The following is a 57671-nucleotide window of genomic DNA, read 5'->3' on the forward strand; positions in this document are numbered from 1 at the left end:
TTGCATGTATTAGGCACGCCGCCAGCGTTCGTCCTGAGCCAGGATCAAACTCTCCATAAAAGAATTTGATAAAGCTCAAATTTGCTGGCATCAAAATTGATGTCAAAATGTTTCTCAAATTAATGAGAAATTATATTCATTAACGTTTTGTTGTTCAGTTTTCAAAGTTCATTTATCATCGCATTTAGGCGACTTTTCTCAGTATAAAGATAACCTTTTGAAATGTCAACATAAAATTATTTTTATAAACTTTATTATATAACATTCCTTTTGGCAACTTTTATAATATACCACCAACTCCAAAAATAGTCAACTGTTTATTAAAATCACTCTTATGCTCTTTGATTAAAAGGGAAGTACTGTATTAGCTACTCCCCTTAAGTTTAACCTAATTGTACCTTTATCCATTTTCTAACACTATTAATAAACCATATATTCGAACATTGATTTAAATCTTCAAGTTTTAATGTTCTTTCACAAATACGACCTTCTTTAAGTAACCTATCTCTATAAGTTCCTGCTAATAGTCCACTTTTAACAGGAGGAGTCCAGAATCCACCATCTATTTCTAAAACTACATTACCATTCGTAAATTCTGTTATCTCCTCCTCTTCATTCCAAAGGAGTACATCAAAAAAATCTCGGAATTTCGTTTGATATTGCGAGTAAACTTCTCGATTTGTTGTTTTATGATATAAAAATAGATTGTTTTTATTCACTGGGAGGTCAGCTAATGTAACAAGTTGGCCAGAGTTTTGTTTTTTTAATAGTTGGCATTCTAATGTTGTTTCACCAGTTTGATCTACTAGCAAACGAATTTTATAATCTCCGTGTTTATTTCGTTCAGCACAATTTATTAATGCCAATCTAATAGCATCTAGATTAAATTTATAGCCAAAGTATTTTGCGGAACTTAATATACGAGTAAGATGTTCTTCAAGTAAGAAATATTCCCCGTCTTGTAAAAGCAAACTTTCTAGCAATTGAAATTCAGGGCGCTTTTCTGTTAATAAGCTTGCTTTTGCTAATACTTCGTGATACTCATCTTCAGTTGTAGAATCCCACGTAATACCACCACCAACACCGTATGTAGCTTCACCTGTTTTTTGGTTGATTATCACCGTTCTAATAGGAACATTAAAAATGGCTTCTCTGTTTGGCGTAATATAACCAATTGCACCACAGTATACTTCTCGGGGTGTTGTTTCTAACTTTTCGATAGCTTCCATTGTACTGATTTTTGGAGCACCAGTTATTGAACCACATGGAAATAGTGCCTTGAAAATGTCAACAAACTGCTTATTTTCCCAAATTGTAGCTGTAATAGTTGAAGTCATTTGATGAACAGTTGGATAGTCTTCAATTTCAAAGAGTTTTTCCACTTTTACTGTTCCAGGTTTGGCAACAACACTTAAATCGTTCCTTAAAAGATCTACAATCATCACATTCTCTGCACGGTTTTTCTCTGAATGATATAGCACCATTCTATTTTTCTCATCATCTTTTAAAGTTTTCCCCCGTTTTAATGTCCCCTTCATTGGTCGGGTAGTTAGTTGATCGTGATGTAATTTGAAAAACAACTCCGGTGATGCTGATAAAACTTGAAAATCACCGGTATTTACATACGCACAGTAATTTGAGACTTGAGCTCTTTTTAATTTTTCGTATAGTGCAATATCATCTCCATGAAACTGAGAATGAAGTCGAATCGTATAATTGGTTTGATATGTTACACCATCTTCAATTAATTGCTTAATAGAGGTAATCGCCTTATGGTAATCTTTCTTATCAACAGACGGAACCCACTCTGATAGGCTGTATTCACCGGTACTATGTAATGCTATTGTTTCAGGCTCATGAAAAACGCCAAACCAGAGTAATGGCATTTGGCTTTCGTTTTTTACCTTGTATGCAGCATCAAAGGCAGGTGCACTTTCATAGGACAAGTATCCAGCAACATAAAACCCGTTCTGTAAAGCTTCCTCTATTAATTGAAAACAAGGTAATACTTCCTCAATGTTATTGGCAATGATTAATTTAATTGGATTTTGAAATGTTAACGGTTCCACTACCCCTGATTTCGAGGGGAAGTCAAAAGATAAGATGGGTGATTGCTGTTTCATTGTTAAATTTCGATTCCCCTTGCTGATTTTATAAAGAAATTCTCAATCATCTCTAGGCCTCTTTCCGTTAAAATTGCTTCGGGATGGAATTGAACACCTTCAACACGATACTCCTTATGTCGAATAGCCATAATTTCACCATCAACAGTTTTTGCGCTAATTTCAAGACAATCAGGTAAAGTTTGTTCATCTACTATTAATGAATGATATCTGGCTACTTGTATTGGCGATGGGATATTCTGAAAAATTGAACGTTGATCGTGAACAATGAGTGACGTTTTCCCATGCATCGGTTGTTGCGCTTTTTTTACAACCCCTCCGAATGCTTGGGCAATAATTTGTTGACCTAAACATACCCCTAAAATTGGAATACTTCTATAAAAGTGTTTTACAACATCTATGCAAATTCCTGCTGTATCTGGATTTCCTGGACCTGGGGAAATTAAAATAGAATCAGGTTTCATTATTGAAATGTCCGTTAATGATAAATGGTTATTCCGAATAACAACAACTTCTTCCCCAACTTGCTGTATATATTGAACTAAATTAAATGTGAAGGAATCATAATTATCTATAACTAATATCACGCTAATAATCTCCCTTGTTTGATTAAGCATTATTATAACGAAAAATCCCATCAAAAAGCAGGATATTTCTACTTTTCGATGGGACTATTTTAATTCATTTTTTTGTTCACGTATTTTCCGTAATCAGGAAGTGCAATTTGCTCAAATTCATTAACAAGCTTTCGTAAATTTTCTGTTAAATATTGGCCTGTTAAAGGTAGTCCATGCCCAGTAACGGCAACAGTAGGATTTAATCTTTCTAGTTTCACTACTGATTCCTTGGCAGCATTCCAATCTGTTGTTAAATATCTTGGAGGTCCGCTTATTTCTTGTTCCTGTGTTAAGACTTTATAAAGATATTCTTGTTTAACATTAACAAACGCATCTCCCACTATTAATGCTCGGTCATTTTCTCTAAGCAGTGAAATATGACCCGGTGAATGTCCCGGAGTATGGAGCCATCTAAAATCCGGCATATGTGGTACTGTTCCATCAGAAGGAAGTGCTTGTACATTACCACCCAAATTAATCGGTTCAATTGGGAACATTGGTGACATCTTTGCCACCATTCCTCCTTCAACAGTTGAATCCGGCTCTGGGTAACTTTTTTGTCCTGTTAAATAGGGCATTTCAAGTTCATGGGCATATACAGAGACATTCCAATGTTTTATCAGCTCAATAATAGCTCCCACATGGTCAAAGTGTCCGTGTGTTAAAATAATGGCTTTTGGGCGACTATTTGCACCAAAGCGTTCCTCAACCACAGATATGATTTCATTTGCTGATTCAGGCATTCCGGCATCAACCAACACAAAATCCTTCGTTGACGGATCTCCAACTAAAGAAATGTTCACAATTTGGATTGTATGACAATACAAATCAGGCAATACTTCCATTCCAACACCATTTCCTATTGAGGTTGCTGGAATTGCTCTATAGTCGCTTCCGTAACTCATGTTCATGTCCATTTTCACTTCACCTCGAGTAAAAATATTTAAAATCTACTCGTAATATGTCCTTTGCATGATAAAACATACAAGAAAAGTTGCTAGTCCCCATGTTGTATGTGCAAGATCATATAATCTGTAAAGTAAGATTTTATTTGTTCTAACTCAAGTGAACTGTACAGGATAATCGATTGTGCATCATGATCGAAAGTTAAAACAATGTCTTCATCTGATTTAAAAATGCGGTTACGTCCCGTTTGAATGTTAAGCTTCCTCTGGGATACGATAAATGTGTCATTTTGATATGCTAAGTAGATTAATTCTTCAAATACCGTCTTCAATTCTTCTGCGTTTTTAACGGTTAAAAAGAACCCCGGAACTTCCGCATAATACATTCCTTTTGAAGAGAGCGTAAAAACACGTTGCCCAGAGTCTATATACTCCACATCATAGTTAGCCCATTCTTTTTGCATTTGTTCCTGTTCTTCATCATGTGTTTCAACATAAATCGATAATGGATAGGAATAAATTTTTTCAATCGTCTCAAATGCAAGTCGCTCAATATGGTCATAGTCCGTACTAATAAAATATGATTTAGCTTGTCCTTCTAAATGAACATCGCGATCGTTATCATGATTCAAAATATAAAAATCAACTTGTATTGGTTTATCATTCACTTGTAATACTTTACATGGAAGACCCACCTCTTCATAAAAGGTCACATGGGTATTAAATTCTGCAATGATTCTGTTCTTATCATCATATAAAATACTTGTACACCCACTTATATGGTTTAATGATAAAATCAAATTTTTCGCCATATCATCCAAAGAAAATTTGTAACTTTTACCATGATGTTCAGTCTTTAGCTGCTTATTTTTAATTTGTTTTCTCATTAGCTTTATAAGATTGATTTCATCTTTATTTTGAAAAACTACTATCTCTAGCGTAGAGGCTTTCATTATAAAATGATTAAAAAGCATTTTTCGTTCATTTCTTATTTCTGCATCTCGAATATCAAACTCAGGTAAATCAACATCCCATTCATTTGTTTGATCTAAAATATACATAGCTCATAACAGCCTCCTTTCTAATTTTGTTCCTTAATGTATCCTATTTCATCAGCCACGCGCTAATCCAATATTAGGTCTATATGTTAAAATTAACCTTAAAATGTAAGTTGTGGGGTGATGAGATTTGAATTTTACGGAAGAACAGCTACAGATGATGATTTCAGAAGAACCAATTGGCGGTTTATATCCATATAACACAAAGGACAAACAACAGATTGAAATCTATATTCAAGACCTTTTCTATACAATCAACCGCTCAAAATCAATTAAATGTGAAGCAATATTTGATCATTATGGAAGTGGGTATGCTTCCTATGTTGACTTCTTTTGTTATAAGAAAGATGGAAGTAGTGTAATAAATGAAAGTTATATTGAAAAGGATTCTCTTATTTCTATCCAAATAGAAGGGTTTGTTATCTACATAAGTCGATTAGCACCTGTAGCAATTTTTGGTACGGATATAAGACATAAGGCGATTTTAGATAATGGGAAGGATGAATTTTTCAGTGGGATGGGTATGATTAGTCACCCTAATGGAATCATCAATGAACCACCTAGACATATGGTCAATGAGTTTCAAGAAATTAAAGAGAAGTTGATTAGTGCAGGCTATTACATTCTAAATAAAGACTATTTGTCACAACCGCTCCCTTTTGAGACCAAAATTCAAACTTTTACACGACCAAATCAATATACAATATTCGATGCATTTTTCTACTGGAAAGATTAATTTCATATAAGAATTGCAAATAGGCGCCCAACCCATTACTAAAGGTTAAGCGCCCTTTCTTGTCTATAATTTATTGAAACACCGTTAATACCCCAATACAAATCACTCCAGGAAGTCCAAGAATGGTAATAGTTAGGGCGGAAAATATATTTACAGGCACTATAATATCATAACCATCTACAACTATATGGGCTATGTATAACAATGCAAAAGAGCAGGCGAACTTAAACCAAAGAAGGGCTAACTTTTCAAAAATTACACCAAAACCAACTTTTTTGCCTATTAGGAAGCCAAAAAAAAGTAGCACGCAACTAAGTCCGATTACAACATAGGTCATCAATCCATATCGCCCCCATTTATTGTTTCATAGGAGCATATGCTTTTGCGGCTACTCTTATTATGTTTATTTAATTAATATTTTGCGAATTCTTGCTTCCTTAAATAAATAAAAGTGGATACTTTCTGCTATTTGACGACGTGCAATTACATCTAAATCATAATCGTCTAATAGCCCTTCAATGACCTTTGCATTGTTCCAGTCATCCTTTGTTTCCTTAATCAGATGTACTAACTTTTCATCAAATTCTTTTTTTAACTTCCCTTTACGACGAAAAAACATACAACGACACTCACTTTACCCGATTTAAAAATCGTAATTTCCTTTAAAACAGAATTCAGATGAAAAGAACTTACAATTCACGTCTTCCTTCTAATGCTTTCGATAAAGTTACTTCATCGGCATACTCTAAGTCCCCACCCACAGGTAAACCATGAGCAATACGTGTTGTTCGAATTCCTGATGGCTTCACTAGGCGAGATATGTACATCGCTGTTGCTTCACCTTCAATAGTAGGGTTTGTTGCTAAAATTAACTCTTGTACTCGTTCATCTTGTAATCGAGTGATTAAGGACGCAACATTAATATCTTCCGGTCCAACGCCATCCATCGGCGAAATTGCTCCGTGTAAGACATGATATAGGCCATGATAATCACGCATTTTTTCCATTGCGATGACATCTTTTGGATCTTGTACAACACAAATAGTCGATGGGTCTCGTTGTTGATCTGAACAGATTTGACAAGGGTCCACATCTGTAATATGCCCACAAGTTGAGCAATACATTAAATTTCGTTTTGCATCTACTAAAGCCTTTGCAAAAGATAAAACAGTATCTTCTTTCATAGTTAAAACGAAAAATGCCAGTCGAGCGGCGGTTTTCGGGCCGATTCCTGGCAATTTCATAAAGCTATCAATAAGCTTTGATATTGGTTCAGGGTAGTACATTGTTTATCCTCCTAGAATGGAAGGTTTAATCCTTGAGTGAATTTACCCATTGTTGAATTTGTCGTTTCTTCTACTTTCTTTAAAGCATCGTTTGTTGCAACAACAAGTAAGTCTTCTAACATTTCAACATCATCTGGATCAACAACTGATGGGTCTAAATTTACTTTTAGTACTTCACGTTGGCCGTTTAAAGTGATTTTCACCATACCGCCACCAGCAGTACCTTCAAATTCTTTTGCATTCAATTCTTCTTGTGCTTGCATCATTTCTTTTTGCATTTTTTGCATTTTTTTCATCATGCCTTGCATATTGCCCATTCCACGCATAAATATATTTCCTCCTTAAAAAATCTAAATTTATGGTTTAAAGCGGTTACTCATCCACAACTTCAACAAAATCTTTACCAAACATTTTCTCAGCTTCTGCAATTAAAGGATCTTCAGAAGCAATTTCATGCGTATCATCAATAAATGGTTGTTCATGGACCGTTTCCTGAACCAATGACCCATCTTGTGACTCTTTTTTCTGATTCAAACCATTTTCTTTTATGAAGTTTTGACGCAACGTAACCCATTGTTCTTCTGGAATACATAGTAGTTCATACAGCGTTCCAGTTGTTTGAGCTACAATTTGAGAAAAAAGATTTGTAAATTCTCTGTTGTCAGCAACCATTCGACAATGAATATCATACTTGAATTTTACCACAAATGCACTATCAGAGGCGGCAACAGGTTCGGCTTCTGCTAACAATGCTGCCTGTGATTTTTGAAGTTGGCTTAAACTTCCCGCCCACGCACTTTTAATTTTATGAATGTCTTGCTTTGTAGCACTTTTTAACACTTCACGAATTCGTCCAGTAGGTGCTTGATAACCATTTTGGGATTTTGCCCGTGGTCGAGGCGCTTCCTTCACCTGCGAGCCAACATTACCAGCTTGAACACCAGATGCCAGTTGTTGTGAAAGTTGCTGTACCATTCTTTCAAGGTTCGCCACTTTATCGTTTAATGCAGGATCCATATGCCCCACTGCTTGAGTTGCCACGGCACCACTATTTGGCGTTTGCACCATTTTTAATAAGGCTGTTTCTAAATAAATTTTTGTATGATGGGAAAAGCGCATTTCTTGTTGAGTTTTCGCAAGAATATCGATATAAGCATAAAGTGAATCCGCGCTAAACTCATGAGCTAAAGCTACAAACTTTTCTTCCGGAGTAACAAGTTCTAATAACTCTTCTAATTCGCTGCTTGTTTGAAGAAGTAATAAATCACGGAAAAATGTAATTAAATCTTCGGCAAGACGAAGCGGATCTTTTCCATCAGCGATTAATTCCTCAATTAACGTTAATATATGTGCAATTTCTTTTTGTTTTAAGGCTTGTACCACATCATAAAAGATGTCTTGGCTAATGGATCCACTAACAAGCAATGCATTTTCAAGCGTTAAAGTGTCGCCGCTAAATGATACGACTTGATCTAATAGACTTAGTGCATCCCGCATTCCACCAGCAGCTGCCTGAGCAATTACCTTTAATGCTTGTTCTTCATAAGGTAATTGAATATCTTCTAAAATAACCTTCATACGTTCTAAAATATCGTTAGAAGATAGGCGTTTAAAGTCAAATCGCTGGCATCGCGAAATAATTGTAGCCGGCAGTTTATGTGGTTCGGTTGTAGCTAAAATAAATACTGCATGGGGTGGCGGTTCCTCTAACGTCTTTAGTAAGGCATTAAATGCACTTGTTGAAAGCATATGCACTTCGTCGATGATATACACCTTAAAGCGTGCATTTGCTGGAGCGAATCGAACTTTTTCGATAATATCGCGCATTTCTTCCACACGGGAGTTAGATGCTGCGTCAAATTCAATAACATCTGGATGAGACCCTTCTGTAATACTTAAGCATGTTGCACATTCATTACAAGGTTCATTGGTTGGAGCGTTCTCACAATTTAATGCTTTAGCAAAAATCTTCGCAGTACTCGTTTTCCCCGTACCCCGTGGACCAGAAAACAGATAAGCATGCGTTGTTTTATTTGCTAGGAGGGCATTTTGAAGCGTTCTTTTTACGTGAGTTTGTCCCGACATCTCTCGGAAATTTCGAGGTCGATACACACGATAAAATGCTTGATACGTCAACTTTTTCCTCCCCTTCTAAATACACGAATTTATTTTTTATTATAACATATATCAAGGATTCACTTCTATTTCTTCATTGAAACTAATTCTGTATTACATCCCTAAAAAAGAGTTACCTCATAAGAGATAACCCTTTTTTCGTAAAGTTATTTTTTCTTCATATCTTTTAAAAGTTTTGACACGTTCGTTTCTTCCTCTATAACCGTTTTTTCCGTAGCAAGTTTTTTTGGTTTCCCCACAGCTTGTAGGAAGCCCCAGCCGAATCTTCTTAATGTGATATCAATAAAGAATAACAGCATACTAGCAACTACGAGCCAAATAGTAATACTTTGACGTTCTGCACCTTTTACAGTAAATTCTCGGAATATTTGTTCAGGCTCCTCTAAAATCGTTCCACCTGTTTTTTCTACAATTTCAGTGAGTAACGCTTCATTTGGTGGGCGCAATTCATATTCCGCGCTATATGGAATCGTTAACCCTGCTTGGTAAATCGATTCGTCTTCTTTTGAAATTCTAAAGAACACAAGCCCGGGGTCCGCATCCACTACTACTCGTAATTTGCTAGCAGAGATTGGTTCAATTTGTGCTTTTAACTCTTCTCCCAATTCGTCAACAATGGCAACGTCTAGGAATGCGGCTTGGTTTGTTGGGTCCGTGATAATAAAAGTATTATTGGATTCTTGTCTTATGTCATACGCAATATCATTATAGGTTGGTAGCATTTTTGATATTGCGGTTTGCCAAAAGTTTGACCATTCACTCCATTTGGCCCAATCCCCTGTCCATGCCCCTGTTGAGTCGGATGTAAAGGCAATAGTTCTGCCTAAACCGTACTGCCACTCAGCTAATACAGGGTCTTCTTTTTCACTTTCTGCAACAACGAGAGCCGTTTGTTTTGCAGTTGTCCCGATGTACGCATTCATTTGAGGCACGCCTTCTTTAAACAAAGCATTCCAACCTTCAGCATTGTAGATTGTTGGATAGAATGGATTGTCCTCAATATACGTACGTGAAATCATCGCCGTTTCCCGGGAAAGAATCGAAGGAATTGTTGTTTCATCAACAACACTATAAAAACGTCCACTACCTAATTCACTTAATTCCTCAAGCAAAACAGCATCTGCGTCATTTCCAATTGCTACTGTAGATAATGTGATATTACTATCTTTTCCTTCTTCTAAAAGATCTTCATAGCTTCCTCCAGCAGAAGATTGCCCGTCTGTTAGCAAAATAATATGTTTCCTTTGTAGCTTTAACTCTGCTAAGTTTTCGACAGCCATTGATAGAGAGGAGAAAATTTCAGTTCCCCCACCAGGAGCAATGGATAAAATCGTATTCACTGCTTTTTCCTTATCCGTTAAAGGGGCTGTTTCGATGATTTCCCATGGACGATCATCAAAGGCGATGAAACCAAGTGTGTCTCCATCACGAAGTAATTCTACTGAACGAGCAGCTGCTTCTTTGGCAAGTTCAATTTTTGGCCCCATCATACTTCCAGAACGGTCAAGTACAATGACTAATCCAAGAGAAGGTAATTGCTGTTTTCCTTTAACCTCCATTTCAACTGGAAGCAATTTTTCAATAGGGGTTTTAAAATAGCCCCCAAGTCCATAGCTATTATCTCCACCTACCATCATAAAGCCTACACCAAAATTTTTTACAGCTTGTTCGATAATGCCCATCTTCTCTTCACCGACTAAGTGCCCCGGGATATTATCAAAAATAATTGCGTTATAGTGTAGGTAGCTTGATAGTGAGTTTGGCAATTCACTTGAAGGTTTTACGTCAAAGGAAATTGAATTTGGTCCAAGAGCAGCTGCAATGGGCGATCCTTCTTCTCGATCACTTACAATCAACAATCGTGGGGAACTTTGGACCATCGTGACACTTGTTAATTTATTGTTTTCTATTATTGCATCTTCATCTACTTGCACTAATGCTTCATACTTCACTAAACCTTCTACCTGACCAATATGACGATAAGTAAAGGCATTGGTACCTTCTTCCAAACTAACAGCTTCTTTATGAATAAGCTGGTCATTTTCATAAAGATACAGTTCTCCTTTTGTCGCAGATGTTGCATTGATTTCTGTAACAAGTTGTTGCTGTTCACCTGCATATGCCACTTTTGGGGTTACGAAACTTTGAATAGAAGTATCTGCTTTTACTTCTTTACTTAATGGCACAACATCAACGGATACATTGGTGCCGGACATTTTCGTTAGCTGTTCAGAAACTTCACCCTTTGTTTCTAATCCATCTGTAAACAATACAATTCGTGTCGCTTTTTCACGGTCGACAATACCTGTTATCAGTTGTAGTGCTTGAGCAATATTTGTTTCACTTTCACCTGTCATTTCACTTAATTGTGGGGCATGCTCTAACGTATTACTTAAAATAGACTCTGTTTGAAGGTTAGATGCAAAAGAATAGATGCCAACATGGTGTGTATTCTTTTTCGATTGTAAACTTTCTTCAATAAACGCTAATGTTTGTTCTTCGTTCCCTTCTACAGATGCCGAACGGTCGATTAAAAATGCGACTTGTTCTTCTTTAACAGGCAATAAAAGGAACGGAGATGCAATTGCGAAAATAAGCAGTACAACGGCTACGATGCGTATGCCAAACACAATCAACTGACTCTTTTTCAATTGATGCCGATGATGCCACCAAGTCCAAATAAAGTACCCTACAACTGGGATTAATAACAATAAAGCTAGTGGGAAACTAATTCGTAAATCCACGTCTTCTTTGCACCTCCCACTCAATGACTAATAACAGCAATATCGGTATTAATAGCCAGATAATGATTGATTTTTTTGATGATTCCTCTTCACCATTACTTTGAAGAGTGCCAAGTTCAAAACTTGTTCCTTCTTTAATTTCTCGTTCATTATCTGAAAGTTGAACAATTAACAGTTTCTCATCCTCATTGGAACGGGCCGTATATAAACCCGGCTTAGTTGGTGCTTTAAAATGACTTGCATCTTCAAACGAGGAAATATACTCATCATCTTTTGAGTAGATTGACCAATCCCTAGCTGCTAAGGAAACTCCTCGACTTTCATTTGGAGAAAACGTTCCTAGAGACGTCGAGCCTTCTAGCATTTCACTTTGCAGACTCCATAAAAATAGAGGAAAAGATGGGTGAAGCGGCCAGTCTGTTGATTGTATATCTGCAAGTATGACAATATCTCCTTTTGAGGAACGTTGGATAAAAGGCTTTTCCCCAATGGTTGCAATGGTTTCAAATCCATCAAAGCCCGGGTAAATGGCATTAACATAGACATCTTCTAAATTACTAAAAGCAAATAATGCATCTTCTGAAACATCAACCAAACTATTTACTTCTTCTGACAATTCATCATCGCGTCCGATTAAAACAAGGGGGGATTTGGTCTTACCTAAAAGTTCACTCTGATTCGTAACAATCATTGCTTCTTTTATCGCTGCTAATTGGTCTGAGGGAACCAACTTCACATCTGCATTTAATGCCTGGAACCCTTTTTGGACAAGCTGGTGCATTTGTTGATCAACAACGATTTGGGACAAGCCACTTCCAATTATAGTAACCATTGAATTATCTACTACATAGTCATCTTCAACTTGAATTGTAGCAAATAAACTTTGGGATATAGGGAGCTTCTCAAAGGTTTTCGTCATTTCCTCTTCACCTTTTAAAGTAACCCCTTCTTCAACTAGGACATTCCCTTGGCTATCTTGAAGAGTAAGTTCAACTCGTTTCTCTTCATCTGCTTCATTTTTCAATTGAATAAGTGCTAACGCTTCTTCTCCGATTGAAGTAGCTGCAAAACGTTTAATTGAAACATTTTGTAAATCTTTACTTGAACCTTTGACAATCCATTTAATATGTTCACTTGAAATCGGTAGTTCTCCGCGCTCGATTGAATCCGTAAATAGATAGATGGAAGTAGCTGTTTCACCAATATAAGCTTGAGCAACATCAATCGCTTTAATTAATTGCTCTTCTTCAAAAGTTACTTCCAAACTATCTATTGCTTTATGTATGGCGGATACATCCGATTCTTGCCGAACAATTGTTTTAGGTTCATCTCCGGTTGTAATTATTGTTAGTGGTTGGCCAGTAAGTTCTGATGCAAGGGATTTCATTTCTTCCTTATGGTGATCAAATGTTTCCCCTGCTAACATAGTCGCTGAAGTATCCACAATCCATATTGATTGTTCCCCTGCAATTTCACTTGTTTTAATGAAGGGGTTCATTAAAGCTAAAACAAATAATATGAGAGCCAACAATTGCAAATATAGTAGTGCATTTTTTTGTAAATGTTTTAAATATGGTGAGGCCTTTGTTTCTTGCATCACTTCTTCCCAGAAAATCGTTGAAGAAATCGGTTGGTCTTTATATTTTTTACGGAAAAAATAATAAAGTAGAACGATTAATGGAAGAATGCTAGCCCATAAAAAGAGCACATTACTAAATCCCAACTAGCTTCACCTCACTGTACCCAATGTGACTTCAATAATTTATGGAAGATAGCATTTTGGAAACCATCTTCTACAGAAAGTTGTATTTTCCGAATACCAAAACGGTTTGCTAATGCATCAAATTGACCTTCATGCTCAGCACGGCTTTTTTCATAGTTAGCAAGAACTCGATTTGAGACAGATACATTTACTTCACGGGACGTCTCTGCATCAATCAATCGAACATCGCCACTATAGCTAGGATTTAACTCATCTTCTGTTAAAATCTGAATACAACGAACGTCTCCTGCAAATCGAGGCAATTTTTTAAAGAACTGCTCCCACTGTGAAATTGGCTCTAACCCGTCTGTAACAATTAAAAGTACGGTACTATCCTTTGGCAATCTTTTTAGTCCTTCTTCTGCAAAACTTCCTACACCGCGCGCTTCTTCAATATTTGAAATCAGTTGTAAAAAAGGTTTTCGGTTGGTAGCCCCCTTTTTTCTAAACGGAATCAAATGTTGTTCTCCTACATAAGAGAAAGACAAGCGATCATCACGATTTAACACCATTAGACCGAGCGCTGCAGTTATTTGACGAGCAAATAGCCATTTCTTTTCTTCCCCCATCGAGCGGCTTGCATCAAGTAAAATATGAACCCGCATTTCCTGCTCATCTAAAAAGCGTTTAATGAAAAACTTTTCCGTACGTGCATAGACATTCCAATCAACTTGCCGGACATCATCGCCTAGAGTGTATTCACGGAAATCCGAGAAATCGAGGGAAGCACCAAAACGCTGGGAACGATGAGACCCTTTATGTTGGCCACGTAATTTCGATGAAGTAGCAATGGATAACCGACTAATTTTTGAGATCCATTCATCAGGTAAAATTAACGGTTTCATAGTTTAGCGCCCTGTTGAATGGAAGATAGTATTGATTCGATTAAATCGTCAACAGTTTTACCAGATGCCTCACCTTCATAATTCAACATCATACGGTGACGCAGTGCAGGTTTTGCAACGGATTTAATGTCTGCAATTGACACGTGGAAACGACCATTCGTAACTGCCCGAGCCTTTGCTAGTTTAATAATACTTTGCAATCCACGTGGACCACTTCCATACATCACATATTGTTTCACTTCAGACATTGCATCTTCACTATCAGGATGAGTTGCAACGACTAAATTAACTGCATACTCCATCATTTCTTCAGCAACTAACACTTCCCGAACCATTCCTTGTGCTAACACTAATTGATCGGTATTCATTACTTTCTCCAAAGCAATATCAACTGCACCTGTTGTCCGTTTCATAATTTCCATCAGTTCATGTTTTGATGGATAAGGGACTAATATTTTGCATAAGAAACGGTCCATTTGTGCTTCTGGTAATGGGTAAGTCCCTTCCATTTCGATAGGGTTTTGTGTTGCCAAAACAAAGAAGGGTCTTGCCATCTTCTTCGTATCCCCTAAAATCGTTACCGTTTTCTCCCCCATCGCCTCTAATAGAGCACTTTGGGTTTTCGGTGTAGCACGGTTAATTTCGTCGGCTAAAACCATTTGACTAAAGATTGGTCCTGGTTGGAATACAAATTGCTGTTTTCCACTTTCTGTTCGTTCAATAATATTTGTTCCTGTTATATCAGTAGGCATTAAATCTGGTGTGAATTGGATCCTTGAAAAGGACAAATCTAACACTTCAGAGATTGTACGAATTAACATCGTTTTCCCTAGACCAGGTAGCCCCTCTAGTAGTGCGTGCCCATCTGCCAAAACAGAATATAACGTGTACTCAATCGCTTCTTCTTGACCTACAATAAATTTACTAATTTCATGTTTTACTTGTTGGAGCTGTTCACTAATTTCACTATATTGCTGCTCACTAAAAGCCATTTTTCCACATCCCTTTACTTATTTGATTCAATTGAAGAAAAGTATGATTGCACAATATCTTGTAAATCTTTCGGTAATTGCATGCGCTCCGAACTTTCTAAATAACTATCTTTGTATTCGCCAATCACTTCTTCATAAGGGCGTATCGTTCCTTTTGTAACTGGAACTGACCCCTGTTGTTCCCCTGCAGCAGTTCCTTCTCCTAGCTTTCCACCATCAGCAGTTGTCTCAGAAGATCCTCCAATTCGTTCTGGAACAGCTAACAAATCGCGACTTCCTTGACCTTTTCCTGCGCCACTTCCACCACTTTTTCCAGAACCAATACCGCTACCACTTCCTTGGCCATTTCCTTGAGAACCACTTCCCTGACCTTGCCCGCTTCCATTAGAACCATTTCCACTGCCTTTCCCGTTATTCCCTTGCCCATTTGAATTCTGGCTGTTTCCTTGCTGGTTTGAGCTATTTTGATTCTCACTAGATGAAGCTTCACCTTCTGCAGATGCATCAGCTGATTCAGACGCTAATTCACTAGCAATTGCATTTTGCAAATCAAAACTAATTGGTTTTCCGAGTTTACTTAAGGCGGATTGAGTACTATTTGCTGCACTTGCTAGATCGCTTTGCATTTCCATTAGTTCCTTTAACTGCTCTTGCTCTTCCGCCGTTAAGCCATCCGAACCTTCTGCACCGTCCTTGTTAGCTAATTCTTTCTTTTCCTTTAGTTTTTGTTCCTGTAGCTTTAATTCTTTCTGCTTTTTTACAACCTCACGTAATGCTTCCTCCGATAGATCGATATCCTTTAATTTTGTTTGGAGCTCTTGAAGTTCCTTTTTCACTTCTTTGGACTTTGTCTTTTTCTCTAATTGGGCCACTTCTTTTTTAATATCTTTAATGACTTCCTGTTCTTTTTCTACAACGAGTGCTTCTGTTTGTGTGGCAGATGGGAAAACAGACAGGATGCCAATGACAATTCCAATCAATAGAATGCCAATTAAAGCTTTTGGTTTCCATAACTCTTTTTGGCGTTTTTTAAACTGGTTATAAACTTGCGGCGTTTCTTTTTGAGCTTTTTGTAATATGGATTGCACTAAAGGATTGTCATCTTCATGCAATGACAGTGCTGTAACCAATTCATTATGCGGGTAAAAATCATCAAGACGATGTAATGCTTCTTTTTTTCGTACGCGTTTTAACCAAATGTAGATAACTACTACAACAATTGTTCCTACACCAGCAATCACGGTTACATTACGGTAATATGGAAGAACAAATAAACGAGAAACAAGCAGGATCGCCGTGCTTAAAGCTAACCCTAGGAGTATTCCGTATTGTATTCTTGGTACCATTTGTTCTATATTCAAGCTTCTTTGCGCTTTACGAACAAATTGCTTTAACATATTCCGTCGATCCATTGCTATTCCTCCTTATCGGTTGGTTTTCATGTTTGCTCTTAGCTTACGTGTTGCAATAAATAGGCAAATTGCAGTTATTAAAATATAGAATATTAAATACACAATCCAAATTGGTAAAGAAATCCCTACTACTGATTCAAGGGCACTTGCCATTTCTGGATACAGCGTTGTAATGATCAATGCTCCTGGATTAATACTTACCCAAAAATAAGTTATTGGAGAAAAAGGCGTTACATTTTGCATATTTCCTGGTTGTGCTGACATCTGCTCCATTGAAACTCCGATGAAGAAGAAAAATGCTGTAATGCCCGCAAGAAAAATCATCGCCCCATACGTTGCAATCATTGATACAATCGTTTTCTTTGTAATAGTTGAAAACATAATCCCAATACTTCCAATGGCAATAAGTGTTACTAAATAGAAAAGGAAAATCGTAATAAATTGAGAAGGTGATACACCACCAAATAAAAATACAAGACTATATAACGGTAGCCCTGCCACCAACATCAAGATTAGAAACACAACAGAAGATAACAATTTTCCAATTATAATTTGTGTTGAGCTTTGCGTTGTTGTGAGTAAAATATTTAACGTTTGTTTCTCACGTTCTGTACTAATCGCTCCCGCTGTTAACCCTGGTGTAATGAACATAACAAGACCCATTTGCAAAACACTTAATATGGAAAACATCATAAAACTGTCACTTGGTTTGAAAAATCCTGTTCCTGAAAACTGCGTATAAATTAACAAGAACCCAGCAACGAAAATACATAATACCGCTAAGTAAAACATTAAGCCCGAAAAACTTTTAAAGGCGCGGAATCGTAATTTTAATTCTTTCATCAATACAGGGTTTGAAAAACGTTCCATCATACAATGTCCGCCCCTTTCGTAATGGCCATGAAGACATCTTCTAAATCTTTCTCTTCTTCTCGTAATGCATATACAGGTATGTCTGCAAGTAATGCTTTGCGCAACAGCTGCACCTGATCTTCTGTTGAGCCACGATAGTTAAAGGCAAGACTATTTGAATCCTCTAATAGCTCAATGGAAGAAATGAGTGGATCTTCCTCAAAGAATCGACGAGCCTTCTCAATCTGATCGATTACTTTTACAATAATTCGTTTGTCTCCTTGCAGTTGTTGCTGGATTGTTGCAACGTTTCCGTGGGCAATTAACTTCCCATTATCAATAACCCCAATTTCATCACACATTTCTGCTAGTTCAGGTAAAATATGCGATGAAATTAAAATCGTTTTTCCCATTGATTTTAAATGCTTTAAAATATCTCGCATTTCTACTCGAGCTCGAGGGTCTAAACCTGAAGCTGGTTCATCTAGAATCAATACTTTTGGGTCATGGATAAGTGAACGAGCAAGACAAAGACGTTGCTTCATCCCTCGAGAAAGTAAATCTACGTATTCATAACGCTTATGTGATAAATTGACTAGTTCTAATAATTGTGGAATTAACACTTGTCGTTCTGCATGGGATAGCCCATAACTTGCACCGTAAAAATCTAAATATTCATCGGCTTTTAGTTGGTCATAAACTCCAAAAAAGTCAGGCATATACCCAATAAGCTTGCGAACTTCTTTTGGTTCCTTTACAACACTTTTGCCATTTATAAAGGCATCCCCTGATGTTGGAGAAAGTAGAGTGGCTAAAATTGAAAATGTTGTTGATTTCCCAGCACCATTCGCTCCTACAAAGCCAAATACAACCCCTTCATCCAACGTTAAATTCAAATTGTCTAAAGCAGTAAATGATCCGTATTTTTTTGTTAATCCTTGTATATCAACCATCATTATTTTGCCACCCCCTTAATTTTCACATCAGGTAATTTTATAGGTCCACCATTGCTGTTGTCGTTTACCGTAATTTGAAGTTTCACTTGCCCATCTTCTGAAATATAGTGTTCTAGATTAGTCGTGATGGATGCACTTTTTTCACTAATTGCTTCAAATTGTTGTGTTTTCATATTCCAAATTGCTAATTCAATCGGGATTGCTGCTTTGTTAGATACACTAATTTCTGTCCATGTTGATTTTTCTAAAAGCTCTTCTGGAATCCACGAAATATACCCATAGTCCCCTTTATCTAAAAACCATTCATTAGTAGCTTCATTCATTAATTCTGTATAGCCTGAATTAGATGTTGGCTCGATTGTTTCATTTAAAGCATCCTTATCTAAAGTGAACTCGCCTGATAGCTCTAAATCTGGTTCAAAGGTTTGGATTATATAGGAGATAGGTGAATTTTCCGCACTGCCATCTAATTCAATCCCAACAAGCGCCTCTTCTGTCCAAGCAGTAATTGCTGGTAAACGTTCTCCTTGTACTAAGCTTCCTGCACCATATTTTAACTTTTCAATACGAAATGGCATTAAATCCGCTTTTGTCATTGGCTGTGAATAATTATAATTACCCATAGACGGTGATAAAAGAACAGCACCTTTAATATCTTTAGAAACTTCTAATGTACCATTCGGCTCGATTTCTCCTAATTCGATTTCACGAGAACCAGACCAAATTGACACGTCATTCAACTTAAATGGGAAGTTATTTTTAATCGTTCCCGTTACTTTTCCATTTGTTACTTTTAACTGAATATCCATATTTCCTGCATTATCGATTTTCGTTTGCCCTACAATTGATTGAACTGACCAATAATTTAAATTTTTCAAAGTAATCGTTGAGCTATTCGCATGTTCTTTTACGTAAGACTTTTCATGAATTGCTTCTTGCGATGGACTACCCATATAGTAATTTCGATTACGCGTTGCAACGGCTGTCGTATTTTCATCGATTGCAAAAGAGAAATCTCCATTTCGATTTGTAAGAATGGTTTCAACATAATGTCCGCTTAGACGATTATCTTCCACTTTGTAAAAAGCAGATTGTTGAATTTGTGATTGCGTTAGGCGATCTTTTGCCCCAAAAATAAACATTGCTACAGATAACCCAATGGAAACAACCGGGATAATCCACCAAGCATGCTCCCTTTTATCCGCTCGTTTTAAAATGAAATATAAAAGTGGACCAATGAATAAAATGTAAATAACAATAATTACGACAAGCATCGTTGTTGAAACTTCAAAGGATGGGAACAATTCATTTACGCCACCAACTTCATAAGGTAGGTAGTCGTTGTAATTGCCATAATACATACCACCGTAATTATTTTGCATTGGTGTTTGTAATTTCAAAATACTCGAAAGTAACTTTGCGTAACCGTCCATCGTTGCTAACGGCTCGTCACCTAGTGAGAAGGTTGTTTGAATAATTTGACCCTGATCAAGTTTTGTTGCTGAGGCTAATACTGTATCCCCTTCAGCAAGCAATCGAATACTACCTTCCTTTTCACTCGCTTTATACACTTCAATGCCTTGTGTGAATTTACCGTTATTCGATAACTTTTCTAAGCTACTTTGGGATACACTTACTCGTTCTTGCGATAAGGCTAATGGCAAATACTCTTTAAAAATGCCAACAGATGATTCTACTTGATCTGAAGCGCCAATTAATAACTTTCCTCCTTGACGCACCCACTCTAAAATTGCTTGTTGTTGCTTCTCAGAGAAATCCGTTATATTTGTTTCGTCAATTGCCAAGACATTAGCAACTTCAAGACCTTTCTTATTATCTGGAAACTCAAAATCTTTAATTTGATTTAAATAAAAGGCTTCAACGTTCATATTAGAGAATGGTCTCATACGTTGTAACACTGTTAACCGGTCTCTGTTTTCCGTTAATGCATAGATAAAAGTTGCTTCTGGTTCGTGGAATTGAGGACGTACTATTTTATCTCCAGAGAACTTAATTAACTCCCCTTCCTCAATTCCTCCTTCATAAAAGTAAAACAAGTTTTTTTGTTGATTACCTGAATACATATAATCATCAGATAGTCCATTTAAATAAAGTTGTACAGTTTTTGTTTCTCCTTCTGCAATATCTAAGGAATAAACTAGGCCCGAACCTACTGCATAAGACTCTGCAGCATCGATAACTAAATCACCGGAAAACGCAGACCCATTATTGGTAATGGTTAATTTTAACGGAAGCGGTGTAAAGTACTTTACTTTATTGGATATGCCGGCTTCCGCTTTTACTTCTAACTTTGGTGCAGCACTTGCTGTATTCGTATGAATCAAACAGCCGATCAAAGCTATGAAAAAAACGATGAATACATTTCTCTTTATCAAAATCCCATCTCCTTTAACTTTCCCGCTTTTTAAATTTGTACGTTTTATTTACAGTTAGGTTCCAATTATACCAATTAATAATAAAATCTTAAGATATTGTTCGGCTTGTTCTATAAAGCTTTTACCTACTATCTATCAAAATATATAAAAAAACGTATTCGATATCCGAATACGTTAATGATGTTATTGTGCTTCGACTTTTAATACTTCAAATTGAAATCCTTGATATTGATATCCTTGTTTTTGATACATATCTTTCGGAGTATCTTCACCATCTGCCACCAATATTACTGTTTTATTGGGGAACTTCTCCATTACAGCTTTTTGAATATGGCCCCCAATTCCTTTATGGCGAAGTTCCTCTAAAACGAGGAGGTTATCAATTTCAACTGTATTTTCTTTTTCGATTAATTCAACATAGCCAGCTGGAATCCCTTCAAAATAAGCAATGAGAAAATGTGTGTCGTCGTCATTAAATCTGCGAAGTTGCATTTGTTGCTTCTCCTTGGCAAAGTTTGCACCAAGTTTTACATCTTGATTATATTGAAGTGTTAAAAATTGTTCTAACTGATTCTCTGTAACAAATTGAACCTCTACTAAATCATTTTTTGGTACAGTGAATTGGCTTGGTTGAATTGAATAAAGTTCTAAAAAGCCAATATGATATTGTTCGTTCTTTAGATAATGAGTAAGTGTGTCAGATATATGCTCATTAGGTGGGAATTTAAACTTTAAATGATCCTGATTATTTTTACGATGGAATTCTCGTAATGAGGTTTCCCAAAGTTGAAATTCCTCGATTGTTGGCATTCTTTTAAATTCTATAAAATTGCTATCATAACGACTTAGCATTTCTGAGTAATGATAGTGTTTTAAATTTTCATCCTCATAAATAATGTCCCCTATTATATTAATTTGCTCAAATGATACTCTCATAATTCCATCCCCATTTGTAAATTTGACAATCTAATATCATTTTACAATTTAATACATGTTTTAAATAGTCATATGCACTTCTAATTTTGTTTGAATTGTTGTTACCCATTAATTGATGAATATGAAGATATATTTAACGATTGCTGTTCTAGATTTTGTTTTCGTTGGGGTTATGGGTTATGGGTTATGGATACATATTTTATGGGACTCCACCTTAAATTTTGTATTCATTGGGGCTATGAATACTTTTTTACCTGTCTCTACCCTTATTTATGTATCCATCTTAAACTATGGCTGCACTTTTCCCTAGGTTTCCTCTAATTTGAATCGATCTTCATCAATTCCGAAACCTACATTTTCAGACAATAAAAAAGAGCCAAAACCAACATATTGTTGATTTTGGCTCTTTAAGCCGTTTAGGCAGTTCATTTGCACATTAAAGCCGTGCACCTTTCTTCGACTGCCGCACATAAGCGTTACTCTTGTCGCCAGCTCGGGTTAGGCTACCCCGCGGCACATGGGTGAAACCACTTAATGCTGCTTCCTTCCGGACCTGACATGGTTCATGGGTACCCATTGCGCAGGACCCAACCGTCAACGCTACGTGCAAGAGGCAGACCCTACATACGGACAGCCTCGGAAAGGGATTCAGTCTCGCTAGAGCGGATTGCGAGTTACAGGGCACCGCTACCTCCCCACCTAGCACGGCATAAATTAGTATACGATACATTGTGGGAGAAATGCAATGTTTTGTTCTGGTAATTAAGGAAAATGTAATTTAGACTTTAGAGGATAAATTTCTTCTACTAATTTGTTGACCAAGAAAATAAAAAATGCTATAGTAAATTTTGTCGAAAAGATAATTAATACGGAGGAATACCCAAGTCCGGCTGAAGGGATCGGTCTTGAAAACCGACAGGCGGGTTAAACCGCGCGGGGGTTCGAATCCCTCTTCCTCCGCCATTTTATTTTTGATTAAAGGAGCCTGAAAAATGGGATTAAAAAAATTCAGCTTACCTTATAATACGACAATTTCCATTGTGCTACTTGCTTTATTAATCGCGATTGGTAGTGAAGTAAAACTTATGCCGTTTGAAGATTTCCCTTTTCGATTCGGTTTAGGAAGTATGATTTTCTTTCTAGCAATTTTAATTCAACCGGTTCCTATTATAAGGTTTGGGGTTGTTACTGGATTTATTGTCGTACTATTTCGAGTAATTTCAGATTTACTCGCCACTGATTATGGATTTCTTCAAATTTTAATAGAACGCTTTCCTGCTGCACTTTTTTATATTATTTTTGCGCTCTTTTTCTCCAAAGTAAATATTGATAAATATAAATCAAAACCAATCGCCTTAGGACTTTTTGCAACACTTTTTGAATTTGTCAGCAACTTTATCTAGGAACTGTTTATTCTTATATTTGTAGTAAAGCACACTCATTTATTAAAGGAATCATTTTTATTACTAATTGTAGCTTTTATTCGCAGTTTCTCTGTTGTTGGAATTTATAGTGCGATTATAATCGGTGAACAGAAGAGGCAATTCCAACAATTATTATCAATTGGTTCTAACCTATATGTAGAAACGTTGTATTTAAAAAAATCAATGGACCATATTGAACAAATTACAGCATCTAGTTTCGAACTCTATAAAGCATTAAAGCCGCTAGATCACAATTTAAGTACAAAAGCACTCTACATCTCCCAAGAAATTCACGAAGTAAAAAAAGATAGCCAACGAATCTATTCGGGGCTTTCCAAAATTACAACTACAAAAAATTTAGATGCTCATTTAGTTTCGAATTTACTTCAATATGTGATACAAGGAAATAAAAAATATAGCACTTACTTAAATAAAAATATTGAATTCAAGATGACCTATAGTTCAGACTTCTACACGAAGGAGCCTATTGCACTTCTAGCTTTATTAAATAATCTTGTCGCTAATGCTGTGGAAGCCATTGAAGAACAAGGCTCTATTTTTATTTCAATTAACCTACAAAGGGACGAAACAGTAATTGAAGTGGAAGATACGGGTGTAGGCATTCCAAAAACAATGCTGCCGGTAATCTTTGATGCTGGTTATACAACAAAATTTAATGACGAAGGAAAAGCATCCACTGGAATTGGTCTATCTCATGTACAATCAATAGTGGAAAAATTTGAAGGAACAATCGTTGCGGAAAGTGATCAAGCAACAAAATTCACCATTACTATCCCAACGAATAATTTGCAATAAGGAGAAAAAATTATGCGGTACTTTATAGTTGATGATGATCGTGCGAGCCGTATGATGTTATCACAAATAATAGAAGAAAATCAGTTAGGAACAGTAATTGGTGAGGCACAAAATGGGCAAGACGCTATCCCGCAAATTTTAGCAATCCAACCCGACATTGTATTAATTGATTTACTCATGCCTAAGTTAGATGGAATTGCAACGATTGAAAGGCTTCATGAACAACAATTTACCGGTATTTTTATTATGATTTCACAAGTCGTTAACAAAGAAATGGTCGCGGAAAGTTATGAAAAGGGAATTGAATTTTTTATTCATAAACCTATAAACAAAGTTGAAGTTGAAAAGGTATTACGCAAAACAGAGGAACAATATCGATTAAAAAATTCAATTCTTGCCATTCGACAATCCTTATCGTCAATCGAACCACTCAACATGGCACAAAGTCAGAAAACTTCTCGTGATCACATCCAAGCCATCCTTAATGATATGGGGATTGTTGGTGAAGTCGGAAGTGAAGATATTACACAAATAATTGAACTGTTATTAATAGATAAACAACATATAGCACCATTACCACCTTTAAAAGAGATGTATGAACGTCTAGCTGAGTTAACGAAAACTACCCCTGAAGATATTGCAAAAGAAAGTAAAGCAATCGAACAACGCGTAAGAAGAACCATACTAGCTGCGATGATTAATTTAGCTAATTTAGGTATTGTCGATTATACAAATTCTGAATTCGAGTATTATTCTCCCCGTTATTTCGATTTTACTGAAATTCGATTATTAATGCGCCAAATAGAAAAAAATGAACCTCGAAAAGCTAAAGTAAATATAAAAAAATTTATCCAGGTATTATTTTCTGATATAAATTCAAAAATAAATTAATCGGATTTTGTCGGATTTTCTAAGTTGTCCGTATCATGTATAAAGTAGGCTTATCCTACGAAAATGATTGGGGGGGAAGTAATGAAGAAAAAATTCAAGCTAAGTTTAGCTTCTCAAATTTTAATCGGTCTTGTATTAGGGATTATTGTTGGGGCTGTCTTTTATGGTAACCCTAATGTTGAAACGTATTTACAACCTCTTGGGACTATCTTTTTAAATCTAATTAAAATGATTGTTGTTCCTATTATTATTTCTACACTTATTGTTGGTGTTGCCGGCACAGGCGATATGAAACAACTTGGTCGCCTTGGTGGGAAAACACTTATATACTTTGAAATTATTACAACGATTGCGATTATTGTTGGTTTAGGTGCAGCAAACTTGTTCCAACCTGGTGCTGGCATCAATATGGATCAACTAACACAAACAGATATCTCATCTTATGTAGAAACAACTGAAACCGTGGAACACGAAGGCGGATTGCTTGATACGATTGTTAGTATTGTACCTACAAACATCATTAGTTCAATGGCTAATGCGAACATGTTACAAGTTATCTTCTTCTCAGTATTGTTTGGTTTAGGAGTTGCAGCAATTGGTGAAAAAGGTAAACCAATTTTAGCCGTTGCACAAGGTGTGGCAGATGCAATGTTCTGGGTAACAAATTTAGTAATGAAATTTGCTCCATTTGGGGTATTTGGTTTAATCGGTGTTACTGTTTCTAAATTCGGTTTATCATCATTAATTCCACTTGGTAAATTAGCAATTTTAGTTTATGCAGCAATGATTTTCTTTGTACTTGTCGTATTAGGTCTAACAGCGAAAATTGTTGGTATTAACATTTTCAAATTATTAAAAGTTCTAAAGGACGAGCTTATTTTAGCTTATTCTACTTCAAGTTCTGAAACCGTTTTACCACGTATTATGTTAAAAATGGAAAAAATGGGTTGTCCAAAAGATATCACATCTTTTGTTATTCCAACAGGATACTCATTTAACTTAGATGGTTCTACGTTATACCAAGCAATTGCCGCGATTTTCATTGCACAAATGTATGGCATTGACTTAAGCCTAATGGAACAAATTACATTAATGCTTGTATTAATGGTTACATCAAAAGGAATTGCAGGGGTTCCTGGAGTATCCTTCGTTGTTCTTTTAGCTACATTAGGATCTGTAGGTATTCCTCTTGAAGGGTTAGCGTTTATCGCAGGTATTGACCGTATATTAGATATGGCACGTACAGCTGTAAACGTCGTTGGTAACTCTTTAGCTGCAATCGTGATGTCTAAATGGGAAAAACGTTTTGACGAAAGTAAAATGGAAGCATATGCAGCAGAATTATCAAAATAATTTAGTAAAGCCGCGATTTAATTTCGCGGCCTTTTTTATTTAATTTTTATTTATTTAACTACCTTTGCTAAATATGCTCGAATTGACTCTTCTCCATTAGACAGTGCTTCTTTTTCCCGCGCTTCATCTTTTGCTACTTTCGCCTCTGCTGCATCTGCAACTTTTTCTACATCTTCTTGTGGAACAACAATGACACCATCGATATCCCCAATAATAAAGTCACCTGATTGTACTGTAACCCCACCTACAGAAACCGGTATACCAACTACTCCGCCCCCGTTTTTATTACCAGCAGCAACCGTTGTTCCTAGCGAAAAGACAGGAAAATCTAGCTCTCGTATTGCTGCAAGATCTCGAATCACTCCATCTACGACAAACCCTTGAATGCCTACACCTTTTGCAAGGGAAATGACAAAATCCCCTGCTACAGCGCGGTTCGTATTGCCTTTTGCATCAATAACTAAAATATCCCCTTTGTTTGCCTTACTAATTGCTTCTAGTACAGCTCCATTTTCCCCATCTGGAAGCCGTACAGTAAGTGCTCGTCCTGCAATTTTAAAATGGTCTGATAACGGTTTAATACTTGCCGCTACATTTGTATGACCACCTGTTGCATCAGAGATTGCAGTTGTTGGTAGAGCTAATAATCTTTCTTGAATTGTTGTTGTTGTCAATTACATACACCCCTTAAATTTTCAAAATATTGTTATATTTTTTATGATATAGGAATATTAAATTAAGTTAAATAGGTTTTTTTATTTCTTTTAGCACATATTTTACACTATTATGCTAATCGCTTTTCCCATAGGACTATATGATTAATATTCTGGAAAAATGGAAATAGTATTGTTAAGACATGTTAGATTTTTGAAGGATGGGTATATAAATATGTGGGGAGTGATGTTATGAAAACGAATCGTTTAGTGAAACAATATCAAAATGACAATGGAGAAGTACGTTATAAAATGGCAACTTTCGATATCAATGTTATTGCAAAATCTACTGGAGGACTTGCACCAACGATTCTTTATTTTCATGATAACCAGGACGTGACGGATGATATACGTGCCATTCGTTTTGGTTTAGATTCACCATACTCCTATATAGAAGATTACGATGCGTTTCAGAAAATGCTCCACAAAAAAGAACAAAAGGCAATAAACGATTTATATGATTCTATTAGTATTCGTCCAAAGAATATGTCTACAGGAAAGCAAATTTTGTGGAGTTTTGGTGTCTTACTACTCATGTCAATTCCTTTATTAGTAGCGATTATACTAAAATAAATGTACTGTTAGCCAAAAAATCCGCACCTCTTTTATAAAGAAGTACGGATTTTTCAAATGATTATTCCTCTACTTTACCTTCTACTACAACATCATCAGCACTAATGTTTTCACCGAAAGCAGGTTTTAAAGTTTCGTCATACGCTTTGTGGAAGAATTGCTCTTGCCCTAAAGCTTCAAGTTCTGTATTTAACCATTCAAGTAATTCTGTGTTTCCTTTTTTCACAGCTGGTGCGATATAATCTAATTCACCCAAAGTTGATAATGCTACTGAGAAATCAGGGTTTTCATTTGCCCAACCAAATAATAATGCGTTATCTTGAGCCATTGCATCGCCACGTCCATCTTTTAACGCTTCAAAAGCTTCTGTGTTTTGATCATATTTCACAAGTTCAATATCTGGGTGGTTTTTCATGAAGAATGCTTCTGCTGTAGTACCTTTTGTAACAATAAGTTTTTTACCTTTTAATTGTTCAACTGACTCAATTGATGCTGAGTTTGGAGATACAATTCCGATATCCACTTTCATGTATGGGTTAGCAAAGTCTACTTGCTCTTGACGTTCTGGTGTTACAGTAAAGTTTGCTAATACTACATCAACTTTATCTGATTTTAATAAATCAACACGAGCTTGAGCTTCTGTTAATACATATTCTACTTTTGACTCATCGCCTAATAAATCTTTTGCAAGACGTTTTGCTAATACTACATCATACCCTTGATTTTCACCGTTTGCATCAACGTAGCCAAATGGTGGTTTGTCACTAAATACAGCTACGCGTAAAGTTCCACGCTCTTTAATTGCATCAATTGCAGAAGTCGCTTCAGATGAAGTTTCAGCTTTTTCTTCTGAATCACTACCTCCACAAGCTGCTAAGATTACTGCTGTTAAAGCAGCTAATAAAAGGACTAAATATTTTTTCATGTATGTACCTCCTAAAATTGTAATATATTAAGAAATTGCTGAGCTCGCTCTGTCTGCGGATTCGTGAAAAATTGTTCTGCAGGGGCTTGCTCATGGATATTTCCTTTATCCATAAAGATGACTTCATCTGCTACCAGTTTTGCAAAATTCATTTCATGGGTAACGATAAGCATGGTCATCCCTTGATCTGCAAGCTGTGCAATAACATCCAACACCTCTCGAACCATTTCTGGATCGAGGGATGCTGTTACTTCATCGAATAACATAATTTCTGGGTTAATACATAAAGCTCGTACAATTGCGATACGTTGTTTTTGCCCCCCAGATAATTGTCTTGGATAATCGTTTGCTCGATCTGCTAATCCAACTCGCTCTAATAATTCTAAGGCTTGAGCTTCAACTTCACTGTGGTTGCGCTTTTGAACCTTTAGTGGCGATAGTAAGATATTCTCCATTACTGTTAAGTTAGGAAACAAATCATAGCTTTGAAATACCATTCCGATTCGCTGACGAACTTCTCGCCATTTCGTTGATTTATTAATTAAACTCTCGTTATCTAGTAAAATATCGCCACCCTGTACTTCCTCTAAACCGTTTAGACAGCGTAAAAATGTACTTTTACCACAACCAGATGGACCTAAAATTGCAATTACTTTTCCTTTTTCAACTTGAAGATCGATACCATTCAGTACGATTTTTTCCCCGTACTTCTTTGTGAGACCTTTCACTTGTAAAATAGGAACTTGCTCACTCATTTGTTAACAACTCCTTAAGTTGCCCATTTTCGTTCCAATCTTCTTGAAAAACGCGATAATGGGAAACAAATAACAAAATATAATAAAAACACAAAACCATAAATCCAAAATGAAATCGTTGGATGGTCTAAATTATTGACTTCAATAATTTGTTGGCCGACTTTAATTACTTCTACTACACCAATCATCGTGAGCAACGCGGTAGTTTTAATCATCCGAGTAATTAAGTTAATCATCGGTGGAATACTCCGCTTAGTTGCCTGTGGAATTAGCACGTAGCGATACATTTGTGCAACACTAAGTCCTAATGCCTTACTTGACTCAGCTTGGTGCTTTGGTAGTGAAATTATAGATCCACGAACAATATCGCTCATTTCAGCTGTACCCCATAAACTAAATACAATAAGAGCAACTACCTCTGCACTTAAGTTCAAATCAAAGTTTGCAGGGATTACATAATAAATAACAAACAACCATACTAATATTGGAATGATTCGAAACAGTTCTAAATATAATCTGAAAGGAATTTGTACAAGTTTATTTTTAGATGTTCGAATAATCCCGATAAGGATTCCCATAACAATTGAGATAACGACCGCAATGAGTGCAACACGCAATGTCACGAGAAGTCCTAGAAGTAGACGTTGCATGTTTACTCCTTCAAAAAGGACACTAATTCCCGAATTCAGCATGTCTTACTCTCCTTTCTAGCCAAGTTAAGAACAATGTTAAAGGAAGTAAAATGATTAAATATCCGATAACTAGCATTAATAATGCTTCGTTTGTTTTATAAAAAATACCCATTAAGTTTTTTGTTGTATTTGTAAGTTCTAAAATAGCAATACCACTAAAAACGGATGTTTCTTTTAAAAGGAAAATACAGTTTGCACCAAAACCAGGAACACTATAGGAAAACGCTTGAGGAATAATCACATAGCGCATTAATTGCAAATTACTAAGACCAATTGCTTTTCCTGTTTCAATTTGAGATTTTGTTACGGCTTCCATCCCTGCTCGGAATGCTTCAGCCATATAACTCCCGCCTAAAAACGTTAGCCCGATAATCCCACATAGCTCCCCACTTAAAGTAATTCCGATCTTTGGCAACCCATAATATAAAAAGAATAATTGGATTAAAAGCGGTGTATTACGTGCAACTTCTAAATATACTTGTACAATTTGGCTTAGTACTTTCACTTTGAAATATTGGATTATACTACAAACCATACCAACGATAATAGCAAGAATAATCCCAATCGTTGCAAGCTTTACCGTTAACCACAATGCCGTTTTATAGTGTGGTAATGCATCTACAATATATTGCCAATCAAATGTCATTTTCCCACCACTAACGATTAATTATTTACGAACAGTTCTTGCCCAGGTTGAAGTGTTTGTACGCCTTCGATTTCAACAGTTTCTGGGTATTTTAAACCTAGACCTGTATTTAAACATACAACATGTTCATCTTCTTTAATCCATCCTTGTTCACGAAGAATTCTTGCAGCAGCAAATGTTGCCGCTCCCTCTGGACAGATGAAGTTTCCTTCTAAAGATGCTACTTGTTTTTGAGCCGCTAATAAATCTTCTTCTGAAATAGCAATTGCACAGCCGTCAGTTGCATAAACACCTTCTAATACTAAGAAATCTCCTAACGCTTTCGGTACGTTAATACCAAATGCACATGTTGTTGAATTTTCAAAAAACTTGGATTCTTTTTCGCCCTTTTTCCATGCATCTACAATCGGTGCACAACCTTCAGCTTGAACTGCTACTAAGCGTGGGAATTTACCTTTTTCAATCCATCCTAATTCTTGCATTTCAAGAATTGCTTTATAGATTCCGATAATCCCTACTCCTCCACCTGTTGGGTAAAGAATTACATCAGGAACTTTCCATCCAAATTGCTCCACAATTTCATACCCCATCGTTTTCTTACCTTCAATACGATAAGGCTCTTTTAATGTGGAAGCATCATATACACCTTGGTTTTGAACTAGACCCGCTACAACTTTACCTGCATCGCTAATTAAACCGTTAATTAAATGCAAGTCGCCGCCTGCTACAAATACTTCTTTACGTGTAATTTGTGGTGCATCTAGTGGCATTACAATCGTTGCTTTAATGTTAGCTTTTGATGCATATAAAGCCCAAGCAGCACCTGCATTACCGTTAGTAGGCATTGCTAGTTGTTTAACACCAAGTTCTTTTGCTTTAGAGATACCAACACTTGCTCCACGCGTTTTAAATGAACCTGTTGGGATAATCCCTTCATCTTTTATGTACAAATTATTTATTCCATATTCAGCCCCAAGTGTTGGGAATTTTTCAAATGGTGTCATTCCCTCACCTAGTGTTACAACATTCTCTTCACTATGTACTGGGAGTAACTCATGGTAGCGCCATAAAGTATTTGTTCTTTTTGAAATCTCCTCTTTTGTTACATTCGCTTTTACCTTTTCTAAATCATAGCGAACTAGTAATGGCGAACCGCATTTACATAGTTGTTGTACTTTAGTTTCCTCGTATGTTTCGCCGCATTTTGGGCATTCTAAATGTGAAATATAACTGAAGTCTTTCATTTTTTCTCCTCCTAAAAAATAAAAGACCACAATAAGCCCCTAATATAAGAGAAGAATTGTAGTCTTTGGTTTGTCCAATCAACTAATTATTTTATTAAACTAATATTATCTTAATCTCACTTTTCCTATTAGTCAACTATGTTTTTAAGATTTTTCTAATTTTTCTTAATAAATTCAATTATTTATCCTTAATGCTTTGAACCTTCTGTAAAATTTCTAGAATATCATTTGCTGATGTTGCGACTTGTAGAATTTCCTTTTGTTCTTCACGAATAAAGCCTTCTTCAATCATTTTGTTAAAGTGTTGTATGAGTGCATCATAAAAACCATTCATATTATATAAGATTACTGGATGATGATGCAGTCCGATTTGAGCCCAAGTAAACACTTCAAAATACTCATCCAGTGTGCCACAACCACCTGGTAAAGCAATAAATGCATCGGAAAGGTCGATCATTTTCTTTTTACGAGCATGCATGGAATCGACAAAATGGATTTCTGTTAAATGTAAGTGAGCAATTTCTCGTTTTTGTAAATGTTCCGGCATAATGCCAATTACTCTTCCATTATGAGAAAGAGCTGAATCTGCTACAGCTCCCATTAGCCCAACATTTGATCCACCGTAAACAATGCCGATTGAAGCGTTTGCTAACTGTGCCCCTAGTTCTTTTGCCTTTTCCATATAAGTGGAGCTTTTTCCTGTTTGTGAACCACAGTAAATGGCAACGTTCATTATAATTCCCCCAAACCATTTTGATACAATATATTATAATCGGAAAATATTAATTAATCGTAAAAAAGGAGAATCTGTATGAAAATTTATCCACTTGGAGTTGGCGGTGCTTTTACAAAAACTAACTACCACAATAACTATATTTTGCAGCTAAATGAAACAAATTTATTAGTTGATGCTGGTACAACTTTACGTAATAGCATAACTGAAGCAAATTTTAGTTATACTGATATCGATTTTGTATTCATTTCTCACCTTCATTTCGATCATGTTGGAGGATTAGAAGAAATGGTGATGCAACGTTACTGGCAATTTAATGCAAGTCAACATACACCTGAGAAAACAAAAATTATTGTTCATGAAAAACTACTTCCTGCATTAAAGAAATTGTTAAGTAATGGACTTGAAAATCAGGATCGTACCGTAGATGACTTTTGTTCCTTTATCACTTTATCCGATGGGGAAGTTTATACATTTGGGGATTATGAATTTTCTCTTTTTAACACAACCAATGCCCATGTAAAAGACTTACTTAGCTCCGGATTTAAGCTTGCTTGGCAAGAGGGGAACATCTTATTTACTGGGGATATAAAATGGATGGAACAGGCAAACATACTTAGCAGGATTGATGAGAAAACTGTAGCTATTTTTCAAGATATCAGTTTTACATCAAACGGTGTCCATGCAACCATGGAAGAAGTTCTTCAATATTACCCAACCGATTTACATGTGAAGATATATGGAATGCATTATAACGACAATGTGGAACAGTTTCATCATATGCTTTCAGACACAAAAATCACCCTAGTTAAGAAGCATGGGGTTCTTGAATTTTAGACTAGCAAAAAGGTGTGAAAAAATGGCGGTTTGTCCTTTATGTAATTCATTAAAAACATTAGAAATACATTGCTCCAAATGTCAGACACTTCTAGAAGACTCAGGGAAAGTATCAGATTACTTAGACCCTTATGGACATTACAATGATGAAGAAACAGTTAAAATGGGAGACGGTTATCCAAACACTGCTAGAGATCAAATTTGCCCTCATTTAATGGTGTGTAAAAAGTGTGGGTATGATGAAGTGAGGTTTATACAAGAGGAATAAATATTAGTTCTAAAAATTCGCGGACTACATATGTAAGCCGCGAATTATTTTTGTATGTTTTAAACTAACTTGCTACTTTTCTCTCCCTTTATTTTGGAGAAGTTCACTTTTCGTTTTTGGCTTTTCATGTTGCCTTGCAATATTCGGATTCATTTGTAAAGTGGATGACCCAATATTATTGTTTAATGCTGCCTGATCATTTACATCATGGATTCTTCCGTTTTTACCCAACATTATTCCCTCCTTTTTTGTTAACTTAGTTTGTACTTCCTTTACAAAAACATGTAGTAACTTTAAAGTAGTAATATAAATATACATTTTTTTGAAAGATGTGGATTTTCTTAAAATTAAATACTATCATTAGTAATAAAGAATTATCATCATAGGAGGCTAAAATGAAGATAAAGAGTCTAATTAAGATTTCGATAATACTAACTTTAGTACTAATTGCCTTGATTGTATGGAGTTCTATTTCCTTTTTAGATAAAACAACTGAACGAAAGAATATGTTGATTTTAGATAAAGAACTTACATTACTAGCTGTGCAACTACATGATGCAACAAACTATTTATCTACTGAAATTAAATCTTATGCACAGTTTGGTGATAAAGTTCACCATGATAATTATTTAAGAGAAATGAATGAAACAAAAACTAGGGAAAAAATTATCTCCCAATTGCAGGAACATCATATTCCAAACAATTTGCTAGATTTAGCAAATGAATATATAAAAAACTCTAATGAATTAATAGTAATTGAAGAAGTTGCGATGCTTGCAGTTGAAAAAGGGGAATCAAGCAAGGCTCGAACTTTACTTTTCGGCTCTAAATATAAAGCAGGAGAAGAAAAAGTCGGTGAAACCTTAAATAAATTTAATAGTGAACTAGAACAGTGGATCCAATCAGAAGTAGACGCGAAAAATAAAGAATTAAACGTTAGTCAAATGATACTATTTGCATCGATTATCTTTTTAATGATTTCAAGTTTCTCTTCCCTACTACTTATAAGACAAAAATTGAGACCACTAGATAAATTAACTTCTACAGCAACACAAATTGCAGATGGCGATTTAAGATTTGAAGAGGTAGATGTAAAAGTAAAAGATGAAATTGGTGTTTTAACAGAATCATTTAATCAAATGGCAAAAAACTTAAAAGATATCCTGCAGCAGGTTAGCCTTTACTCAGAGCAAGTGGCATCTTCTGCAGAAGAATTAATGGCGAGTGCAGAACAAACATCTTCTGCTACAAACCAAGTAGTCATCGCAATACAGGACGTCGCAAGGAATGTGGAAATCCAAGACCAAAACACGGATGAAAGTGCCCGTGCAATTGCAGAAATTACTCAAGGTGTACAGAGCATTGCCGAATCTTCAAGTCAAGTTGCTGAATCCGTTCAAGAAACAACGAGTCAAGCAAATTTAGGAAATACAAACGTTCAGAAAGTAATTGAACAAATGAACTTTATTTATAAGACAAGCCGGGACACGAAATTAGTTATGAATGAGTTAGAATCAAAGTCTAATGAAATTGGCAATATTATAGAACTTATTACAGGCATTGCAGATCAAACAAACTTATTGGCATTAAATGCTGCCATTGAATCAGCTCGTGCTGGGGAACATGGAAAAGGATTTGCAGTTGTTGCCGACGAAGTTCGTAAGCTTGCTGAACAATCCAGAGAATCTGCAAATCGAATCTCAAATATCATCCAAATTATGCAAGCAGAAACTCTAAAAGCAGCTGAAATGACAGTTAAGGGAAATGAAGAAATAAGTAACGGATTAAAACTGACAGAAGAAACAAGTGAAACGTTCAAGCAAATTTTAAACTCGATCGCCCATGTTAATTCCCAAACACAGGAGTTATCAGCTATATCCGAAGAAATGTCTGCAAGTGCGCAACAAGTAAATGCTTCAATTGATGAAGTATCAATTTTAGCAAAAACGACAGCGGGTAGTGCTAACGAAATTGCCTCTGCCTCTGAAGAACAATTAGCAACACTAGAGGAAGTCACATCATCTTCAACATCCTTAGCGAATATGGCTGAAGAATTAAGAGAGATTGTTCGGAAATTTAAATTATAGAATCATGAAATCTGTTTAAATCCATATAATTAAAGTATGTGTTAAGTAAATGCCTTCCTACATGTTTAGGGAGGCATTTTGTTAATTCTTTTGAAACCCATTTACTTTTATTACGTATATGGTAAAAAGAGGGGATGTGTGAGGATGAATAAATATTCGATTGAACAATTTATTAAAAATACTGAGCAAGTGGATAAGGGTGAGGGATTTTTTGAGCTGGAAACGCCACGAATTCTTGAAGTCAATCTTGATGGACTTGTTTGGGCTAAAGCTGGTTCAATGGTATCTTATGAAGGAAAAATTAAATTTGAAAGAGAGGGTCTTTTAGAGCATGGCCTTAGCGCAATGTTTAAAAAGGCTTTAACAAGTGAAGGTACCTCTCTTATGAAGGCAAACGGTCAAGGAAAATTATACTTAGCGGATAGCGGGAAAAAAATCATAATCCTCCACTTACAAGACGAAGCAATTTATGTAAATGGCAACGATCTTCTAGCCTTTGAACCATCCATTAAACATAATATTAAATTAATGAAAAAGGTTGCAGGAATGATGGCTGGTGGATTGTTTAATGTTCGCTGCGAAGGTACTGGTTTAGTTGCCATTACAGCTCATTATGAACCTCTTACCTTACATGTTACACCGGGTAAGCCCGTTATTACTGATCCAAATGCGACAGTGGCATGGTCAGGAAATCTCCAACCTGAAATTCAAACGGATATTTCATTTAAAACTTTTATCGGAAGAGGCAGTGGTGAATCCATCCAAATGAGATTTGAAGGAGAAGGCTTTGTCATCGTCCAGCCTTATGAAGAAGTTTATATGCAAGCACAAAGTTAATAGGAAGGAGTAGGTTTCTTTTAAATCGGAAACCTACTTTTTTATTTATTATAACTCCATTACTTTAAATCTTAGAACGGTCTTTAACTTTTCCGGAGATGTCCTTCTTGGGTCAGAAATATAGATTTCCTTATGTGTTTTCTCTATTCTTTTGAGGTTGTTTTGATTACAGTATTGTTCCATTAGGGCAAATGTTTCTGGCTCTAGGTCATAGCTTCCATTATGCATAGCTTGTACACATAGACCATCTGTTAGCATTTCAAACTTCACACGATCTAAATGAGGATTTGACTTCTTTTGATTTGCACTTTCTAACATGTAGTGGAATAATTCTTCTGTCACAAAATCTGGTTGTCGAATCATTAATTTATAGACGAAATGATCTTTACTTAGATAATCTAACGTTCTACCTACCTCATCTAAATCCCAAATACCCTCTAGAGGAAACACAGTATATTCAAAATATCCTTGTGGTGTTATCCCTTTTTTAGGTAGCATTCTTATTCCATAAGACAATGTATATAAAGCTTCAATATGTTCACAAAACTGTTCACTGTTAGGATTTCCACTGCCTTCTATCGTGAAATATTTTATCGTTGGAATGTCAATTTTAGTAGGTTGTTTCTTTGGTAAATAGAGTTGTTTTAATTCTTTTCTCCATTCAAATTTTCTCATTCCTTCCACCTCACGCAGCGCTTACTTTTCTTTTGGTCAATCAGCTAAATAAGGAATGGTATAATTGTTAACCCCATTTAAAAAATAATGCATCTGAATTTTATAACAGATGGCTTATCTGCTAGCTTAGCAAGGTGTCATACAATTTTTTTAAATGGCAAATACTATTTCAAATGCAGTAGTTGTAAAGCAGTTCCCAGAAAGTTTTAAAAAATCAAATGAATCTCCAGCACTTATTGGGGATTCATTTAGTTTATCTCATTATTTTTCCCAAAGTTCAACTAATCGACCATCCGGATCTTTAATCCAAATAAATTTGCCAAATTCACTAATTTCCATATCCTTCACAAGTGGTACACCAATTTGTTCAAGATGCTTGATCATCTCGTCTATATTATTAACTTGGAAATTTAACATCACTTGTTGCTCTGTAGGAAAGTAATTGTCATTCTCGGTAAAGAAAGAAAAGATTGTTTCATTTTCCTTTTGGGGTTTTATTATAGTCCCATTCCACTCGTCTATCTCAAGCTTTAACACTTCACTGTACCACCTTTTTACACCTGGAAGATCCTTAGTTCTCCAAAAAACTCCTCCAAAACCTTTTATCATCTTATCTAACTCCTACCATATGATTAAAATCAAGCATTCTTCTTTTGTACATCTTCTTTATTTATCGCTTTTACAAGGATAACAATACCAAAGTACATTACAAATCCACCAGAAATTTTAAGCATTATATTCTTCATCATTTCATCATTAATCGTGATATTTAAAAGTGCACTTCCTAGGAAAATCAAAATGATACTAATAAAGATGCTCAAATACCTCATGTTAAACATCACCTCGTATTTTAAAACTACTTCCCCTCACTTTAAATTTAACATAAAATGCCATTTATTAGACAGATTATTCAAAAGTGATGTCCTAAAATAAGAACCATCTTTTCTAAGATACATTCGTAACAAATAACTTTTGAGACAAAAAGTAGGCTATTGTTGCGATTAGTAAAGTTGCATGTATTGGAAGCATTGAAGCCCGCCCAAATACTACTTCTATGTTCAAATGATTATTTTATGAAGACGGTTTCAATCCACCTTATAACCTTCAAAATAAAAAAGTACAACGTCAATACCTACGTTGTACTTTCTACTTAATGATTATCTTCTTAAATGCGATGTTTGTTCTAACATATATGCAATACGTTCTACAATACTTTCGATTTGATCTGGGTTGTCCTTTAAATCATAATCGTTAATATCTAAACGTAGAACTGGGCAAGCATTGAAATTATTAATCCACTCTTCATATCGTTTATGCATTTCAATCCAATAGTCATGTGGTGTTTGTTGTTCCATTTCACGTCCGCGCTCATGGATTCGCCCGATAATATCATCAATCGGACCTTCTAAATAAACTAGTAAATCAGGGTGTGGGAAATAAGGAGTCATTACCATCGCGTCAAATAAATTTGTATACGTTTCATAATCAGTTGGGCTCATTGTCCCTTTATCATAGTGCATTTTTGCAAAAATCCCTGTATCTTCATAAATGGAACGGTCTTGAACAAATCCACCACCATATTCAAAAATACGTTTTTGCTCTTTAAATCGTTCCGCAAGAAAATAAACTTGTAAATGGAAGCTCCACTTTTCAAAGTCATCGTAAAATTTATCTAAATATGGGTTTGTGTCTACTTTTTCAAAAGATGTACGGAAGTTTAATGCTCGTGCTAGTGCATTGGTCATAGTTGATTTTCCTACACCTACTGTTCCTGCAATTGTTATTACAGATGTGGCTGGAATATTATACTTTTCACGTAAGTTCATTCTTGATGTAAACTCCTTTGTTGGATTGTTTCTTGTACCATTTTCAAAACAAGTTGTAAGTCTTGTTCATTTTTCACAAAGTCAATATGGTCGCCATTTAGCTGGAGAACAGGAATCTCAGGGTGTTGTATGACAAACTGTTGAATAAATTCATGATAATCACTAGCTAACTGCTCTATGTATTCACGTGTAATCAGTTTTTCAAATTCCCTTCCCCGCATTGCAATCCGATTCATTAACGTATCCAAACTTGCATGTAAATAGATGATCATATTTGGACGTGGCATATCCGCCGTTAAAATATTATAAATTGCCTCATATTTTTCGTATTCAGAGTGTTTTAATGTACGCTTTGCGAAGATTAGATTTTTAAATATATGATAATCAGCTACTACGGGTGACTTTGTTTCAATTATATGTTTCTTAATATCTGTTAATTGTTTATATCGATTGCATAGAAAAAACATCTCCGTTTGAAAGCTCCATTCATCAATATCTTCATAGAACTTTCCTAAAAACGGGTTTTCATCTACAATCTCCTTTAATATTTGAAAATCAAAATGAGTTGAAATCGCCTTTGACAACGATGTTTTCCCTACCCCAATTGGCCCCTCTACTGTAATAAATGGAACTGTCACGACAAGTTCCCCCTTCACGCCAAATTCGTCAATGCTATACATTTTATCATAGGAACAGTAAGAATAACAAAGGTCATTACCTAGAAGACCTAGGATAATTTACTAGCAGTTGTGGAATGTACCAAACTATAAAGAAATGGGTGAGTTTTATGTTACACTATCTTTCAAGGAGAGATGGACGTGGATATTTTTAATAAAGATCGCAACTTTATGATGGCCGCAATTGAAGAGGCAAATATTGCAGGTGCCCTTGGTGAAGTGCCAATTGGTGCCGTCGTTGTTTTTCAAGATAAGATTATCGCAAGAGCTCATAATTTAAGAGAAACTACTCAAAATGCAGTTACTCACGCTGAACTTCTCGCCATTCAAAAGGCTTGTGAAGCGATAGGAAGTTGGCGTTTAGAGGAAACTACATTATACGTGACATTGGAACCTTGCCCAATGTGTGCCGGTGCTATTTTACAATCTCGAATTCCCCGAGTTGTGTATGGGGCACGAGACTTAAAAGCTGGCTGTGTAGATTCATTGTATCGACTTCTGAACGATTCTCGATTTAACCACGAGTGTGAAGTAGCAGAAGGCATCTTAGCAGAAGAATGTGGACAATTACTTACAGATTTTTTCCGCGCGATACGGGAACGGAAAAAGGAGGAGAAACAGATGCGAAAACTCCTTGCTGAAAAAGAGATACTATAAAGAACCAATTCGCCATTGAATTGGCTTTTTTGTTGTTAATTTTCAAACTGTTCAGAATACATATAGTCTATATTACCTATTCCATTTTTAATACCTTTTTACTATTATTTATTAAACATATTCTATAATTCGACAGTAAAGGGGTTGAAAGAAATGGAAAACACTAACAAACTTAATAAACTGAAGAGTATTTTCTCAAAAAAGGAGATTTTCCAGCCTAATCAATTTTCAACTCAAAATGACCTTTTAAACTACTATGCCTCTTTAGCATTTTATCACCCTGATATTATTATCGTTTTTTCCCGGGATGGAGAGATGATTGCTGTAGATCATGCCAAAATCCAAATGTTAATTGGGAAAAGTATTTATGAATTGAAAGATATTAATGGGCATATTTCAAAAACAACCTATAAAACATTAAAATCTGCTTTCACGAAAACTTTAAAAGGCCAGCCTGAAAAGTTTGAAATTGAGGTTAAACACTTAGATCAACATAGTTTATTTCTAGTGATTACCTTTATTCCAATCAAAAACGAGGGGAACGTTGAAGGAGTTTATTTAATCGTTTCAAATGTAACAGAAAAAGTTACTTTAAGAAAAGAGCTATTACTTCGTGAAAAACATTTAAATAACGCCCAGAAAGTTGCACAAATTGGAAGTTGGGAATACCAAATTAAAGAAGACAAACTATATTGTTCGGATTATTTTTACCATCTCTACGGTTTAGATAAACAAGAATTCATGGGTATTAATACGCCACTTGAGTTAGTCCACCCAGATGACTATGATTTTGTAAAAAAAACAATAGAAGAAGCAATTAGGAACGGGAAAAATTTCTACATCCACTTCCGTATTTATCATGGGAAAAACCAAAGTATACGATTTTTAAAAGTTCATGCAGAAGTATATTTTGAAGACGGGAAACCTGTAAAAATAATTGGTATTACAAGAGATGTTTCCTACCAAACACAATTAGAAAATCAATTAATTGAACAAAATGACAACTATGAATATATTTTTGATAATTTAACATCAGGAATTTGGATGAGAGAGTCTATCGGAGGGGAATTTATTTTTGCCTCAAAGGGTTTAGAGGAAATTCTCGATATTCCTGTATCAAGGTTATATGAAAACTCTGAAATATGGTTCGACTTAATTCATCCAAATTATCATGAAGTATTAGAAAACAGCATGAGCCTTATTTCGGAAGGGAAAAGTATTCAAACAATCTATCGCCTCATTAGCGGCAAAGGCAAATCAAAATGGTTGTTAGAACAGGTTGTTCCTAGAATAAACGAACAAGCACAAGTTACGAATGTATTTGGTCTTGTTATCGATATTACACACGAAATGGAAATTGAGGAAAAGTTACATTACTTATCAAATCATGATTCTCTTACAGGACTCCCAAATCAGAGAGACCTCTATGAACGGATAGATATGTTATGTTTAAAGAAAGAGGAACCTTTCGTCATTTTCTATATGGATATTGATCGATTTAATGTTATTAACGATTCTCTTGGTTACTCAATCGGAGACGAAGCATTAAAAGCCATTGCAAAACGATTTGAAACACTTACTCCACAGGATGGTTACCTGGCTCGTTTGAGTAATAACAACTTCATTATGATATTAAAAAATTATCAAACTAAAAGAGATATTTATAAATTAGCAGAAAAAATAATCCATACAACTAAAACACCTTTAATGGTTCAAGAATACGAACTACATGTTTCAACTAGCATCGGTATAACATTCTTCCCGGAAGAAGGCATAAATAAGAAAACTCTTCTAGAAAATGCACATTCAGCACTTATCCAAGCTAAAAAACAAGGGAAAAGCACTTATCAATCATCTTCATATTTAACGGATATTTCCTCCTATAAAAAATACGTGTTAGATCGTGACATGCAAAAAGCTATTGCAAACGAGGAATTTGAATTATATTTCCAACCACAAGTTGAACCAGTTCGAGGGCAAATTTGTGGAGCTGAAGCATTAATTCGATGGAACCATAAAGAATGGGGATTAATTGCACCTGGAGAATTTATTCCGCTTGCTGAGGAAAATCATTTGATTAACTCTATTACTGATTGGGTTATCGTAAAAGTTTGTGCTTATTTAAAAGAGTGGAAAGAAGAAGGATTTACTCTCCAACCAATTTCAATCAATGTTCCTCCTATTCGTTTTATAAAAAAGGGGCTACTAGACTTCGTGAAATACCAGGTTGAATTATATGATATTCCTGCTTCCTTGTTAGAATTTGAAATTACAGAAAGCACCTTATTAAAGAGTGAAAAAAACGTTTTATCAACAATTGAGGGTTTAAAAGAACTTGGGGTAAAAATCGCGATTGATGACTTTGGAACAGGTTATGCTTCTTTAGATTCGTTACGCAATTTTAAGCCAGATACTATTAAGATTGACCGTGTTTTTATTAAAAATATCTCAGAAGACAATCCATTAGAAAAGGGGATTATTTCCTCTACACTTTTTTTAGGTAAATCTTTAGGAATGAAAGTAGTGGCTGAAGGTGTGGAAGAGCACCAACAGTTGAACTTTTTAAAACAAAACGAATGCGATGTTGTACAGGGCTATATTTATTCTAAACCTGTCCGGGTAGATACATTCAAAAAATTGCTAAGCACAGGTTATTTAAAAGCAGAGAAACGAAGAAAACAAGTTGTATTCGATGAAAGAAGGAAATATTATCGTTATCAATTTCCCTTCCCAATTGCCGGGGAAATGACCATTATTGAGATGAACGGGAATAAGGTGAATGTTGGATCAACTCCTATTTTAATTGAAAATATCAGCCTCGGCGGATTAAAGATCGTATCCAGTTTAAAACTCCCAGTAATCTCAACAATGAAATTCAATTTTAGATTTCAAATCCTAAATGAACAATTTGATACAGCTGGGATAATAAAATGGTACGAAGAAGATTCTTTAGACATTTTTTATTATGGCATAAGTATGGAGCTAAATAGAATAACAGAAGATCGATTAGCGTCTGTTATCAATAAATTAAGTGCATTCCATAAAAAGAATGAAAAGATTCCGGATACTAACTTTATTTATGAAGATGCACATACGTATTTACGGAAGAAGTTTTTATAAACTTATAGAGGCTTTACTTGGAAAAAATCTACTCGGAATGTTTTCGTGTGAGAATTAAATCCATGTAAAGCTTCTTTCGTTTCTCACCAATCAAACAAAGTAATATTATCAATTACAAGTATTTAGATATACATTTGTAATATTTATTTATCTAGTCATTTGTTTTTTTATAGCAAATGAAAAATTTTTATTATAGAAATACTTCTCCATTCATTTTAAAATTATCTAAAATATAATAATGGAGACTTACTATGAGAAAAATTAAATTGAAAGTTTATTTAAATGATGGTTCCTTTTTAACATTTGAAGTTCCTAGTAAAAATAACAATCATGAAATTTTTGAATATATTCTCGACTTTTTTATAGAACAAAATATCAAATTTCAGGAAGTATTAATGATTGAAAATGTATCGAACATCATTAATTAAGTAAAAAAACCACCCAAAATAGGATGGCTAAAATGCAGTAATATTTTCTATGCAGTAAACTATTTTACCTTCTCCACAAATTTTTCTAAACGGTCCATTCCATCTGTTAATACCTTAATAGGTTGTGCAAAGGAAAGTCGAATATAACCTTCACCTATAGGAGAAAAAGCACTTCCTGGTACAGTAGCAAGCCCTTGTTCTTTTAGTAACCTTACACAAAAGTCAAAGGATGGCATATTGAATTGTTTAATAGATGGGAAAATATAAAACGCTCCATCTGGTTTCACCACTTCTATACCCATATCCACTATTCGTTTGTATACATAATCGCGACGTACTTGATACTCTTTTTTCATTTCTTCCGGATCATTTAAACCGTTCATTAATGCTGCTAATGCTGCATATTGGCTAATACTCGTTGCACAGCTTATATAATAGCCGTTTAATTTTGTCATTTCTTTTGTGATATAACTAGGTGCTAATGTATACCCAATACGCCAACCCGTCATTGAATGGGACTTTGAAACACCATTAATAACGATTGTTTTTTCACGCATTCCTTCTAATGAGGCAATGGATTTATGGGTTTTATCATAAATTAGCTCACTATAGATTTCATCTGAAATAATAAATATTTCTTTATCTTTTAAAAGTGCTGCGATTTTTATTAGTTCTTGTTCTTCTATAATTGAACCAACTGGATTACAAGGCGATGGTAAAATAACACATCTTGTTTTTTCAGTTATGTTCTTTTTAATTAGCTCAGCTGTTAATACAAATTTCGACGATGTAGTATCTACTATTACTGGTGTTGCGCCACATAATTCAATTAATGGAATATACCCAGGATAAGCAGGACCTGATAATATTACTTCACATCCCTCTTCTAAAATTGCTCTTAATGCAATTGTTAATGCTCCCGACGCACCATGAGTTACAATAATTTCATCTTGTGGGTTATAAGTTAATTGATATTTGGATTCATAGAATTTTGAAATAGCCGTTCGTAAATCTAAAATTCCTGCATTGGGTGTATAGGATGTATAATTTTTATCAATCGCTTCTTTCGCCTTTTCCTTCACATGCTCAGGTGTTGGAAAATCAGGTTGACCAATTGTTAAATTAATCGCATTTGGATAATCGACCAGCATATTTGTAAACTTACGAATACCAGATAGTTCGATACTCTTTAAGTTTTTATATAATAAATGTTCCATATTGGTAACTCCTTTATTTTCATCTTGTTCTATTATAAAACAAAAATTAACACTGGGTTAAAATAAATAGCGACTCCTATTTCAAGGAGACGCCTGCAATTAGTTTAATAGAACGGATGATTCAATGATAAAGGATGCTTCCGTTTTTTTTGTAACCTCTTCTATTGTTACCCCGTCGGCTAACTCTACTAATCTCATACCTTCCTCTGTAAAATCAAACACAGCTAAATCTGTAATTAACCGATGAACGACCCCTTTTCCTGTTAACGGCAATGTGCAGGACTTTTTAATTTTTGACTCCCCATGCTTGGATACGTGCTCCATGATGACAACCACCCGTTTGGCACCAGCAACAAGGTCCATTGCGCCACCCATTCCTTTCACCATCTTCCCAGGAATCATCCAATTGGCTAAGTCACCTGATTCTGAAACTTCCATTCCTCCTAAAATAGCGAGATCAATATGCCCTCCACGAATCATGGCAAAGGAATCAGCGCTATTAAAAAAGGACCCTCCAGGAACAACCGTGACCGTTTCTTTCCCTGCATTAATTAAATCTGCATCTACTTCTGTTTCTGAAGGATACGGCCCTATCCCAAGTAAGCCATTTTCTGATTGTAATAGTACATTGATGTTAGAAGGTATTTCATTGGCAAGCAGTGTGGGCATACCAATTCCTAAATTTACATTCATTCCGTCCTTTATTTCCTTAACTGCCCTTTGAACAATCCGTTGTCTCGCATTCATTCTTAGCCCTCCTTACTTACCACTGTTAAACGTTCAATACGTTTTTCGTAATTTTTCCCAAGTACAACTCGTTGAACATAAATACTTGGTGTATGAATTTCATCAGGATTGAGCTCTCCCACTTCAACGATTTCTTCAACTTCAGCAATTGTGATTTTCCCTGCTGTTGCAGCAATTGGATTGAAATTTCGTGATGTCTTTCGGAAAACAAGGTTTCCTAATTTATCTGCTTTCCATGCTTTTACGAGGGCAAAATCTCCTACTATCGCTTTTTCAAGTAAGTATTCCTTGCCATCTAGGAAGCGAGTTTCTTTTCCTTCAGCGATTGGTGTTCCTACCCCAGTTGGCGTATAAAATGCAGGAATCCCAGCCCCTCCTGCCCGAATCCTTTCTGCTAGTGTCCCCTGTGGCGTTAGTTCCACTTCGATTTCACCATTTAGAAATTGCTGTTCAAAAATTTTATTTTCCCCTACATAGGAGGCGACGATTTTTTTAATTTGTTTATTTGCTAATAATAATCCTAGTCCCCAATCATCTACACCACAGTTATTGCTAACTATGTTTAAATTTTTCGTTCCTTTATTTTTTAGTGCTTCAATGCTTTTTTCAGGGATACCACACAAACCAAAACCACCTACGATTAATGTTGCACCGTCTTGAATATCAGAAATTGCTTCATCAAATGTATCCCACACTTTCCCCTTCATCCAAACAGCCCCCTAAGTATTCTTGTCCTATTAAAATATATGATTAAAAAGTTACTAATATTAGTCATTTTTCGTTATTATTCTTTTTCAATATTCCCATAATAAAAACTTTGCTCATTACATATTATTCAACTGAAAGCATTTAATTTGCTTTTAAATAAAACGAGAGGAGAGAATGTAACGATGAAATTTTTAACGAAAATCTCAAATACTATTATGGAAAAGCTTTTACCAGATCCGTATATTTTCGTTGCAATCTTAACTGTACTAGTTTTATTTTTAGGAGTTGTTTTAACAGATTCATCGCCGTTAGACATGGTTGTTTATTGGGGAGATGGCTTTTGGGGATTATTAGCGTTTACTATGCAAATGGTCATTGTTTTAGCTGCAGGACATGTACTAGCAAATAGTCCGATATTTAAGAAGTTCCTTTCCACCATTGCTAGTAAAATACAAAAGCCAAGTAGTGCAATAATTATTGTTACATTTGTTTCGCTCATTGCTTGTTGGATCAACTGGGGATTTGGGTTAGTAATTGGAGCGTTATTTGCAAAAGAAATTGCTCGCCATGTAAAAAAGGTTGATTACCGTTTATTAATTGCAAGTGCTTATTCTGGGTTTGTTGTTTGGCACGGAGGTTTAGCAGGCTCTATTCCTCTTTCTGTTGCAACAAATGGACATCCTTTTGCTGACATTATGGGTGTTGTTCCGACATCTGAAACAATTTTCACACCTTACAATTTATTTATCGCCCTTGTTATTGGATTTACACTGCCTTTCTTTAATCGCTGGATGATGCCAAAAGAAGATGATGTTGTTGAAGTTGACCCAGCCTTATTGAAAGAAGAAAAAGTTAGTTTTCCACCTGCTGAAAGAACGTTTGCTTCTTGGTCTGAAAGAAGTTCATTATTAACGATTTTAATTGGTCTTATTGGTCTTTCATATCTCATTTACCACTTCGCTACGAAAGGTTTTGCCCTTGATTTAAATATCGTTAATTCAATCTTTATCATACTTGGCATTATTCTCCACGGCTCTCCACAACGATTTTTAGCAGCTGCTCAGGAAGCGATTAAAACAACGAGTGGGATTGTGTTCCAGTTTCCGTTTTATGCAGGGATTATGGGCATGATGACAGCTTCCGGTTTAGCTATTGTCTTCTCTGAGTGGTTTATAGCTATTTCAAATGATTTTACATTCTATTTATTTACGTTTTATTCTGCTGGTCTCGTAAACTTCTTTGTTCCTTCAGGTGGAGGTCAATGGGCAGTGCAGGCGCCAATTATGTTAGAAGCAGCAGGGGCAATGGGGGCAGATTATGCTAAAACGGCAATGGCGATCGCATGGGGAGATGCATGGACAAATATGATTCAACCATTCTGGGCATTACCAGCACTTGCTATTGCAGGGTTGCGTGCAAAAGATATTATGGGATTTTGTTTATTTGTCCTCATATATACAGGTATTATTATTAGTATTGGCTTCTTATTTTTCTAAAATTAAAATTGAAAAAAAGACTTAGTCTGAGGCTAGGGCACTGAAAAAGTCGATTTTAATAAATTTTTATAATAAAAATACGCTCAGATCTTTTAGGAAGTGGGATTCACGAAGACTCCTACGGGAACAGCTTGAGCTGAAGACCCCGCAGGAGCTTGCGACGAGGAGGCTGAAGCCAAGCCCGTGGAAAGCGAAGTGAATCCCACCTTCTATTTAGAAGCAAATAATTACTATAAATTTTTATCGGTATTTAGTTTTTCAGTGGCTTCGTCTGAGGCTAAGTCTTTTTTTAGTAATCATTTATAGTGGTATGTGCTTTGTCTACGAGTATTTTGGATACTGTTGAACCACTCTTTGTCTTTCTCTTCCTGTGCTAGTGTATGTGTTATAGAATGTGAGCAATCTCTACATATCTTAGCATTACTAGTTATTCTTCCACAGCGTTCGCATGGTGCACCAAGGTTTGGAAACATCGTTTGTTTTAACTTTCCTGTTTTAACCCATTTATGAATCATTTCTTCGGGTACGCCGGTTTTCTCAACTAATTGATCATTATTTAATACTCGATTATTTTTTCTTAATAAGAAGTGATGTAATTCAGAGAAAATCTCCTCTTCCGTCACGTCAAGTCTCCCATTGATTCGTAAGTTCATATTAAAAATCCCCCTTAATAAATCATTACTCGATTATATCTTCTTTTAATTCTTCTTCACTTTTTGCTTCATTGGAGTATTTATAATCCTCCCAACGCTTTCGGGCATAGTTTCGATATTTATTCGAAACCTCACGCCCTGCAATAAGGCGAGAAAATCCTCTTTTCGCTTCTTCAATATCTCCAATTCGAAGGCTTAATTCGGCATTTAAATATTGTAGTCTTTCTTCTCCTTCTTTGTTGGAAGCAAAAGACTTTGCATATAACTCTCTTGCTGAGCGTAGGTAATGCATTTCTGATTCTTTATCTTCTTTTAGTCGGTATAGCCAAGCGATTTTCATTGCAAAGTTTGCCATAATTAAATCTTCTTCCATGGACGATCTTGCAACTAAATAAACCAATTTAAAACTTGCAATAGCTTCATCAATTGTTCGCTCTTTACATATGTCCATTGGTTTTTGTAACTGACTAATGTACATTTCTTTAATTAGTAGCATAAATGGCCCATATGTACGGGTAAGCGATTTATGGTAGGCATAACCGCAATTTGGGCAAACTGCTACTTCATATAGCAGTGGATTTAATCCCTCATAAATAGGCATAAAGTCTGTATCTTGTGAGACTACTTTAAAACGGCCCGGACGTACTTTGTAAGTGGTAAAGCTCTTTTTACAACAATTACACTCCACTTTGCTTTCGTAATAGTATAAATTAAATGCCATTCTAAACACCTCCTCACTATGAACGTACAGCTCCTTCATTAGAAGACTCCGTTCATAATTAAAGCCCTAAAAGTTGTTATTTTCTTATTGATAATTGAACAGGTTACTTTTATTAATGGCTCACTGCTTTTTAGTTTGAATATTAATAGTTTTATTATTTAGTAAATTACTGATATTATTTATCATATACTCATTACTAAGTACCTATTACCATTACCCTATTATAAAAAATTTTTACAAAGAATAAAAGTCCGCGCATTGATTCATTTTATGCAATCTTCAAAGCTATAAAACACGGTAATGTCGGCATTTTCTAGACTCAACAATAAGAAATTGCAATTTTAAGTATACTTTTTTGATGAAAAAAATTTTTTTCTTAACCTAAACCACAATTACTACTCAGTGTTAATACTTTTAGATTAATTGTTACACATTGAAGGCAACTTATTTACTAATCGCTATTTTAACATGATTAAAAGAAAAAAAGGTTAAATCTACCTAAAGTTTAGAAAAATTATAAGTCGAATTAAGGGGGTACGAATAGAGTGCATGGGTGCAAAGTAGTTACTATCACTCCCATAAAAACAAAAATGCTATAAAAGCTTGTGTAAACTCTTATAGCATTCCATTATTATTATATTACTTGTCCATTAAATTTGCTTCATGAATTCGGTAAAGGACTGTTACAAATTGTGCTCTAGTAATTGATTGTGTTAACGATTCATTGCCTGTTACATTTAACCCGTCTAAAATTTTGTTATCAAACAACCATTTTACGGATTCTTCCACAGTCATATCTTTGTTTGTAATGCTTTTTGAAATTAAAACCGCAGCTTCTTGAAGAGAAAGTTCGGCAAATGCACTTTCTTTCACAGGCAATCCTTTTTCTTTCGCAAGTGCATAAATATTTTTAATTGATTCATCCTTCAATGCTTCACCTAATGTGTAACGGAAGAATACCGTTAAGTATTGACTTTCATTTAAAGCATTATTTGGTTTTAGTAGATTTTCATTTTGATATCCTTTAATAATGCCTTCTTGAATCGCCCAAGTGAACGCTTGTGACCAATATTGGTTATCTTCATAATCTTTATATTGTGGTAAACCTACTTCTGGCTTCTCTTCAGGTTGTTCTTCAACAGCACCTGTTTTTACCCATTGGCCAATATCTGATATTAACTGTTCAGAAACATTTGCTGGAGCCATATAGTCTGCTGTAGATCCTGTTGCGTTTGGATTATCAGCAAGAAAATGGTGCATATTTGGATATAATTTATATGAAACGTTATCTCTTTCTTTCAGAGCGTCTTTCCATAACTCTAAGTGTGATGCAGGTACTTGGAAATCCTTACCACCTTGTACTACGAATAAAGGTACACTTTGTTTTTTGGAAACTTCAGGAGCTTCAATATCACGTAAATTATACCACCAATCAGTAAGACCCAATTGGAAATCAGTTGGTGATGGTGGGTTTTCTAAAGTATATTTTGGATCGTTAATTATTCCAATTTGTTCTTTCCAAAAGGCAACGGATGTTTCCAATGCTTCAATTTGTTCTTTAGGTGCATTCGCTTTTTTTGCTTTTTCTAAAGATTGTTCATTTTGCCACAGTAATAGATCTTGGAATTTGCCTGCTGGTCCAGCAACAACGATTCCACCTTTAATGTCCTTATTTTTATCATTTTCTAAGATTAATGGAAGTGCAAATCCACCTTGGCTATGTCCTAAAACATAAATATTTTTCGCATCAACTTCCGACATACTTTTTAAAGTGTCAACTGCATAATTTGCATCAAGTACTGACTCGTCTTGGATTGTAAATTTTGGGTTAGTACCTGTTTTAAATGGGTATACCTTTGTTCTTTTTTCGTATCTTAAAACAGCTATTCCATCATTTGCTAGTCCAACTGCTATGTCCCTAAATGGCTTATTTCCAAAGAAAGTCGAATCCATATCGTGAGGGCCAGAACCTTGAACTAGTACTACTACTGGAAATGGACCTTCACCTTTTGGTAGCGTTAAGACACCTGGTAACGGAAATTCCTTACTTCCAACAACAACTTCTTTTTCTGTATAATTTTCTGGATGATCATAACTTGGAGCTGAGTATGGATATGTAGGATAACCTATTGAAAAGTCATCAATTTTTCCATTTTTATCAAAGTTGAAATATAGTTCATAAGGGCTTACTTCACCAGTAATTGAAAAAGTGACTCTCGTATGAACTGAATTTTTTTTCACATCTTTAAGAGTAATTGACTTTGTTTTTCCAAAGTTCGCCGCATAACTATCATAAGTAGCTGCAATCATTTCCTTTGTTGCAGCAGCTTGAAGCTTTTCATTTAATAGTTTGTATGCATCTTCCCATTTACTTTCTGATGCAAGTTTAATAAATTCATTTGCCTTTGTTTCTAACTCAGCATTTGCATTATTTTCTTGAGCAAATGTTGGCGCTTGTATCGATATGCTTCCTGCAACCCCGACCACACCTACTGCACTAGCTAAAAATAACTTTTTATAAAACTTCTTCTTCATGTACATCCCCCTCTATTGGTCCCATTGTTCTATTATTTAATGATATAACAGGTCTAAAATAATTGGTATAATTTTCTTTAGTATTATATTATTTCCAACATATAAAAAGAGGATACTTGTTCTTACTAGAACAAATACCCTCTAATCATTTTATTATTTTACTGGTGCAATTACTTCTTTGCCACCCATATATGGTCTTAATACTTCAGGAATTAAAACGGATCCATCTTCTTGTTGGAAATTTTCTAAGAGTGCAGCAACTGTACGGCCGATTGCTAAGCCTGAACCATTTAATGTGTGTACGTATTCTGGTTTTGCCCCTTGTTCACGACGGAAACGGATATTTGCACGACGCGCTTGGAAATCTTCAAAGTTTGAACATGAAGAAATTTCACGATACATGTTTTGAGTTGGCATCCATACTTCTAGGTCATATTTTTTCGCAGCAGTGAATCCAAGATCTGCTGTACACATTAATAATTTACGATATGGTAAGCCTAATAATTGCAATACTTTCTCAGCATGGCCAGTTAGTTTTTCTAATTCATCGTAAGAATCTTCTGGTTTAACAAAGCGAACTAGCTCCACTTTGTTAAATTGGTGTTGGCGAATAAGACCGCGCGTATCACGACCAGCTGAGCCCGCCTCAGAACGGAAACAAGCACTATACGCTGCAAAGCCTTTTGGTAAAATATCACCATCAATAATTTCATCACGGAAGAAGTTTGTTACAGGTACTTCTGCAGTTGGAATCATAAAGTAATCTGTATCTGCTAACTTAAATACATCTTCTTCAAACTTTGGTAATTGACCTGTACCTGTTAAGCTATCACGATTTACGATAACAGGTGGTAGCATTTCTTCATAACCATGTTCTTCAGCATGTAAATCCATCATAAAGCTCATTAAAGCACGCTCAAGTCGAGCACCTAATCCACGATAAAATATAAAACGGCTTCCTGTAACTTTAGCAGCACGCTCAAAATCTACAATTTGCAAATCTGTTGCTAGATCCCAATGTGGCTTTGCTTCGAAATTAAAAGTTGGAAGCTCCCCCCACTGCATTACTTCAACATTATCATCTTCTGTTGTACCCACCGGAACAGACTCATGAGGAATGTTTGGCAGGCGCATCATCATATATTCAAATTTTTCTTCTACTTCACGAAGTTGTGTATCAAGTTCTTTAATTTCATCCCCAACTTGGCGCATACGTGCAATCACTTCATCAGCGTTTTCTTTATTACGTTTCATAATTGAAATTTGCTCAGATACTTTATTACGCTCTGCTTTTAACACTTCTGTTTTCGCAATTAATTCACGGCGTTTTGCGTCCAACTCTTCAAACTCATCTAAATTCCCTAAATCCTCATTACGAGTAAGTAGAATCCTTTTCACTTCATCAAAATTATCTCTAACACGTTTAATATCTAACACGGTAGTTCCTCCTTAATTTAATAATCGATAATAAAAAGTAATTCACTTATTATTCCTTCACTTTATCCCGCTAAAGGGTTAAAACATAAAAAAGCCCTCAATCCCATAAAGGGACGAGAGCTACCCGCGTTGCCACCCTAATTGATTAGAAATGATCTAATCCACTTATCAAATAACGGCTTTTCAACCGGCCAATGCCTACTACGAATTCAACTTGGCTACTCAAGGACGGATTCACAAGTGCCTTTATCAGCTTCCACCAACCGCCGACTCTCTTAAAAAAGCGTGCTTGCTACTACTTCCTATCATCGATTTTAACTATTGTGAAATTTAACTTTAGCGTACTATATGCCATTTAAATTTGCAAGTGTTTAGAAAAGTGGATGATGTACACTTAAATACATGCACTCTACTGGAATACACCTTTTTACTTTATACAATATGCATCACTTTTAGTATAATAATAATTGACCTTATAATTTCTACATATATCTTATAAATTAACATGGTCAGTTAGGAGTGACATTAATGGACATGCTCATTTTTGAACTTGAGAAAGATAGTCCGAAACCATTATACGAACAGCTTTATATTGGAATGAAAAATGCCATTATACATAAACAAATTGAAGTTGGAACAAAACTACCTTCCAAAAGAAAATTAGCTGAGTTTTTAAATATAAGTCAAACAACAATTGAAATCGCATATGGCCAATTACTTTCGGAAGGATTTATCGTCTCTAAACCTCGCGTTGGTTATTTTGTAGAGGAAATCGATGAACTGCCCTATGTTGAAAAAGACCAAATTGATGTGCCAATTGAATTAGATCATGGAAAATCCTATGAGCATAATTTTCATCCAGGTAAAATTGATCCTTCATTTCCATTTGCCACATGGAGGAAATATGCAAAAGAAATATTTGATAGTAGTTCAAGAGAGCTTCTACAAATTGGTGAGCCACAAGGGGAATATGTTTTACGTTCAGAAATTGCCAAGTATTTATACCAATCAAGAGGTATCGTATGTAAACCAGAACAAATTGTGATTGGTTCTGGGACGGAGCAATTATTACCAATGATTTTACGCTTAATTGAACATGATTCAAAATTTGCGTTAGAGAACCCTGGCTATTCTGCGATTCCCCGTATTCATTTAAAAAATAAAGCAATCCCAATCTCTGTAGATGACGATGGGCTTGTAGTAGATGAACTTGAGGAAACAGATGCAAATATTGTGTATATTACCCCTTCCCACCAGTTCCCTACAGGAGCAGTACTTTCTGCTGCAAGGAGGACGCAATTATTAAAGTGGGCATCTAAAGATACTAATCGTTATATTATTGAAGATGATTATGATAGCGAATTTCGTTATATTGGTAAACCAATTCCTGCTCTTCAAGGATTAGATCGAAATAATAAAGTCATTTATATGAGTACTTTCACGAAATCACTTATGCCTTCATTGCGTGTTGCTTATATCGTGCTTCCGAACACTCTTTTGCAAAAATATAAGGAAACGTTTAGTTATTATTCTTCAACTGTTCCAAGATTTGATCAGCACATTTTAGCTAACTTTATGAAAGATGGGCATTTTGCTAAACATCTAAACCGTATGCGGAAAATTTACCGAAAAAAACATGATAAATTAATTTATACAATCTCTACTTTTTATCCTAATGTGACCATTAAAGGTGACCACGCTGGAATGCATATTTTAATTTCAGTTCCTTTAAACGAAACAGAAAGTGAATTAAAGCAAAAAGCAAGTAATGCGAAAATTGCCGTATATCCTGTATCAGAATATCAAATAAAGCCCTTAAACTATCGCCAGCCGACATTTTTATTAGGATTTGGAGGCATACCATTTGAAAAAATCGACAAAGCTTTGCATCTATTAATGACATGTTGGGGAATTAAAAAAACTAGTGAGGAGAATTGATAGTTGTCTCTTCACTAGTTTTCTCTTTACTGATCTAATAGTTGAACATTATAATTTTCAAACCAACGATCAATTTGAATTAAATAAGCAAGCAATTGTGGACCAGCCATAAGCTGACCAAACCAAGGTACTTTAAACGAAGCCCCACCCGTTTGTAATAATTGATTTAGCTGCTCTTTGTCAAATAGCTCATGTAAAACAGACTCTTTGCTTCGAATAATATCCTTTAATAACATTTGAACTCCTTCTGTATATTTTGGATGGTATGTTTTTGGGTACGGATTTTTTTTGCGATATAATACTTCGTCAGGTAGCAATCCTTCTACTGCTTTTCGAAGTAGTCCTTTCTCCATTTTTCCCATATTTTTGATTTCCCAAGGAATATTCCAAGCATATTCAACAAGTCGGTGATCTGCAAATGGAACGCGTACTTCTAAGCTTCCTCCCATACTCATTCGATCTTTTCTTTCTAGTAAGGTTTGCATGAAGTAGCGCATATTTAAATAAAATAACTCTCTTTGTTTTGCGTCTTTTGAACTTTCTCCATCTAACTTTGGACAATCCTTTACTGCATCTTCAAAAGCATATTTCATAAATTCTTTTAATTGAAGACGTGATTGCCACTCTTTTCGTAAAAAGCCTTCCCTTTCATCAATGGAGCGAATCCATGGAAACTGATTATAATCTTGATGGAACCAAGGATATCCTCCGAAAATTTCATCTGCACACTCCCCTGATAGTGCAACTGTAAAATCCTTTTTTATAACACGACAAGCAATTAATAAAGAACTATCTATATCTACCATTCCAGGCATATCTCGAATCATCATTGCTTCTTCAAGTAAATCGACTAATTGTTGCTGTCCAATGATGATATCAAAATGCTTTGAATGGAAGCTTTCTGTCATTTTATTTATCCAGAAGCTATCTTGGGATGTTTGAAATTCATTTTTTTCAAAGAACTGTTCATTTCCCTCAAAGTCAATTGAATAGGTGTGTAAGGTACGTCCTTCTTTGTTATACGTGTTAGCAGCTATTGCTGTAATAATGCTCGAGTCTAAACCGCCTGATAAAAATGTACAAAGAGGTACGTCTGACACAAGCTGGCGATTAATTGCATCTGTTACTAAAAACCGTACATTCTCCACTGTTTCATCTAAAGTGTGTTCGTGTTTTTTACTTCTTACATTCCAATAACGCCACTTCTTTAATCCAGCTTTTGAAAACTTAAGTGCACAACCAGGCTCTAATTCTTCAATTCCTTTTAGGATGCCACTTCCTGGTACTCTTGATGGTCCTATACTTAAAAGTGCTGCCAAACCTTGTCGATCAATTTGAGGGGCAATATTGGGATGAGCTAAAATTGCTTTTACCTCGGAGCCAAAGATTAAACTTCCCTCATCTTGTGAAAAGAAAAATGGCTTTACCCCTAAACGATCCCGAAATGCATATAATGTTTCCTCATTCTCATCCCAAACCGCAAAAGCATAAATGCCATTTAAATAATTTACACATTGTTCTTTCCATTCAATAAAAGCAGTTAATAAAACCTCTGTATCTGATGATGTGGTAAAGCGATAACCACGTTGTTTAAGTTCTTGACGAATTTCCTCGGTATTATATAGCTCACCATTATAAACCATTGTATAGGATTGATTTTTATGGGTTTTGGACATCGGTTGTTTTCCACCCACTAAATCAATTACTGCTAATCTACGATGACCAAGTAGAGCATGTGTGCTGCACCACACATTCCCATCATCTGGCCCTCTCCTTTTTAACGTTTCTGTCATGCTGAATACAATACTTTTTTGATGTTTAATCTCTTGAGTGAAATCAATCCATCCGGTAATGCCGCACATATTTTCACGCTCCTTCACCCACTAGCTTATGAAAAATGTAGGCAAACTCATTTTGTCCCAGAAAAAAAAGAGTGTGACATAGTATAAATTTATACTAATGACACACTCATGTAAGATTTAAAATATTGCTATTAGATTAGAATAATCCACCCACAAAGCCTGTTATACCGCTCCACACATTACCGAAGAAGCTTCCAACGCCTTGGAAGAATAGAGAAATAGCACCTGCACGTTCAACATTTGAAGTAGTTACAATATCAGCTGAAAACTCAGCTCCATCAATAAAACCGAAGTCAGTTCCTTCAGTACGTTCTATTACTACTTTCCCTACAACTGTATCTTTTTTGACTTCTGCTTCAAGGGACTTTTTATCTAAAACTAATTTTGGCTTATATAAATCCTTTTCACTTGTTTTCACTACAAA

General features: G+C 35.5%; 56 protein-coding genes, 1 tRNA gene, 1 rRNA gene, 1 other RNA gene and 1 other annotated feature (1 of these 60 running past the window's edge). Of the genes, 16 read left to right on the forward strand and 43 right to left on the reverse strand.

Features of this window, described 5'->3' with window-relative positions; all coding sequences use genetic code 11:
• The 5 genes from CRO00_RS18720 to CRO00_RS18740 all read right to left on the reverse strand — a co-directional run.
• Positions 1 to 60, reverse strand: a 16S ribosomal RNA gene (locus tag CRO00_RS18720); the annotation flags it as partial.
• A 323-nt stretch (positions 61 to 383) separates the two neighbouring features.
• Positions 384 to 2123, reverse strand: a complete 1740-nt coding sequence (gene pabB, locus CRO00_RS18725) for an aminodeoxychorismate synthase component I (RefSeq protein ID WP_097075202.1) — start codon at positions 2121 to 2123, stop codon at positions 384 to 386.
• A 2-nt stretch (positions 2124 to 2125) separates the two neighbouring features.
• Entirely contained in the window at positions 2126 to 2710 is a 585-nt protein-coding gene (locus CRO00_RS18730; protein ID WP_097075203.1) for an anthranilate synthase component II, read from the reverse strand.
• A gap of 89 nt (positions 2711 to 2799) precedes the next feature.
• Entirely contained in the window at positions 2800 to 3657 is an 858-nt protein-coding gene (locus CRO00_RS18735; RefSeq protein WP_097075204.1) for an MBL fold metallo-hydrolase, read from the reverse strand.
• A gap of 80 nt (positions 3658 to 3737) precedes the next feature.
• Positions 3738 to 4706 carry a hypothetical protein gene (locus CRO00_RS18740; RefSeq protein WP_097075205.1) on the reverse strand — a complete coding sequence of 323 codons (969 nt, stop codon included), beginning with the start codon at positions 4704 to 4706 and terminating at the stop codon, positions 3738 to 3740.
• 127 nt (positions 4707 to 4833) lie between these two features.
• Here CRO00_RS18740 and CRO00_RS18745 point away from each other — a divergent pair, with 127 nt between their 5' ends.
• A complete protein-coding gene (locus CRO00_RS18745; RefSeq protein WP_097075206.1) occupies positions 4834 to 5439 on the forward strand; it encodes a hypothetical protein in 606 nt (201 codons plus the stop codon).
• A gap of 70 nt (positions 5440 to 5509) precedes the next feature.
• Here CRO00_RS18745 and CRO00_RS18750 read toward each other — a convergent pair whose 3' ends face one another.
• The 16 genes from CRO00_RS18750 to ffs form a co-directional block, all read right to left on the reverse strand.
• The gene (locus tag CRO00_RS18750) at positions 5510 to 5779 is read right to left on the reverse strand and encodes a pro-sigmaK processing inhibitor BofA family protein (protein ID WP_097075207.1); all 270 of its coding nucleotides are present in this window, start codon (positions 5777 to 5779) and stop codon (positions 5510 to 5512) included.
• Positions 5780 to 5842: 63 nt separating this feature from the next.
• Positions 5843 to 6058, reverse strand: a complete 216-nt coding sequence (locus tag CRO00_RS18755; protein WP_097075208.1) for a YaaL family protein — start codon at positions 6056 to 6058, stop codon at positions 5843 to 5845.
• A gap of 70 nt (positions 6059 to 6128) precedes the next feature.
• Complete coding sequence (gene recR, locus CRO00_RS18760; RefSeq protein ID WP_097075209.1) at positions 6129 to 6725, reverse strand: recombination mediator RecR; 597 nt, start codon at positions 6723 to 6725, stop codon at positions 6129 to 6131.
• 11 nt (positions 6726 to 6736) lie between these two features.
• Positions 6737 to 7051, reverse strand: a complete 315-nt coding sequence (locus CRO00_RS18765) for a YbaB/EbfC family nucleoid-associated protein (protein ID WP_097075210.1) — start codon at positions 7049 to 7051, stop codon at positions 6737 to 6739.
• A 46-nt stretch (positions 7052 to 7097) separates the two neighbouring features.
• On the reverse strand, positions 7098 to 8861 hold the full coding sequence (dnaX, locus tag CRO00_RS18770; RefSeq protein ID WP_097075211.1) for a DNA polymerase III subunit gamma/tau: 1764 nt from the start codon (positions 8859 to 8861) through the stop codon (positions 7098 to 7100).
• 146 nt (positions 8862 to 9007) lie between these two features.
• Entirely contained in the window at positions 9008 to 11605 is a 2598-nt protein-coding gene (locus CRO00_RS18775; protein WP_097075212.1) for a VWA domain-containing protein, read from the reverse strand.
• Positions 11589 to 13328 (reverse strand): vWA domain-containing protein, encoded by a 1740-nt coding sequence (locus CRO00_RS18780; RefSeq protein WP_097075213.1) that lies wholly within the window; start codon positions 13326 to 13328, stop codon positions 11589 to 11591. Before CRO00_RS18780 ends, CRO00_RS18775 begins: the two co-directional genes overlap by 17 nt.
• Positions 13329 to 13339: 11 nt before the next feature.
• Positions 13340 to 14212 carry a DUF58 domain-containing protein gene (locus tag CRO00_RS18785; protein WP_097075214.1) on the reverse strand — a complete coding sequence of 291 codons (873 nt, stop codon included), beginning with the start codon at positions 14210 to 14212 and terminating at the stop codon, positions 13340 to 13342.
• On the reverse strand, positions 14209 to 15204 hold the full coding sequence (locus tag CRO00_RS18790; protein ID WP_097075215.1) for an AAA family ATPase: 996 nt from the start codon (positions 15202 to 15204) through the stop codon (positions 14209 to 14211). Before CRO00_RS18790 ends, CRO00_RS18785 begins: the two co-directional genes overlap by 4 nt.
• Positions 15205 to 15218: 14 nt before the next feature.
• On the reverse strand, positions 15219 to 16616 hold the full coding sequence (locus CRO00_RS18795; protein ID WP_097075216.1) for a hypothetical protein: 1398 nt from the start codon (positions 16614 to 16616) through the stop codon (positions 15219 to 15221).
• 12 nt (positions 16617 to 16628) lie between these two features.
• The gene (locus CRO00_RS18800) at positions 16629 to 17489 is read right to left on the reverse strand and encodes an ABC transporter permease (RefSeq protein ID WP_097075217.1); all 861 of its coding nucleotides are present in this window, start codon (positions 17487 to 17489) and stop codon (positions 16629 to 16631) included.
• Entirely contained in the window at positions 17486 to 18421 is a 936-nt protein-coding gene (locus CRO00_RS18805; RefSeq protein ID WP_097075250.1) for an ABC transporter ATP-binding protein, read from the reverse strand. Before CRO00_RS18805 ends, CRO00_RS18800 begins: the two co-directional genes overlap by 4 nt.
• A 2-nt stretch (positions 18422 to 18423) precedes the next feature.
• The gene (locus CRO00_RS18810) at positions 18424 to 20820 is read right to left on the reverse strand and encodes a cytochrome c oxidase subunit II (RefSeq protein WP_097075218.1); all 2397 of its coding nucleotides are present in this window, start codon (positions 20818 to 20820) and stop codon (positions 18424 to 18426) included.
• 183 nt (positions 20821 to 21003) lie between these two features.
• Positions 21004 to 21756: a GNAT family N-acetyltransferase gene (locus CRO00_RS18815; RefSeq protein WP_097075219.1), complete on the reverse strand. Its 753-nt coding sequence runs from the start codon at positions 21754 to 21756 to the stop codon at positions 21004 to 21006.
• A 306-nt stretch (positions 21757 to 22062) separates the two neighbouring features.
• Positions 22063 to 22185 carry a hypothetical protein gene (locus tag CRO00_RS20605; RefSeq protein WP_272914329.1) on the reverse strand — a complete coding sequence of 41 codons (123 nt, stop codon included), beginning with the start codon at positions 22183 to 22185 and terminating at the stop codon, positions 22063 to 22065.
• A gap of 13 nt (positions 22186 to 22198) precedes the next feature.
• Positions 22199 to 22464: signal recognition particle sRNA large type (ffs, locus tag CRO00_RS18820), an RNA gene on the reverse strand.
• A gap of 162 nt (positions 22465 to 22626) precedes the next feature.
• On the opposite strand from ffs, the gene CRO00_RS18825 reads away from it, so the two are divergent.
• The 5 genes from CRO00_RS18825 (at position 22627) to gltP (ending at position 26240) form a co-directional block, all read left to right on the forward strand.
• Positions 22627 to 22719 (forward strand) — tRNA-Ser (locus CRO00_RS18825).
• 29 nt (positions 22720 to 22748) lie between these two features.
• Positions 22749 to 23159, forward strand: coding sequence for a hypothetical protein (locus CRO00_RS20495; protein ID WP_237658480.1), 411 nt, complete (start codon positions 22749 to 22751; stop codon positions 23157 to 23159).
• A gap of 186 nt (positions 23160 to 23345) precedes the next feature.
• Positions 23346 to 23996 carry an ATP-binding protein gene (locus tag CRO00_RS20500; protein WP_237658481.1) on the forward strand — a complete coding sequence of 217 codons (651 nt, stop codon included), beginning with the start codon at positions 23346 to 23348 and terminating at the stop codon, positions 23994 to 23996.
• 12 nt (positions 23997 to 24008) lie between these two features.
• Complete coding sequence (locus CRO00_RS18835; protein ID WP_097075220.1) at positions 24009 to 24887, forward strand: response regulator; 879 nt, start codon at positions 24009 to 24011, stop codon at positions 24885 to 24887.
• Between the two features lie 81 nt (positions 24888 to 24968).
• Positions 24969 to 26240 carry a glutamate/aspartate:proton symporter GltP gene (gltP, locus tag CRO00_RS18840; RefSeq protein WP_097075221.1) on the forward strand — a complete coding sequence of 424 codons (1272 nt, stop codon included), beginning with the start codon at positions 24969 to 24971 and terminating at the stop codon, positions 26238 to 26240.
• 50 nt (positions 26241 to 26290) lie between these two features.
• On the opposite strand, the gene CRO00_RS18845 is transcribed toward gltP, so the two are convergent.
• Positions 26291 to 26914, reverse strand: coding sequence for an RraA family protein (locus CRO00_RS18845; protein ID WP_097075222.1), 624 nt, complete (start codon positions 26912 to 26914; stop codon positions 26291 to 26293).
• 231 nt (positions 26915 to 27145) lie between these two features.
• Between CRO00_RS18845 and CRO00_RS18850 the strand changes: the two genes are divergently transcribed.
• The gene (locus tag CRO00_RS18850; protein ID WP_097075223.1) at positions 27146 to 27526 is read left to right on the forward strand and encodes a sodium:proton antiporter; all 381 of its coding nucleotides are present in this window, start codon (positions 27146 to 27148) and stop codon (positions 27524 to 27526) included.
• A gap of 61 nt (positions 27527 to 27587) precedes the next feature.
• Here CRO00_RS18850 and CRO00_RS18855 read toward each other — a convergent pair whose 3' ends face one another.
• From CRO00_RS18855 to CRO00_RS18880, 6 genes are all read right to left on the reverse strand, one after another.
• A complete protein-coding gene (locus CRO00_RS18855; RefSeq protein WP_097075224.1) occupies positions 27588 to 28451 on the reverse strand; it encodes a cysteine ABC transporter substrate-binding protein in 864 nt (287 codons plus the stop codon).
• A gap of 11 nt (positions 28452 to 28462) precedes the next feature.
• A complete protein-coding gene (locus CRO00_RS18860; protein WP_097075225.1) occupies positions 28463 to 29206 on the reverse strand; it encodes an amino acid ABC transporter ATP-binding protein in 744 nt (247 codons plus the stop codon).
• 14 nt (positions 29207 to 29220) lie between these two features.
• Positions 29221 to 29898 carry an amino acid ABC transporter permease gene (locus tag CRO00_RS18865; RefSeq protein ID WP_097075226.1) on the reverse strand — a complete coding sequence of 226 codons (678 nt, stop codon included), beginning with the start codon at positions 29896 to 29898 and terminating at the stop codon, positions 29221 to 29223.
• On the reverse strand, positions 29879 to 30544 hold the full coding sequence (locus tag CRO00_RS18870; RefSeq protein ID WP_097075227.1) for an amino acid ABC transporter permease: 666 nt from the start codon (positions 30542 to 30544) through the stop codon (positions 29879 to 29881). The genes CRO00_RS18865 and CRO00_RS18870 overlap by 20 nt, the downstream gene beginning before the upstream one ends.
• Before the next feature lie 17 nt (positions 30545 to 30561).
• Entirely contained in the window at positions 30562 to 31788 is a 1227-nt protein-coding gene (locus tag CRO00_RS18875) for a threonine synthase (protein ID WP_097075228.1), read from the reverse strand.
• Positions 31789 to 31966: 178 nt separating this feature from the next.
• Positions 31967 to 32521, reverse strand: coding sequence for an LOG family protein (locus CRO00_RS18880; protein ID WP_202615708.1), 555 nt, complete (start codon positions 32519 to 32521; stop codon positions 31967 to 31969).
• A 78-nt stretch (positions 32522 to 32599) separates the two neighbouring features.
• Here CRO00_RS18880 and CRO00_RS18885 point away from each other — a divergent pair, with 78 nt between their 5' ends.
• Both CRO00_RS18885 and CRO00_RS18890 read left to right on the forward strand, forming a co-directional pair.
• The gene (locus tag CRO00_RS18885; RefSeq protein WP_097075229.1) at positions 32600 to 33358 is read left to right on the forward strand and encodes an MBL fold metallo-hydrolase; all 759 of its coding nucleotides are present in this window, start codon (positions 32600 to 32602) and stop codon (positions 33356 to 33358) included.
• A gap of 22 nt (positions 33359 to 33380) precedes the next feature.
• Entirely contained in the window at positions 33381 to 33626 is a 246-nt protein-coding gene (locus CRO00_RS18890; protein WP_097075230.1) for a hypothetical protein, read from the forward strand.
• 72 nt (positions 33627 to 33698) lie between these two features.
• Here the strand turns inward: CRO00_RS18890 and CRO00_RS20235 are convergent, their stop codons facing one another.
• Entirely contained in the window at positions 33699 to 33857 is a 159-nt protein-coding gene (locus CRO00_RS20235) for a hypothetical protein (protein ID WP_161946748.1), read from the reverse strand.
• A gap of 164 nt (positions 33858 to 34021) precedes the next feature.
• Between CRO00_RS20235 and CRO00_RS18895 the strand changes: the two genes are divergently transcribed.
• Positions 34022 to 35713 carry a methyl-accepting chemotaxis protein gene (locus CRO00_RS18895; protein ID WP_097075231.1) on the forward strand — a complete coding sequence of 564 codons (1692 nt, stop codon included), beginning with the start codon at positions 34022 to 34024 and terminating at the stop codon, positions 35711 to 35713.
• A 144-nt stretch (positions 35714 to 35857) separates the two neighbouring features.
• Positions 35858 to 36550: an AIM24 family protein gene (locus CRO00_RS18900; RefSeq protein ID WP_097075232.1), complete on the forward strand. Its 693-nt coding sequence runs from the start codon at positions 35858 to 35860 to the stop codon at positions 36548 to 36550.
• Positions 36551 to 36598: 48 nt separating this feature from the next.
• Here the strand turns inward: CRO00_RS18900 and CRO00_RS18905 are convergent, their stop codons facing one another.
• From CRO00_RS18905 to CRO00_RS18925, 5 genes are all read right to left on the reverse strand, one after another.
• On the reverse strand, positions 36599 to 37225 hold the full coding sequence (locus tag CRO00_RS18905) for a GyrI-like domain-containing protein (RefSeq protein WP_097075233.1): 627 nt from the start codon (positions 37223 to 37225) through the stop codon (positions 36599 to 36601).
• A gap of 261 nt (positions 37226 to 37486) precedes the next feature.
• Entirely contained in the window at positions 37487 to 37834 is a 348-nt protein-coding gene (locus CRO00_RS18910; RefSeq protein WP_097075234.1) for a VOC family protein, read from the reverse strand.
• A gap of 29 nt (positions 37835 to 37863) precedes the next feature.
• A complete protein-coding gene (locus tag CRO00_RS18915; RefSeq protein ID WP_097075235.1) occupies positions 37864 to 38055 on the reverse strand; it encodes a hypothetical protein in 192 nt (63 codons plus the stop codon).
• Between the two features lie 327 nt (positions 38056 to 38382).
• Complete coding sequence (locus CRO00_RS18920) at positions 38383 to 39051, reverse strand: deoxynucleoside kinase (protein ID WP_097075236.1); 669 nt, start codon at positions 39049 to 39051, stop codon at positions 38383 to 38385.
• Positions 39048 to 39689 carry a deoxynucleoside kinase gene (locus tag CRO00_RS18925; protein WP_097075237.1) on the reverse strand — a complete coding sequence of 214 codons (642 nt, stop codon included), beginning with the start codon at positions 39687 to 39689 and terminating at the stop codon, positions 39048 to 39050. Before CRO00_RS18925 ends, CRO00_RS18920 begins: the two co-directional genes overlap by 4 nt.
• A 180-nt stretch (positions 39690 to 39869) precedes the next feature.
• Between CRO00_RS18925 and tadA the strand changes: the two genes are divergently transcribed.
• The 3 genes from tadA (at position 39870) to CRO00_RS20240 (ending at position 43933) form a co-directional block, all read left to right on the forward strand.
• Positions 39870 to 40385 (forward strand): tRNA adenosine(34) deaminase TadA, encoded by a 516-nt coding sequence (gene tadA, locus CRO00_RS18930; RefSeq protein ID WP_202615710.1) that lies wholly within the window; start codon positions 39870 to 39872, stop codon positions 40383 to 40385.
• 153 nt (positions 40386 to 40538) lie between these two features.
• Entirely contained in the window at positions 40539 to 43505 is a 2967-nt protein-coding gene (locus CRO00_RS18935) for an EAL domain-containing protein (RefSeq protein WP_097075239.1), read from the forward strand.
• Between the two features lie 251 nt (positions 43506 to 43756).
• Positions 43757 to 43933, forward strand: coding sequence for a hypothetical protein (locus tag CRO00_RS20240; RefSeq protein ID WP_161946749.1), 177 nt, complete (start codon positions 43757 to 43759; stop codon positions 43931 to 43933).
• Positions 43934 to 43992: 59 nt separating this feature from the next.
• Here CRO00_RS20240 and CRO00_RS18940 read toward each other — a convergent pair whose 3' ends face one another.
• From CRO00_RS18940 to CRO00_RS18950, 3 genes are all read right to left on the reverse strand, one after another.
• Positions 43993 to 45150, reverse strand: a complete 1158-nt coding sequence (locus CRO00_RS18940) for an aminotransferase A (RefSeq protein WP_097075240.1) — start codon at positions 45148 to 45150, stop codon at positions 43993 to 43995.
• A gap of 99 nt (positions 45151 to 45249) precedes the next feature.
• On the reverse strand, positions 45250 to 45897 hold the full coding sequence (locus tag CRO00_RS18945; protein WP_097075241.1) for a 3-oxoacid CoA-transferase subunit B: 648 nt from the start codon (positions 45895 to 45897) through the stop codon (positions 45250 to 45252).
• 2 nt (positions 45898 to 45899) lie between these two features.
• The gene (locus tag CRO00_RS18950) at positions 45900 to 46604 is read right to left on the reverse strand and encodes a CoA transferase subunit A (protein ID WP_097075242.1); all 705 of its coding nucleotides are present in this window, start codon (positions 46602 to 46604) and stop codon (positions 45900 to 45902) included.
• Between the two features lie 183 nt (positions 46605 to 46787).
• On the opposite strand from CRO00_RS18950, the gene CRO00_RS18955 reads away from it, so the two are divergent.
• Positions 46788 to 48101, forward strand: coding sequence for a short-chain fatty acid transporter (locus CRO00_RS18955; protein WP_097075243.1), 1314 nt, complete (start codon positions 46788 to 46790; stop codon positions 48099 to 48101).
• Positions 48102 to 48397: 296 nt separating this feature from the next.
• On the opposite strand, the gene CRO00_RS18960 is transcribed toward CRO00_RS18955, so the two are convergent.
• The 4 genes from CRO00_RS18960 to serS form a co-directional block, all read right to left on the reverse strand.
• Complete coding sequence (locus CRO00_RS18960) at positions 48398 to 48754, reverse strand: hypothetical protein (RefSeq protein WP_097075244.1); 357 nt, start codon at positions 48752 to 48754, stop codon at positions 48398 to 48400.
• A gap of 25 nt (positions 48755 to 48779) precedes the next feature.
• A complete protein-coding gene (locus CRO00_RS18965) occupies positions 48780 to 49475 on the reverse strand; it encodes a DUF2225 domain-containing protein (protein ID WP_097075245.1) in 696 nt (231 codons plus the stop codon).
• A 639-nt stretch (positions 49476 to 50114) separates the two neighbouring features.
• Positions 50115 to 52010, reverse strand: coding sequence for an alpha/beta hydrolase (locus CRO00_RS18970; RefSeq protein WP_161946750.1), 1896 nt, complete (start codon positions 52008 to 52010; stop codon positions 50115 to 50117).
• Between the two features lie 153 nt (positions 52011 to 52163).
• Complete coding sequence (serS, locus tag CRO00_RS18975; protein ID WP_097075247.1) at positions 52164 to 53447, reverse strand: serine--tRNA ligase; 1284 nt, start codon at positions 53445 to 53447, stop codon at positions 52164 to 52166.
• A gap of 106 nt (positions 53448 to 53553) precedes the next feature.
• Positions 53554 to 53765: a binding site (T-box leader), on the reverse strand.
• A 210-nt stretch (positions 53766 to 53975) separates the two neighbouring features.
• Between serS and pdxR the strand changes: the two genes are divergently transcribed.
• Complete coding sequence (gene pdxR, locus CRO00_RS18980) at positions 53976 to 55385, forward strand: MocR-like pyridoxine biosynthesis transcription factor PdxR (protein ID WP_202615711.1); 1410 nt, start codon at positions 53976 to 53978, stop codon at positions 55383 to 55385.
• 26 nt (positions 55386 to 55411) lie between these two features.
• Here pdxR and asnB read toward each other — a convergent pair whose 3' ends face one another.
• Together asnB and CRO00_RS18990 are read right to left on the reverse strand one after the other, a co-directional pair.
• Complete coding sequence (asnB, locus tag CRO00_RS18985) at positions 55412 to 57247, reverse strand: asparagine synthase (glutamine-hydrolyzing) (protein ID WP_097075248.1); 1836 nt, start codon at positions 57245 to 57247, stop codon at positions 55412 to 55414.
• A gap of 136 nt (positions 57248 to 57383) precedes the next feature.
• On the reverse strand, positions 57384 to 57671 hold the final stretch of the coding sequence (locus tag CRO00_RS18990) for a D-alanyl-D-alanine carboxypeptidase family protein (protein WP_097075253.1). The gene runs 1017 nt beyond the window's last position; 288 of the gene's 1305 nt are visible here — the last part of the coding sequence; its start codon lies beyond the right edge, outside the window; the stop codon is at positions 57384 to 57386.

This window comes from Ureibacillus xyleni (assembly GCF_900217795.1).
Classification (GTDB): domain Bacteria; phylum Bacillota; class Bacilli; order Bacillales_A; family Planococcaceae; genus Ureibacillus; species Ureibacillus xyleni.

Coding starts and splice junctions, on each gene's coding strand:
- CRO00_RS18955 (WP_097075243.1), top strand. CDS start 46,788: ATGAAATTTTTAACGAAAATCTCAAATACTATTATGGAAAAGCTTTTA.
- CRO00_RS18940 (WP_097075240.1), bottom strand. CDS start 45,150: ATGGAACATTTATTATATAAAAACTTAAAGAGTATCGAACTATCTGGT.
- CRO00_RS18960 (WP_097075244.1), bottom strand. CDS start 48,754: ATGAACTTACGAATCAATGGGAGACTTGACGTGACGGAAGAGGAGATT.
- CRO00_RS18795 (WP_097075216.1), bottom strand. CDS start 16,616: ATGGATCGACGGAATATGTTAAAGCAATTTGTTCGTAAAGCGCAAAGA.
- CRO00_RS18935 (WP_097075239.1), top strand. CDS start 40,539: ATGGAAAACACTAACAAACTTAATAAACTGAAGAGTATTTTCTCAAAA.
- CRO00_RS18905 (WP_097075233.1), bottom strand. CDS start 37,225: ATGAGAAAATTTGAATGGAGAAAAGAATTAAAACAACTCTATTTACCA.
- CRO00_RS18950 (WP_097075242.1), bottom strand. CDS start 46,604: ATGAAGGGGAAAGTGTGGGATACATTTGATGAAGCAATTTCTGATATT.
- CRO00_RS18890 (WP_097075230.1), top strand. CDS start 33,381: ATGGCGGTTTGTCCTTTATGTAATTCATTAAAAACATTAGAAATACAT.
- CRO00_RS18800 (WP_097075217.1), bottom strand. CDS start 17,489: ATGATGGAACGTTTTTCAAACCCTGTATTGATGAAAGAATTAAAATTA.
- CRO00_RS18855 (WP_097075224.1), bottom strand. CDS start 28,451: ATGAAAAAATATTTAGTCCTTTTATTAGCTGCTTTAACAGCAGTAATC.
- CRO00_RS18915 (WP_097075235.1), bottom strand. CDS start 38,055: ATGAGGTATTTGAGCATCTTTATTAGTATCATTTTGATTTTCCTAGGA.
- CRO00_RS18815 (WP_097075219.1), bottom strand. CDS start 21,756: ATGAGAGTATCATTTGAGCAAATTAATATAATAGGGGACATTATTTAT.
- CRO00_RS18860 (WP_097075225.1), bottom strand. CDS start 29,206: ATGAGTGAGCAAGTTCCTATTTTACAAGTGAAAGGTCTCACAAAGAAG.
- CRO00_RS18880 (WP_202615708.1), bottom strand. CDS start 32,521: ATGAACGTTGCCATTTACTGTGGTTCACAAACAGGAAAAAGCTCCACT.
- CRO00_RS18875 (WP_097075228.1), bottom strand. CDS start 31,788: ATGAAAGACTTCAGTTATATTTCACATTTAGAATGCCCAAAATGCGGC.
- CRO00_RS20495 (WP_237658480.1), top strand. CDS start 22,749: ATGGGATTAAAAAAATTCAGCTTACCTTATAATACGACAATTTCCATT.
- CRO00_RS18920 (WP_097075236.1), bottom strand. CDS start 39,051: ATGAACTTACGTGAAAAGTATAATATTCCAGCCACATCTGTAATAACA.
- CRO00_RS18735 (WP_097075204.1), bottom strand. CDS start 3,657: ATGGACATGAACATGAGTTACGGAAGCGACTATAGAGCAATTCCAGCA.
- pabB (WP_097075202.1), bottom strand. CDS start 2,123: ATGAAACAGCAATCACCCATCTTATCTTTTGACTTCCCCTCGAAATCA.
- CRO00_RS18765 (WP_097075210.1), bottom strand. CDS start 7,051: ATGCGTGGAATGGGCAATATGCAAGGCATGATGAAAAAAATGCAAAAA.
- CRO00_RS18790 (WP_097075215.1), bottom strand. CDS start 15,204: ATGGCTTTTAGTGAGCAGCAATATAGTGAAATTAGTGAACAGCTCCAA.
- CRO00_RS18805 (WP_097075250.1), bottom strand. CDS start 18,421: ATGGTTGATATACAAGGATTAACAAAAAAATACGGATCATTTACTGCT.
- CRO00_RS18785 (WP_097075214.1), bottom strand. CDS start 14,212: ATGAAACCGTTAATTTTACCTGATGAATGGATCTCAAAAATTAGTCGG.
- CRO00_RS18885 (WP_097075229.1), top strand. CDS start 32,600: ATGAAAATTTATCCACTTGGAGTTGGCGGTGCTTTTACAAAAACTAAC.
- recR (WP_097075209.1), bottom strand. CDS start 6,725: ATGTACTACCCTGAACCAATATCAAAGCTTATTGATAGCTTTATGAAA.
- CRO00_RS18865 (WP_097075226.1), bottom strand. CDS start 29,898: ATGCTGAATTCGGGAATTAGTGTCCTTTTTGAAGGAGTAAACATGCAA.
- CRO00_RS20240 (WP_161946749.1), top strand. CDS start 43,757: ATGAGAAAAATTAAATTGAAAGTTTATTTAAATGATGGTTCCTTTTTA.
- asnB (WP_097075248.1), bottom strand. CDS start 57,247: ATGTGCGGCATTACCGGATGGATTGATTTCACTCAAGAGATTAAACAT.
- CRO00_RS18970 (WP_161946750.1), bottom strand. CDS start 52,010: ATGAAGAAGAAGTTTTATAAAAAGTTATTTTTAGCTAGTGCAGTAGGT.
- CRO00_RS18895 (WP_097075231.1), top strand. CDS start 34,022: ATGAAGATAAAGAGTCTAATTAAGATTTCGATAATACTAACTTTAGTA.
- gltP (WP_097075221.1), top strand. CDS start 24,969: ATGAAGAAAAAATTCAAGCTAAGTTTAGCTTCTCAAATTTTAATCGGT.
- CRO00_RS18850 (WP_097075223.1), top strand. CDS start 27,146: ATGAAAACGAATCGTTTAGTGAAACAATATCAAAATGACAATGGAGAA.
- CRO00_RS18965 (WP_097075245.1), bottom strand. CDS start 49,475: ATGGCATTTAATTTATACTATTACGAAAGCAAAGTGGAGTGTAATTGT.
- CRO00_RS18945 (WP_097075241.1), bottom strand. CDS start 45,897: ATGAATGCGAGACAACGGATTGTTCAAAGGGCAGTTAAGGAAATAAAG.
- CRO00_RS20605 (WP_272914329.1), bottom strand. CDS start 22,185: ATGAACTGCCTAAACGGCTTAAAGAGCCAAAATCAACAATATGTTGGT.
- CRO00_RS18755 (WP_097075208.1), bottom strand. CDS start 6,058: ATGTTTTTTCGTCGTAAAGGGAAGTTAAAAAAAGAATTTGATGAAAAG.
- CRO00_RS18900 (WP_097075232.1), top strand. CDS start 35,858: ATGAATAAATATTCGATTGAACAATTTATTAAAAATACTGAGCAAGTG.
- pdxR (WP_202615711.1), top strand. CDS start 53,976: ATGGACATGCTCATTTTTGAACTTGAGAAAGATAGTCCGAAACCATTA.
- CRO00_RS18835 (WP_097075220.1), top strand. CDS start 24,009: ATGCGGTACTTTATAGTTGATGATGATCGTGCGAGCCGTATGATGTTA.
- CRO00_RS18910 (WP_097075234.1), bottom strand. CDS start 37,834: ATGATAAAAGGTTTTGGAGGAGTTTTTTGGAGAACTAAGGATCTTCCA.
- CRO00_RS18740 (WP_097075205.1), bottom strand. CDS start 4,706: ATGTATATTTTAGATCAAACAAATGAATGGGATGTTGATTTACCTGAG.
- CRO00_RS18870 (WP_097075227.1), bottom strand. CDS start 30,544: ATGACATTTGATTGGCAATATATTGTAGATGCATTACCACACTATAAA.